Source organism: Rothia sp. 88186D007BW, from assembly GCF_053544215.1.
Window position 1 is genome coordinate 1 of sequence record NZ_JBPPTR010000009.1, and the last position, 57,038, is coordinate 57,038.

A 57,038-nucleotide genomic window follows, 5' to 3' on the forward strand; every position below is an offset into this window, starting at 1 on the left:
GGTTGTATGGGCGGGTGTTTGCGGTGGTGCGGGGGTTGGTGTTTTTGGCTGCGGGTGGGACTTTTGAATAAGCCTCCATACCTTTTGGTTTATTAGTGCTTTAGACGGATCTCCAAGGAAAGAGCTATAGATAGAAAAGTCTGGTTCACCGTTTGAATTCTCTAATAGCATTGTGCGGCTTATAAGTCCATAGGGCCCAACAACCCTGCGTGCGAACCCAAGGTCATTTGGCAGAGGTTCTGACAATGAAGAAAAGTACACTTTTCCTCCAATCTATTCAATTTTCACCAGACATACTAATCTTCAGTAATTGTAACTTTGAGACTCATGTTACCACGTTCAAAGCCACAAGAAGAACCAACCAGACACCAAGAGACAAACACCAGCACAAGAACACACCAAGAAGCAGGACAACAAACCCACACACCACTACACAAGAACACCCACCACCACTAAACTAGAAAACAGAGAAAAACAACAGGCACGTATGCCAAACACAGTTTGGGCTACCGCCCCGTGACAAAAACGCACACCAACCACGGCCGAAAGGAAGTCAGACAATGAAAGGCGGAATGGTCTTCTTCAAAGGCACCGGCGGACAAGCCGCACGGCGCTACCTCGAACAAGACACCCAGCTAGCAGCCAGCGGCTACTACACCGAAAACAACCAGCTCCTAGCCACCCGCACCGCCTACACCTCCGATGGGACTATCGAGGATATTCAGCTTCTGACCCCCGAGGAATACCAAGGGTGGGTTGAATGGATTGACCCGCGCACCGGCGAAAAGCGGGGCACCCTCAAAGAGCGCGTACACCCAGTCACCGGCAAAACCGAGCAGTCCGTCATGTTCGTTGATAAAACCATCAACGCCCCTAAATCTCTCTCCGTCCTGGCCGCCATTGACTCACAGTTCGCCACCGTCCTAGAACGCACCATGGGCCGAGCTGCCGAAGCTATCGGACGCTACCAAGCACAGAACCTGCACACCCGCATCATGAACCAGGGCGTGCGCTCATGGGTGCCGGTTGAACGCCTAGAATCAGCAACCGTAGTGCATAAGACCTCCCGCGAGGGTGACCCCTTTTGGCACCTGCACTTCCAGACCCTCAACCGGGTCTATGTCGGCGGACGCTGGCGGGCACTAGATACTGCCGAGCTGGTCAAGCACAACGCCACCATCAACGCCCTAGGCACCGCCATCATCAACGGGGATATGGAGCTTCGCACCTACCTGATGGAGACCGGGTACACCTTCAACCCACACACCGGGGAAATCGAAGAACTAGCCGGGTTCGTGGAGGACTTTAGCAAGCGCAACGCGCAGATTAACACCCGCAAAAAAGAACTCATTGCCCTGTGAGAAGCAGAGCACCCCGGCCAGTTGATCGGCGTGGACTTGATGAACCGCATTGACCATCAAGCCTGGGCTGATACAAGAGCTGATAAGACCAGTGAGAACAGCGCCAATTTCGAAAAATGGGCCACCGAGCTAGCTGATTTGGGGTTTGTTGCCCCTACCCCCTCTGGTCGTTCCACGCGCTTTAATGCCTTGCGGAACGCCGATAGCCTGGCCCCTGGTTTTCACCACGACGCTGCCACCTGGGTTCTAGCGCTGCTTTCAGAGCAAAAATCAGGGTGGTCAGTTGCTGATATCAAAGCCCAGGCGCTGACTTATTGCGCTGAAAACAACGTCATTGCCCAGGCCGCGGGCCTTAAAGACATTACCGGGCGTATCGTTGATGTTGCCCTAAGCCGGTGCCTGCTCATTAACCCGGACATTGACCCTTACCAGGCACCAACGCACCTGCCCCCTACTGACCTCACAGCAGGTTGTAGCTACCGAGTCCAAGCTCTTTGACTACACCAGCGCCCTGGTAGCGCGTGAAACCTCCTATGAGCTGTCCTATAGCCCCCTAGCAAAGCCCCTGAAGCTGGGGGCGCACCAGAGCGTTGATGAGCGCGTACTTACCTGGCTTTTTAGCTCACGGGTACTCACTGATGTTCAGGGCAAGCGCCTGAGCATGCCCACTGACCCTGCGCACCGTCAGGCTCTATCGGATATGGCAGGAACCCACCAGCTGGTGGTGGTCACGGGGCCTGCCGGGGCCGGTAAAACCACCTTGCTCAAAGACTCAAAAGCCGCTGTTGAAGCCCGTGGGGGACGGCAGCTCATTGTCGCGCCGTCCGCTAAGGCCGCTGAGGTTGCCCAAGCAGAAACCGGGGCGCAAACCAACACCGCCCACGGTCTGCTCAAGGCCTTCGGATACGACTTTTCTACTGATGAGCACGGGGTAACGACCTGGAGTGAACCAGCTGAAAATCACTATGTGCCGCGAGCATGGGCCTTGCGCCCGGGCGATCAGCTGGTGGTTGATGAAGCGGGCATGTTGAGCCAAGATGTGGCTGTGTGCCTGTACGAAGTCGCCTTGAAAACCGGTGCTCAGCTGGTAGTGACCGGAGATTATGCCCAGCTATCGGCAGTTGGACGCGGTGGGGTGCTGCAACAGTGTGCCCAGATTAGCCCGGTGACCACTGACCTTGAGAGCGTCTGGCGCTTTAGAACCGCTACCGGTGAGGTAGATGAAGCCTACGCCCAGCTGTCCTTGAAAATGAGGGCACGCCATAACGCTAGGGCTATCTTTGATGAGCTGGTAGACCGTGGCGCTGTTGTTCTGCACGCTGATGAAGCCAGTGCCCAGCACGCTTTATCCCAGCAGTGGCTGACCAACCAGCAGGCCGGGCGTAGCACTGTAGTTTCAGCGAGCACTAATGAGTTGGTGGCTGGTGTGAACGCTGAGGTTGCGCTTTTGCGTGGTGTTAGCGGGGGATACTGCCTATGCCCGGGATATTGAGGCTGGTCGGTTCGTGCAGTCGATGGAGGGCCAGGCCATTACGGTTGGCGATATTGTCCGTACCCGTGAGAATAACCGGGAGCTGGGTGTGCTTAACGGTAAGAGCTATGTGGTGCGGGGTGTCACTGAGGGCTTTGTGCGGGTGCAGTCCACCGATAAGGACGGGTCTGTGCATACCTTGCCGGTGGAGTATGTGGCTTCATCGGTGCAGCTGGGGTATGCGACGACGGTGCATAGTTCTCAGGGTATGACTGTTGATAGTGCTCATTTGTTGGTGACTAGTCATACGGACGCCGCTGGTGTGTATGTGGGTTTGACGCGTGGCTGGTTTGAGAATGTGGTGCATTGTGTGGCTGCGGATGTGGATGAGGCGCGTGAGCAGTTTGTGGAGGCGTTGGGTCGTGAGCGGGCTGATGGTGGTTTGGGTGCTGTGGCTGAGGGGCTACGGCAGATGCTGGCTGATACCGACCTAGCGACTGCCGTGCCGGAGGATTACCCTGCCTGGGCGTATGTGCGCGAACTCGAAGCCGGAGACGGCCTGATGGATAACAACCGCAAGTACCTTGTTGCCGGTGTAACTGACCAGGGCAAAATCTACGCAGTGCCAGCAGAGCCGGGCAAGATTGTAAAACCCAAAATCTTTACCTCACGAGGAGAAATAGTGGAAACTGTACCGGGTGGTAAGTTGCCCCAGCACCCCAAGCTCACCAGCTTTATCACTAAGAATCGTGCTTTGTTGGCCGAAGCTCAGAGGCTAACCCAGTTCACCTCTAAGACCAAGGAGTGGGTTGCCCACATCGAAGCCAACGAGGGCACCGCTAGCCAGTTCGTTCAGGCGCGTCAGGCACTGACAGAAGCCCAAGGGGGCACTGAGCAGGCCCGGCAGACGCTCGAAGCGGTGCAGGCTGATTTTTCAGGCGCTATGCGGGAGCACCAGCAACGGCTCCAGCAGGCAGAAAGCCGTTATGAGCAGGTGGTGCAAGAACGTGCTGAGGGCGGTTTCTTCAAGCGTTTGATGGGTTCTAATGCCCCGGTGGTTGAGGCTGAGCGGGCGCTGGAGCAGGTGAGGGGGCAGGTTCCCTCTGATGAGGCTGTTGTGCGTGCTCAGGCGCAGGTAGAGGCGTGTGAGCGTTCCCAGCGTCAGGCGCAGGCACGGTTTGAGCAGGTGTCAGCGTTCTTTGGGCCTGCTCCGGTTCACCCTGATTGGCCTAGTGCCAGCATTAACGCTTTTGGTGATGCTGTTGATCCTGTGTATGAGGATATTGAGGGGCAGGCGCGGGCTATGCTTGAGCGGGCTGTGGAGAATCTACGGCTTGTTGATGGTGCTAATGAGCGCTACTGGGCTAGCGACGTTCATAGGATCGGGGGTAAGTCGGCGGCTGGGTCTGATAGTTATCAGGAGCCTGTGCCTAGGCCTGAGTCTATTCCGGGGTTTGAGCCTGGGGTTAATTACGGCCCGAGCCTGTAGTTTAACTAATCCAGATAGAATAGTTGATTCTAAGCGCTTATCTATGAGATTTTTATAAGCACCTGACTAGTAAGTATGCATAAGATGTTATTTATTGTTAACTAAACCACCATTTAGTAAGTTTACTTTCTTTATAAATTATAAATACTGGTGAGATGGAGACATCGCCAATCACCGCGGCAAAGGCGCTGCGGAACGAAAGGAAAATACGATGACCACCAAGAAAGCTATCACTGGTTTTACTTCTATCGCACTAGCTGTAAGCGGAATGTGTGCGATTGTCCCGGCAACCCATGCAGATACCGTCACAACACCCATAAGTGCTGTTTCAAACACCGCTGATTCTCCTCAAGAATCGCTCAAGTATCTCGCCGTTAATGACAGCCAGGTTATCGTTGGCTCTGACGAGCTAAAGTTCACCATCAATGCTGATGGCAAGGCTATCGCAACCGATGCAAAAGGTAACTCAGAAGTACTTCCCGAAGAAGCTGTTGACCAAAATGGTAACCAGATTTTCTTGAAGTACGAAGATAACGGCAATAACGAGCTTCTTATTTCTGCAATTGCGTCTACTGAGATGCGTAGCGTGGGCAAGTGTCTGACAGGTATCGGTGGCGGAGCTGTAACTGGCGCAGGCACCTTGGGTCTTGCAGGAGCCGCAGTCGGAACCGTCACTCTCCCTGTCATCGGTACTGTGGGCGGGGGCGCAGTAGGAGCTGTCGTCGGAGGAGTCGGCGGCGGACTAACTGGAGCATCTGTCGCCTGCTTCGATTAAAGCCGAAATATTTATCTAGCCAGATAGGTTGAACAGTATGTTAGAAAGAATTCAAAACAATATTGGGCTTCCCACGATTCTACTGTATTGGGGTCTAGGTATTATCAGCTGGCTATTGTTTCACAGTTTGGGAGCTGACCAACGGGTAGTTGGCTGGCTCTTGGGAGTACCGTTTGTAACAGTAGGCGTGCTCGTGAGTGTTGGATGGCTACTTGGACGAAAACCTCAATAGCTGATCTAGTTCCCTAATAAAATAAGGAACCTCAGATTCTTTCAAGCAAAACAAGGCCCCGTAGAAACGGATTTTTCCGTCTCTACGGGGCCGGCTATGTGCTACGGGTGAGGTTATTTTTGTATGATGGAGCGCTTCGAGGGATGCAAGAGGAGGCCTTTAAAGCCATTTTGCTTGCCTTGGCCTTCTTCAGCGACGTTAGCGTTAGGCATGCAGCTCATTGCAGTGACAAAGGCCGGACGGAAGACCTCTCGGAATTTATCTAGGTTCTGCGTTTGAGAGCCAAACTGAGCCTGAAGCTGTTCCCAGTTGATATACACCAGGGCCTGGAGCTTGGGCAGACGACTGGAGAGCCAGAGGTAAATATCCAGCGCCAGGGGTGACTTGAATTTGCTGAGCAGTTTGCGCCAGGTTTCAGTTTCAACTGGGACGGCGTTGCTCTGAATGACGGACTCGAAGAAGTCGTCTGAGATCAGTCCGCTGCGTCAGGCTGAACGCGCCCTTGATGAAATCACGGCCCAGGAGCCTTCAACGGCGCAAGTGCAGCAGGCTGATGCACAGTTGGCTCAGGCTAAGGAGGGCTATGAGCAGGCTCAGCAGCGTTTGGCGCAGGCTCAAGAGGTGCTGGGGCAAGCTCCTGTACTGGCTGGGGGTGAGTTCTGCTGTGATTGATTAGCAGGGGGTTATTCATGAGCCTGATTATCAGCAGATCAGTGCTCAGACTAAGAAGCAGCAGCAGGAGGCTGTGCAGGTGTTGGGTCAGCTTACTGATTGGAGGCTTCCGGCTCAAATGTGGTCAAGGCAGGCTCAGGAGCGATTAGCTCATTCTGCTCGTGTGGCGAAGGCTGTGTCTGCTCGGCGGGCAGAGGCTAGTTATGTTTCTTCACCTCGTGGGTGGGATTATGAGCGTGGTCGGGGGCCGGGACTGGAGCGCTAGGTTCGGGGTTTGGCCTGGTGTGGGGGTGTTTGTCTTTCCCGGTAGCAGCTTCATGATTTCTCTTGGTGTACTGGTTGCTGTCAAGGGCGGGCTGCGCCCGTCGCTGGGGCGATTCGCGTGCCGCTCACCCTATGACAGCACCGGTACACCAAGAAGAGGGGCGCTGCCTATCACCGGGAAAGCTGCACTCCTGAAATACACCGAAGAGAACGGCCTAATGACAATCGCAACGAAAAATCTACCGCAGTTGCATCTTTACCCCCGTTAGGGCTTTTGCCTCCAGCACTCAATAACTTGCGATTCATTCGCCAGCCAACTACCTAGCTGAGGGTCAATAGCTGCCACTAACCGCACCGTAGCTCTATGAATCTCAGGTACTCCCATATTCAATAGACTTTCATGATGAGCTACACGATTCCGTGCCACATGCATCTGTGTTAATCGATAAGAAATCACATACGGGTTCGACTCATAGGGGAAAGCTAAAGACAAAGCCTGATTCCAGAGGTCTAATTGTGAGTTTTTAGTACGAACCTGGTCACGGTTAAGAGGATCACTCGTGTTCAAACGCCCATCAGGTAGCAAATGTTTCCAGGTGCCTAAAGTGATATGAGCAAGGACATCATCATGTGTAATTGCAGCACCGTGCCTGGGATGGGAGAGAACTCTAGCGTTGAGGTCTTGTTTGGCTCTGAAGAAGGCGGTGTCGTATTCGGAAATTAGCCTATTGCCTCGTTTTGAGAAGATGAGGTTTGCGAGTTTCTGAGAGGGGTGTTTAAGCCATTCTTCGGACCCTCCACTTGGGCGGCGGCGGGGATCGCGGCGGTGTAGTGGGGCACCTGTTTGATTGTGGGTAGAGCCGGGGCGTTGGGGCTGTTTGAGGTTCCAGGTGCGTAGTTGTTGGTCGATGGCTTCGCGGATAAAAATTTCTGCGTGGCCGATAGCTTTATTCATCTCTTGGGACAGTTGGCTGTTCCAGAGATAGAGTTCTCGCTGTTGTGCAGCAGTAGGGCGGGTGCTTTTGTAGGGTGCGAAGCGTTCGGCTGCCATGTAGTTTTCAAAGCTGAACATGAATGGGTGTGCTCCGTCTCTGTGTGCGCTGAGAGTGATGTTACAGGAATCTAATTTAGGTTCTGGTAGGCTAAGAGGCAGAAACCGAGCCACCAGCTTTCATGCTGGTATCTAAGAGACTCTGGTGTATTTATCGAGAAATGCTCCCTTGCATGCTTCTAAGCGTGTGAGGGCTTTCTTTTACCTTGATTCGATGCTGCCAGATAGGCAGTAGGCTCCCGCTGCGGGATGAATCAGCAGTGGAGCAAAACCATCTCCAGAAGGGTTTTGCACCAGTAAAAACTTTTAAGAAATCTGTTAAGTCCTTAAAGGACAGCACCAAAAATTTTCCTCTGACAGCGATGGTTGAATCTACTGCTGACTCAGTTGAGCGGCGAACCGATCCATAGTGTTTTTGGCGGCATTGGTATCTTCAAGGTCATTCATGATGACCGAAAAAACCAGTACCCGGCCCGAGTCCGTGACGGTGTAGCCGGTCAGTGAAAGCACCGAGTTGAGGGTCCCGGTTTTTGCGCGAACCACTCCGCGCCCGCTGAGCTCATCAGCGTCATTGAAACGATTAGCCAGCCCCAGAGTGCCACTGTAGCCCGCCACGGGCAGACCCTGTAAGGCCAGGCGTTCGCCTGAGCTTCCCTTGACCGCTCGTAGGGCGATACCGGTCAGTAGCTCATTGCTGACCTTGTTATTCATAGACAGGCCACTGAGATCGACCTGGGTGTAGTTGGTGGGTAAGCCCGCCTGAGCCAGGGCCTCACGCACAGCGGTGATAGCTCCTTGGGTGGAGCCGTCGCCGCCGGTGAGCACAGAGAGATTACGGCCCAGGGTTTCTGCCAGGGAATTATCTGATTCTTGCATCATGAGGGCTGACTGTTCTGCTGCGGTGGCAGATTCTACGGCAGCGATTTCCCGGCCCTGGCTGGGGGCAGCTACCTGCTTACCTGCGGTGAAGGTGAGCCCGGCGTCCGCCCCCAGCCTATTGAGGGCTGCTAGTAGTGTCTGCTGCACTTCTGCTGGGGCCTTGCTGGGGCGGCTGGTACTTGGGGCGGTGCCGTCGCTGGTGGGGGAGTAGTGGGAGTAGAAAGCCAGCGGGGTGACAGCACTGATAAAACCGGAGTCGATATCTTCCTGGGCCCATTCGGGGTTGAGAGCATCACCGGCGAAAAGGGTGGTGTCCAGGTTGAGGCTAAGAGTGGTGTCGCTGATGCCCTGTTGTGTGAGGGAGTCGATGGTGTGCTCTGCCAGGGTTTCGATACCTGCATGGCCCATGACGGCGGTGGGGTTCGAGTGCCCAGGAACGAGCAGGGTGTCGCCGCCAGCAACTAGGGTGAGGGTTGAACCGTCATTGAGGTGCACGGACGTAGTGAAACGGGCTTGCGGGGCGGTGGTGAGTAGGGCGTAGTCCACCAGCAGTTTCATGTTGGACGCCGGTGTGCGGCTAGCCTGGGCATCACGGGAGTAGAGGGCCTGGCCGGTCTCTGCATCAAGAACCTGGGCGGAGATAAGACCCTGGCCTAGGCTGTCGAGAGTTTGGTCTAGTTCCTTGCTGAGGGCGGCAGTATCGAGGGGGGCCCCTGTGCTTGTTTCTGCAAGAGCGATGGGGGAAGCGCTCAGGGCGGGGGCTACTGAGGCTTCTTGGAGGTCCTGGGCCTCTTGCCAGGCGGGTACTGCCCAGGCCCCTGCTGCGGCGCACCCGGCTGCGAGGAGGGCGGCGACCACCCAGGCTGTGAGTGGGCGTTGGCGAGAAGCAGTCATGAAACCTCCGCAGGTTAGCTCTTAGGGGGTAAAAGGGGTCCTTCTAGATAAGCCTATAGCCTGCATGAGGAAATAAGAGCATGTAATACGAGTGACACTGGCGTGCCAGCCCTGTAATAAGGGCTCCAGATGGCTGGTTCTCAGCTAGACTGATATGCCGAAACCCCTCGCGCATAGTGCGGGCCTAACATATCACTCAACCAGGAGGTTCCCCCTTGGAACTGGACGTCACAATCGAAATTAACCGCGGCTCACGCGTCAAGTACGAAATTGACCACGAAACCGGTCGCCTGCGTCTGGACCGCGTACTGTTCACCTCCATGCAGTACCCCACCGCCTACGGCTACTTTGAAGACACTCTGGGCGAAGACGGTGACCCGCTCGACGCCATGGTGATGCTTGATGTTGATGTTGTTCCTGGTGTGCTGGTTGAGGCCCGCCCCATTGGCGTTTTCCGTATGACTGATGAAGCTGGCGGTGACGACAAGGTCCTGTGCGTACCGGCAGATAAGCGTTATGACCACATCCAGGAAATCGGCGATGTCGCTGACCAGCTCAAGGAAGAAATCAAGCACTTCTTCGAGCGTTACAAGGACCTGGAGCCCGGTAAGTGGGTTAAGGGTGAGGGCTGGGAAGACCGTGCTTTCGCTGAGAAGCTGGTTGCTGAGGCCGAAGAGCGCTTTGAGAAGTCACACTATGAGTCCGCTGCTGAAGCTGAAGCAGACGAGAACTAAAGACCTGGTGGGGTAGCGAAAGCTAACTAGTGCCCCCGTCGGGATAGGAGGCTGAGCCCTGTATGGGGCTCAGCCTCCGCCCCTTTAAAGGTGCGGACGCCGGTGGGCGGCTTGGGTAGGCCAAGGCGGTAAGGAGCCGGTAGAGTGGGTTCCCATGAAGCTCAACTTCTCCCTGGCCCATAAAATTGCAGGAACTTTGGCCCCAGCTGGCCCTAGCGCTGAGGTCGCTACCAAACGCAAAGCGGTTGAAGAGATGCGCTATGCCGCCACAGCCGCTGTTGATTATGTGCACGCTATTACCCAGCTAGCTGCCGCCGAGAACCTGCACGATTCTGAACTGCTCATTGTTGACCGTGCCACCTGGGTTAAAGCCAACACCCAGTCCTTTGACGTGATTCTGGGTCCTGTTGCTGAGCGGGTGCTAGGTGACCGTCTCGCCAGGCTCTCTAGTACTGAGAAAACGGTGACCGAGATGGGTGGGGCCGCAGAAATTGGGGCCGTGCTGGCTTTCCTCTCTACCCGCGTCCTTGGCCAGTACGACCCCTACGCCGCGCTAGCTGGCCATGGGGCACCCGGTGGCCGCCTGATGATTGTGGCCCCTAACCTGCTCAAACTGGAAGAAGAGCTCAACCTTGACCCGGCGGATTTCCGTCTCTGGGTGGCTCTGCATGAGCAGACCCACCGGGTGCAATTTGCCGCTGCCCCCTGGTTGCGTGACTACCTGCTGAATCTCATGCATGAGCTGGGTGAAGAACTGGGGCAGACCACCGAGAACCTGCCAGAGCGTATCGCTTCTGCTGCTACCGGCGCGGTGCGGGGCATGAAGAGGCAGGAGGCACCTGGGGCGAGCCTTGAGGCTGCGACTAGTGGTGCGGCCCTTTTGCTCAGTGACCGGGGGCGGGAGCTTCTTGATCGTGTCACCGGTGTCATGAGCCTTTTGGAGGGGCACGCTAATGTGGTCATGGATGCTGTTGATTCTTCCATCGTGCCGTCCGTTAAAACTATTCGCCGCCGCTTTGAGCGCCGCAGTCAGACCCAGGGTTTCTTCCCCCGGTTTATGAGCAAACTGTTGGGTATGGACGCCAAAATGGCCCAGTATAAGAACGGTCAAAAGTTTGTGCAGGCGGTCATCGACCAGGTGGGCATGGAGCGGTTCAACCGTATCTGGCAGGCCCCTGAGAATCTGCCGACTGTGGCTGAACTTCATGCCCCTGCCCGCTGGGTTGAGCGGGTCCTGGGTGTAGACGTGCAGGAAGAAGGCAAATAGTGCCGCAGCGTAAAACTCGTTTGAACCCGGTGGTAGGTGCCGCCCGCCGCGAGGTGGCCGGGGTGCTGGATCAGGTGCTGGGGGCAGGTACGGTAGCCCCCACCGGTTCGTCAGCGCACCAGGGCAGAGGCGCAGAGCCTGGGCAGGTTCCTCTGGTGCTGGCTGCGGTTTCAGGTGGTCCAGATTCGCTGGCCCTGGCCGTCTTGCTGGCCCATTTTCATCGGCGTCAGGACGTGCGTGTGGGCGCGGTGGTGGTAGATCATCAGCTTCAGGACGGTTCAGCTCAGGTTGCGCACCGTACAGCTCAGACCCTGCAGGAGCTAGGTCTTAACCCGGTGCTGGTAGAAACTGTAGCCGTTGAGGGCGGTCAAGAGGGCCCTGAGATGGCTGCCCGCACTGCCCGTTACGGGGCTTTTGCGCGTGCTCTTGCCACAACGGGGGCTGTGGCTGTGGCCTTGGGGCATACTCTTGATGATCAGGCTGAAACTGTGCTGCTGGGCCTGGCTCGTGGCTCTGGGACCCGCTCCCTAGCCGGTATGCCCGTGGACCGCACCGAGAACCACCTCGCCGGGCCGGTGCGAGTTATTCGCCCCCTGCTGGCCCTGCGCCGGGCCGAGATTGAGCAGATTTGCGCGGATGCAGGCCTCACCCCCTGGCATGACCCCACCAATACTGACCAGTCGCTTATGCGCGCCCGCGTGCGCCACAGCGTCCTGCCTTACCTGGAAGAGCACCTGGGCGGTGGGGTAGCTGTTTCCCTGGCTCGTACCGCGACCATTGCGGGGGCGGACGCCGACTACCTGGCCTCCGCGGCAGAACAAGCCCTCCCCCATGTGCTATTTGGTGCGGACGACATCGCCCCGGCCGGTACCCCTATGGAGGGTTTGCTGGGGGTGGATCAGGGTCGCGGGCTTGTTCTGCTCAATCGCACCGCCCTGGCCGGTCTGCACCCGGCGGTGCGCACCCGCGTCCTTGCCCTGGCCTTGGAGAAAGCTGGCGGTATCGCCCCGGGGTTTGAGAGGCTTGCCGCCCTCGATACTTTCGTGAGTGAACATTCTATTGCTGGGCCGCTTCAGCTGCCTGGGCATGTTTCTGCTTACCGGCGCCGCCCTGGCGTTACTATTAGGCGGGCAGGCCAGAGCTATAACCTCAAAAAAACCGGCCTTATCGTTTTACTCAACACCACCCCATAAACCATACTTAAAGGTGAACACGCACTTCGCCCCGCCCCTGGGGCTGGGCGCACACCCTTTGGACCAGCAGAAAGCGATCAACCGTGGACGCACTCGACGTACAGAACGACATCAAAAACGTTCTCTTCAGCAAAGAAGAAATCGACGCCAAGATTAAAGAACTTGCCGCCCAGGTCGATAAGGACTACGAAGGCCGCGACGTGCTACTCGTTGGCGTACTCAAGGGTGCCATCATGGTTGTAGCCGACCTCTCTCGTGCCCTCAAGGCCCACTACACCATGGACTGGATGGCTGTCTCATCCTACGGTTCAGGTACTAAGTCGTCGGGTGTCGTCCGCATCCTTAAGGACCTTGATACCGACCTGACCGGCCGTGACGTACTGATCGTTGAAGATATCGTTGATTCCGGCCTGACCCTCAAGTGGCTCCAGCAGAACCTAGTTTCTCGTGGCGCTAACTCGGTAGAAATCTGTGCTCTGCTGCGTAAGCCCAAGAGCGTTAAGACCGACATTGATGTTAAGTATGTTGGTTGGGATATTGAACCTGAGTTCGTGGTCGGCTACGGCCTGGACTTCGCTGAGCGCTACCGCAACCTGGACTGCATCGCCACCTTGGCGCCGCACGTCTACTCATAAGCCCTACCAGCGGGCGCTGGGGGAGGGCAGAACCTACCCAGTGCCCGACGATAACTCTTTTGCCCTGAGGTGAAAACCTTCACGCATCAAGCGAATAGCTAGTAACTTTAGGTAGATTAGATAGGTCTTGAGCTTCGTGCACCCAAAAATAGGTGTGCGAAGACCCTACACTCAGGGGGTGCACCTGCGCCCCAACCGTCATTTTGTGGAAGGCACGGCGTGCAGAAAACGGATACCAACCCCGACCCCAAGAAGCAGGGTTTCTTCAGCAAGCTCATCTCAGGGCCCTGGTTCTGGGTACTGTTGGCAGTTTTTATTGCCGTGCCCATGATTTTCTCAAACTTCTTAGCCTCTTCAACCCGCGTTGATACCAACGTCGGTATTAGCCTCTTGCACGATGAGAAGGTCGTTAGCGCCAAAATTTTTGATGGTGACCAGCGTGTAGACCTGGAACTTAAAGACGACTACGTTAACCCTGCCGGTGATAACCAGGGTAAGAACGTAAGCTTCTACTACGTGCAGCCCCGCGCTACTGACGTGGTCGCAGCCATGGATAAGGCCAACCTTGAGTCCTACACCGATCAGCCGGTGCAGTCCAACTGGTTTACCTCCATGCTCTCCTACATCTTGCCCTTCCTCATCGTTGTGGCTCTCTTCTGGTTCCTCATGTCACGCTTGGGCGGCGGTAGCAACCAGATTATGAACTTCTCTAAGTCACGCGCTAAGAAGTTCAACAAAGACAACCCCACCGTGCGCTTTGCTGATGTAGCCGGTGTCGATGAGGCCCTGGCAGAACTTGAAGAGGTACGAGAGTTCCTTGCTGAACCCGAAAAGTTCACCCGCCTGGGCGCCAAGATCCCCAAGGGTGTGCTGCTCTACGGCCCTCCCGGTACCGGTAAAACCCTGCTCGCTAAGGCCGTTGCCGGTGAAGCAGGTGTGCCCTTCTACTCCATCTCTGGTTCTGACTTCGTTGAAATGTTCGTGGGTGTGGGTGCTTCTCGTGTGCGTGACCTCTTCAAAGAAGCCAAGACCAACAAGGCTGCCATTATCTTCGTAGACGAAATTGATGCGGTAGGGCGCCAGCGTGGCGTCGGCATGGGCGGCGGCAATGACGAGCGCGAGCAGACCCTCAACCAGCTACTGGTTGAAATGGACGGCTTTGACGGCACCTCCAACATCATCGTGATCGCGGCAACCAACCGCCCCGACGTACTCGACCCGGCCCTGCTGCGCCCGGGCCGCTTTGACCGCCAGGTCGGTGTGGATGCCCCCGACCTCAAGGGCCGTCAACGCATTCTTGAGGTGCACGCAACCGGCAAGCCCATTGACCGCCGTGTAGATTTGGCTTCTATTGCCAAGCGCACCCCCGGCTTTACCGGCGCAGACCTGGCTAACGTCATGAATGAATCCGCCCTGCTCACTGCCCGCGATGGCGGCAACGTCATTGACGAGCGCGCTATTGATGAAGCTATCGACCGTGTCATGGCAGGGCCTCAGCGTTCTTCACGCATCATGAGCGAACACGAACGCACCGTCACCGCCTACCACGAGGGCGGTCACGCCCTAGTGGCGGCGGCCCTGCGTAACTCGGCACCCGTCACTAAGATTACGATTCTGCCGCGTGGGCGCGCCCTGGGTTACACCATGGTCATGCCCCAGGACGACAAGTATTCCACCACCCGCCACGAGCTGCTTGACCAGATGGCCTACGCCATGGGCGGCCGCGCTGCCGAAGAACTCATCTTCCACGACCCTTCCACCGGTGCCTCTAACGATATTCAGAAGGCCACCGATACTGCCCGCAAGATGGTCACCGAGTACGGTATGAGCGCTAAGGTCGGTTCTGTTCGCCTGGCGGCTAAGGAATCTGACCCCTTCTTGGGTGGTGCTGCCGGTGGCGGTAACAACTTCTCTGATGAGATGGCCTACCTGGTTGATCAGGAAGTTGCCGCCCTGCTAGAGCAGGCTCACGATGAGGCCTATGAGATTCTGCGCGATAACCGCGATGTGCTTGATGCCCTGTCTTTGGCCCTGCTGGAGAAAGAAACCCTGCTGGAGAACGAGTTGGCTGAGATCTTTGCCGGTGTGCGCAAGCGTCCTGAACGTGGCCACTGGTACTCTAAGTCCAACCGCGAACCTTCCACCCTGCCCCCGGTTAAGGTTGTTAAGGCTGGTTCTGAGCGGGCAGATGAAGCAGCAGAGTCTGATGAGGCTATCGTGCAGCAGCCTACCGTGGACCCGATGGATCCCGGTAACCCTCACCCCGGTGCTGCAGGCCCCGCAGGTAACCCCGATGTTGACCCCCTGGGAGGGCCTCGATAATGGCAGTTGACCAGCCCCGTATCGAGGCAGCCGTCCGTGAGATTCTGCTGGCTATCGGCGAGGACCCCGATCGTGACGGCCTGCTCGATACTCCGGCCCGTGTAGCCCGCGCCTACGATGAGATGTTTGCCGGTCTGCACCAGAGCGCCGGCGATATTCTGGGTACCACTTTCGACATTGACCACTCCGAGCTGGTTCTGGTCAAGGACATTCCTTTCTACTCGACCTGCGAGCACCACCTGGTGCCCTTCTTCGGGCACGCCCACATCGGTTATATCCCTGGCGGTGATGGCAAGGTGACGGGCCTATCGAAGCTGGCTCGCCTGGTGGATGTCTACGCTAAGCGCCCCCAGGTGCAGGAGCGTCTGACTACCCAGGTGATTGAGGCTCTCGAAGAGCATTTGCAGCCTACCGGTGCGATTGTGGTGATGCAGGCTGAGCACATGTGCATGTCCATGCGCGGGGTGCGGAAGCCGGGAACCAAGACGGTGACGAGCGCCGTCCGCGGGGCCCTGCGCGATCCCGCTACCCGTGCCGAGGCGATGAGCCTGATCAACGCCTCCTGATTTCTCCCAAGGGGACCTGATTTCTAAAAAAGGACCGCATAATATGCGGTCCTTTTTTAGAAATCAGGTCCCCTTAGCTCAGGCGAGCAGGTAAGCGGGTGCTAGCCTGGGTGCATGACCCTTCCTCACGCCCACGGTTCCTTCGCCAACCTGCCCACTGACCGCACCCTGATCATGGGGATTCTCAACGTCACCCCCGACTCCTTCTTCGACGGTGGCTTGCACGCGGACGCCGCCACGGCAGTTGCACACGCCAAGACCCTGGTTGCCCAGGGGGCAGACATTATTGATGTGGGCGGCGAATCAACCCGCCCCGGGGCTACCCGCGTTGACCTGGCTGAGGAACAGCGCCGCGTCCTGCCCGTCATAGAAGCTTTAGCTACTGAAAATATCGTCATGTCGGTTGATACCCTCAACCCCGAAACCGCCCGCGCCGCCGTGGCAGCTGGAGCCCACATCATCAACGACGTTGCCGGCATGAGCCTGCGCGAAGACATGATTGAGACTGTTGCTGAGCTGGGCGTGCCCTACATTCTCATGCACTCGCGCGGTACCTCCATCACCATGGACTCCCAGGCCGTCTACACCGATGTTGCCGGTGAGGTCTTTAGCGAGCTCTTTACCCTGCGCGAGCGACTGCTTGCCGGGGGAGTGGCACCCGAGCAGATTATTCTTGACCCCGGCCCCGGCTTTGCTAAGCAGGGGGAACAAAACTGGCAGATTCTGGCGGGCCTGCAGACCCTGGCCGACGAGGGGCACCGGGTGCTGGTGGCTGGTTCCCGCAAACGCTTTATCGCCCGGCTTTTACAGGAGCAGGACGCCGCAGCCTCCGGCCTGCCGGCAGAGCAGGTTACTGAGCGCCCGGCTACTGAACGGGATGTTGCCAGCGCAGCCCTTTCGGTGATGGCAGCTGAGGCAGGAGCCTGGGCCGTGCGCGTCCATAATGTGCAGGCGACCGCCGATGCCCTGGCCGTGCGCGCAGCCTGGCGGCGAGCGTCCGCTCTCTCAAACTAGGTGGCGCAGGTAGCCATGAAACAGAAGCGTCATAAATGAAAATGTCTTTGTGACTTTAAGCGCTTTAGAGGTGGTGCTTTAGACCCGCTTAAGTACTATCCTTCCCAGCAAATACCCGGGTGAGACTATCTTTAGGCATGTCGAAGGGCACACATAACGGTCACTAACGGTTGCCCCCGCTGCGTGGATAATGGCTACAAAGCACCGGCGCTTCAACTCTGAACTGCCACCGGTGACCAGACTCGGTGAAAGGTGACCATGCACGATCACAGCTCATCGGCAGATACGCGAGACTACTCGCGCGCTGACCGCATAACGCTCACAGGTGTGGGTAGCGTGGGCTACCACGGGGTGCTCGACTCTGAAAAGCAGACCGGCCAGCCCTTCTTCGTCGATATCACCATGTTCACCGACTTTACCCGGGCCGCTGCCACCGACGATGTGGCGCACACCGTCAACTACGCCGAAGTAGCTGAGGTCATCCGCGAAATCGTCACTGGTGAATCCCTGGACCTCATTGAAACCCTGGCTGAGCGTATCGCTACCGCTGTGCTTGAGAAGTTCCCCCTGCTGGCGGTTGAGCTGACCGTGCATAAGCCTCAGGCCCCTATCGAGGTAACTTTCGCCGATGTGTCGGTGACGATTTTTAGGGAGAAACATGACGGTTAAAGCAATTCTTGCCCTGGGCTCTAATCTGGGGGACAGCAAAGAGACCTTGATTAAGGCGATTGTTGATATCTGCTCCCACGAAAAAATCGCGGTGACCAAGATTTCCCCCATCGCTATCACAGCTCCCGTGGGCGGCCCTGCCGGCCAGCCCGACTACGCCAACATGGTGGTTGAGATTGAGACCAGCCTTCGCCCCTTCCTGCTACTGGAATACACCCAGCAGATTGAGCAGAAGCACCACCGCACCCGCGACGTCCGCTGGGGCCCGCGTACCCTGGATATCGACATCATCGATATCGCCTCACTTGAGATGGACGACCCCGACCTCACCCTGCCCCACCCGCGCGCCGCTGAACGCGCCTTTGTGCTGGAGCCCTGGGCCCGCATGGACCCCTCAGCCCTGCTCCTCGGCTCATCGGTACGCCAGCTGGCAGATGACGCAGCGGACGCCGGTGGCATCCGCGAGTTCCACCCCGCACCGGTGGTCTGCGCGTGAAACTGCGAAGCCGGGCTCTTGCCCTCTTAGCGGGTGTAGGTGTTGCAAGCGGGGCGGTCCTCAACCTCCTGAGCGTTCAGTCAGGCGGCCCCGAGCTGTCCCTGCCCGCTCTCACCCTGGTTGCTGCCCTCATCCTGGCAGGTCTGGCCCTCTACTTTGCCCGGCAGGTCTACCGGTATAGCCGGGTTGAGACCCGTAAGAACGCCGGTTCCATGAACCCCCTCATGGCCGCCCGGGTTGCTGTCTTCGCCCAGGCCCTGGCCCTCACCGGCGCCCTGGTCGGTGGCTGGCAGGTAGCGATTGTGGTCTACCAGGTGGGGCTGGCGTCCGCCCGTGCTACCGCCCAACCCCTCATCGAGAGCCTGCTTGCCCTCGCTGGCGGCCTGGTGATGCTGGTTGCCGGTATCGTCGCCGAGAACTGGTGCAAGGTGCCTCCGGGGGATGAGGACGCCGGTGGTGGGGTCGGCGGGGTCAGCCCGCAGACCGACCCCCTGGCCCGTACTAAGCCGGACGCCTCGTCCTAAGGTAGCGTCAGGTTTAGCTTTCTCACCTTCGTGCCATAATGGTGTAGACCACACCCTGACATGTATACGTAACGAGAGAGCACCATGAACGAGCCGCAATTTACACCTACCCTGCCCCCGCTCGACCTTGATGGCCTGGGCAAGCAGACCATAGATTTGCCCGAGGTCAGCTGGAAGCGGGTCTCACCCAAGTACGTTCGGGTTAAGCTCATCACCTCTCTCATCTGGTCCCTTATTCTGCTGGGAGTGGCGTCCCTACCGCTTATCATGACGCTTGTGGTGGAGAGCTGGAACTGGGCACCCTGGGCCTACTGGGGCCTACCTGCCCTGGTACTCATCTGGCGACTGTGGGTGCTAATACTGGTCAAGCGTCGGGTGCAGGCTATCGGCTACAGTGAACGCGCTGACCACCTGCTCAAGCGCTCCGGCCTGCTCTTCCGTTCGCTCACCGCTGTGCCCTACGGGCGAATCCAGTACGTCGATGTGTCCTCTGGGCCGCTCGAAAATGCGCTCTCACTGGCCAGCGTCGAGGTAAAAACCGCGGCCAACAGCATCACCATTCCGGGCCTGGCCAAGAGCGATGCTGACCAGCTGCGCGAGGTTCTCACCGACCTGTCGGACGCCAGAATGGCAGGCCTCTAAATGAGCGAACAGGTACCCACCTCAGAATCCCCGGCGGTTTCCACCGATATCACCGCCCACGAAGAAGCCGCCCTCACCTGGCGTCGTGCCCACCCGCTCTCACCCCTGGTGAGGGCCTGGCTGATTATCGTCGTGTTCGTCTATACCATTGCTAACAACCTGGTCGACGACCTCTTCACCGGGGAAGAGCCCCTTGACCTGCGCGAACTCGGGCAGAGCGGCCCGCCAGACACCATCTTCCTCTCCTGGACGAGCATCTTCGGGGGCTTCTGGTTCCTGGGAGTGCTGGCCGTCTTCTTCCTGCTCTTGCTGCTGCCCTTCCTCTCAACCTGGTTCTTTTACCGGTTTGCGGTCGATAACCACAACGTCTATATCAAGAGCGGCATGCTCTTCAAAACCGAGCGCAAGGCCCGGCTGGACCGCGTGCAGTCTATCGACGTCAACCGCCCCCTGATGGCTCGCCTGCTGGGCCTGGCAGAGCTTAAATTCGACGTGGCAGACGGCGATTCTTCTGCCCTGCGGGTGCAGTTCCTCAAGTACGCCGATGCCCGCGCCCTACGCGAGCAGCTCCTGGGCCAGGTGCGTACCCTTAAAGCTGAGAAGGCAGATTCTTCGGCTGCGGCGTCCGCCCCGGTTGAGCAGCCTGCCCACCGTGATATGGCTGGGCGCTTGGGCAATCACTTGAGCGAGAATTTTCTGGGAGTTAAGGACGCCGGTGAGCAGCTGGTTGTTAAGGTTCCGGTGGGCAGGCTTCTCGGGTCGATGGTGCTGAGTGCAGGCCGGATCGTAGGTTTGCTCTTTTTGCTGGCTGTTGGCGGTTTTAGCCTCCTGTGGGGTGAAGGCCTATCCCTGGGGGCTCTCTTTGCGTCGAATGTGGCGATTATTTTGGCTCTCGTCTCTAGTGCCTGGAAGCGTTTTAATACTGGTTTCAACTTTTCACTGTCTACCAGCCCGGACGGTTTGAAAACCCGGTTTGGTTTTACCGATACCACCACCCAGACCCTACCTGAGGGGCGTATTCAGCGTATTGAGGTGGTGCAGCCGCTACTGTGGCGTATGGCCGGCTGGTACCGGGTTGAGGTGACCTTGTTGGGTAAGGGCGCTGAGCAGGGTGAGTTCGCTGGGGAGCTGCTGCCGGTAGGCACTCTTGATGATGTTTTTCGGGTGCTGCCCCTGGTTCTTCCTGCCCAGCAGGACGGTGGTGTTTCACCTGATCAGCTCCATGCGGGTTTGAACGGGTCGGGCGCTGATTGCGGGTTTACTGTTTCTCCCCGGAGTGCTCGTTTCTTTGATTGGTGGACCTACCGCCGTAACGGTTTTGCGGTAACTCCCTTGCTTTTGCTGGTTCGCGCCGGCCGCTGGGTGCGCCGCCTGTCTTTTGTGCCCCACCGTAAGGTGCAGAGCTTTGAGCTGTCCCAGGGTCCCTTGCAGAAGCGGGCTGGGCTGGCCCACCTCTCCTTGCGGATTGCTGGGGGAACCCTGTCCACCTCCGTGCATAATGCGGACGCCGAGGTCGCCCGCGCTCTGACCGTCCGCCTGGCCCAGATGGGAGTTGTACTGGCAACGGAATCTGCGGACGCTGGGGCAAATCCAGGAGCGTCTGTTTAGAACCGAGCACCTGCTTCACCCCATTCTTTCTCTCTTTACCCCGAGATAATCTCTAGGGTGAAGAGAGAAAGAATAGGGCTTTAGAGGGACCGGTAAACTAGCAGGCAGGACGCAGACAGAAAGGGCCCCATGCAGAGCACCCATCACCTCAAGCCCGCCCGCCTGGGCATCGGTGTCATCTCAGCCGGTAAGGTAGGGGCCGTACTCGGTGCAGCCCTGCGCGCCGCCGGCCACCTGATTACCGGCGTCCACGCCGTCTCAGAAGCCTCCCGCACCCGCGCCGAAGCCCTACTGCCGGGCGTCCCCATCTCGACCATTCCCGAGATTATTACCACCAGCGAGGTGGTACTCCTAGCCGTGCCCGATGATGCCCTAGCCGACCTGGTCAAAGGCATCGCCCAAACTGACCGCTGGCGGCCGGGCCAAATCCTGATTCACACCTCCGGGCTCCACGGAACCACAATCCTAGCCCCAGCCACCGCCCAAGGAGCTATCGGCCTGGCCATCCACCCGGCCATGACCTTCACCGGCCTCTCCCTAGACCTGACCCGCCTGACAAACACTAGCTTTGGCGTCACCGGCCCAGCTCCCTTCACCCCCATAGCCCAAGCCCTAGTCGTTGAAATGGGGGCAGAGCCCGTCCTCATAGCCGAAGGCGACAGGCCCCTGTACCACGCAGCCCTCTCACACGCCTCTAGCCACCTGATCACCACCACCGGCCAGGCTCTGCAAATCCTGACCTCCATCGGCATTGAAAACCCAGCCCGCTACCTTGAACCCCTCCTCAGAGCCTCCCTCGATAACGCCCTAGCCAACGCCGACAGCGCCCTAACCGGCCCCATCGCCCGCGCAGACGCCCACACCGTAGCCGCCCACGCCCAAACCCTAGCCAGCTACGCACTAGAAGAAAACGCGGACGACATCAAAACCGCCTACCTGGCACTAGCCCGCGCCACCGCCCAGCGCGCCCACAGCCGCGGAGCCCTCACCGATGAGAGCTACCATGCTGTGCTTCAAGCCCTGGCCGGGTAAACTGGGAGGGCGCAAAACACGAAAGGACCCCTCACCACCGTGACGAGTCAAACCCCTATCGCACACACCATCACCGAGCTCGGCAACGAAATGCTCCTGGCCCTCACCGCCGCCAGTCGCCGTCGAGCCACCGGCGAAACCTCCACCACAGCCAAACCCCTCACCGTAGGCTATGTTGCCAGCATGGGAGCCCTCCACGAAGGGCACGCCGCTTTAATTCGCCGTGCCCGCGAACAAAACGATGTAGTAGTGCTCTCCATCTTCGTCAACCCCCTACAATTTGGCCCCAACGAAGACTACGATAACTACCCGCGCACCCTTGAAGCAGACACCGCCCTAGCGACCGAAGCAGGCGCAGACATCATCTTCGCCCCCACCCTCGAAGAAATGTACCCCGACGGCAACCCCAAAATCACCGTCATCTCAGGCAAACTAGGGAACCTCTTTGAAGGTAAAACCCGCCCCGGCCACTTCGACGGGGTGCTCACCGTCATCAACAAGTTCTTCAACATCCTCAAACCCCTGGTAGGGGAGCACACCCTCAAAGCCTACTTCGGGAAAAAGGACGCCCAACAGGTAGCTTTAATCCAGCGCATGGTCAAAGACTTCAACCACGATGTAATCATCAAACCCGTCCCCACCGTACGCGCAGACGACGGGCTAGCCCTCTCATCCCGCAACCAGCACCTGAAAGCCGAAGAACGTGAAGCAGGCCTAGTGCTCTCCCGAACCCTAGCAACCCTGCGCGAAAAATACATTACCGGCAGCCTAAGCGCCGAAGATATCGCCCAGGCCCGCACCACCATCGACACCACCGACGGGGTACGCCTGGACTACCTAGAAATTGTCGATGCCGAGACCTTCGAAGCCCCCCAAAGTGACCAAGCACGTGTGCTAGCGCTCGCTGCAGCCTACGTTGGTTCTAACCGCCTCATCGATAACATGGAAATCAACTAAGACCTCTACACCCGACCTAAGAATAGGCACATCATTGACTGAACAGGGCAAGACCCCCGCTGCAACCCCCGCCTCTGACCACGGCGTCTCCGAGCAGATGCAGATTCGCTTAGAGAAGCGAACCAAGCTCCTTGAATCTGGGCGTGAAGCCTACCCGGTAGGCGTCCCCGTCACTCACACCATCACCGAAATCCGTGAAAAGTATGACGGTCAGCTCGAAGCAGACCAGACCACCGGCGATATCGTTGGTGTAGCTGGCCGCGTGGTGTTCGTCCGTAACACCGGTAAGCTCTGCTTTGCCTCCCTCCAGCAGGGCAACGGTACCCGTATCCAGGCCATGATTTCTTTGGCCGGTGCAGGTGAAGAGGCCCTGGCCGACTGGAAGGCCCTGGTTGATTTGGGCGACCACGTCTTTGTTAAGGGCGAGGTTATTTCTTCTCGCCGTGGGGAGCTTTCCATCATGGTGGAACAGTGGCAGATGGTTTCTAAGGCTCTGCGCCCCATGCCCAACCTGCACTCTGACCTGAACGAAGAGACCCGCGTGCGCCAGCGCTACCTTGATTTGATGGTGCGCGATGAGGCCCGCGATCTGGTCATTAAGCGCGCCAAGATTACCCAGACGGTACGCAACGTGCTGAACAATCACGGTTACATTGAGCTAGAAACCCCCATCTTGCAGCTCATTCACGGTGGCGCGGCAGCCCGCCCCTTTGAAACCCACCTGAACGCTTTTGACCAGCCCATGACCTTGCGTATCGCTACTGAGCTTTTCCTCAAGCGTGCCGAGGTGGGCGGCCTGGAACGCGTCTATGAGATTGGCCGTGTTTTCCGCAACGAGGGCGTAGATTCTACGCACAGCCCCGAATTCACCACCCTGGAATGCTACGAGGCCTATGCTGACCAGTTTGTTATGGCTAAGCGTATGCAGGAAATCATTATGGCCTGCGCTGACGCTGTGGGTGTGCATCAGATTGAAACTGAGGCTGGCACCATTGACCTGAGTGGTGAGTGGAAGTGGCTGGGTGTTTACCCTGGTCTTTCTGAGGCGGTGGGTGTTGAGATTACCCCTGCCACCACCGTAGAAGAATTACGCGCTATTGCGCAGCAGCACGAGGTTGCTTTTGACCCCAAGTGGGACGCTGAGAAGCTGGTCGTGGAGCTCTTTGGGGAAATTGTTGAGCCCACCCTCATTAACCCCACTTTTGTCTACAACTACCCGCCTTCTGCGCAGCCTCTGGCCCGCCAGCACCGCTCTGAAGCTAACCTCATTGAGGCTTGGGATCTCATTATCGGCGGTATGGAGCGAGGCACTGCCTTCTCTGAGCTGATTGACCCCGTTATTCAGCGTGAGCGCCTGACTGAGCAGTCTAAGCTGGCTGCCGGTGGTGATGATGAAGCAATGCAGCTAGATGAGGACTTCCTACGTGCCCTCGAATATGGTGCGCCTCCCATGGGTGGCCTGGGCCTGGGTATTGACCGTCTGATCATGCTCTTTACTGGTGTAGGTATTCGCGAAACTATTCTCTTCCCGCTGATGAAGCCTGAAGCTGAGTAAGACGTCCTTACCTTATCTAGCCCGCCTGGCAGTGTGCCAGGCGGGCTTTTCTCTGCAATTTAATGTGGGCTATATAGGGGCTCTTATGTGGGTTATCTGGGGTAGATTGGAGAAAGCATAAACTCTGGAAAGGTAAAGGTGAGATGGAATTTCTGATTGGTTTGGTTCCCTCAATTGGCGCGGGCTTGGTACTTTATTTTATTTTGCGTTGGATGAACCGTGCTGACCGTGCGGAACGCGCTGCACGGCAGGAAACTGAGAAGGACGCTGAAGCCTGGTATTGTTCTGTGAAAAACTCGGAAGGAACCCGTGACCCTTTTGGTTCGTCAGAAACTAAATAAAACTCTTCTTGTCCTCTAAAGAGTGATTTATTTCCCTTTTGCGAAAATAATATGTACTATTTATTTTAGTCATCCAGGGTGACTCACTCGATTACGTGCCCCACAGAAAAGGGTAGAGGCGGATTATCCTCTTATATGTCTTTCCCTGCTCGAAACACGTTTGAGTGCATATTCCCTAAACACCCTCATTCCAAGGAGAAAAATAATGGCTCAGAAGGTCAAGATTATTCTTGAAGACGACATCGACGGCGGCCCCGCAGAAGAAACCGTGCGTTTCGGTCTAGATGGCGGCCAGTTTGAAATTGATCTTTCAAGCGCTAATGCTGCTCGTTTACGTGACGCTCTTCGTCCTTTTGTTTCTAAGGCTCGTCGCGCTCAGGGTGCCCAGCGTACTTCCGGCCGTCCTGCTGGTTCACGCACTACCGTTAAGCGCAACCCCGAAATTGCTGCAATCCGTAAGTGGGCGCAGGAAAACGGTCATGAGGTTTCTAGCCGCGGTCGTATCCAGCAGCACATTCAGGACGCCTACTACAAGGCTATGAGCAAAGAAAGCAAATAAATACGTTTCTTGTCTCTTATGAGGGCGGAACTCGCTGAGCGGGTTCCGCCCTCATTGTTTATAGGTGGCAGATACGGTGCATGAAGAGAAGAAATAGCTACTCTTGGGCTGGGGGTTTCCCTTGCTGCGAACACCATTCATTCCGTGGCGAACAGGGCCACGCAGGCTTAGAAACGCGCGTAATCTTTTGGGTAATAGTAAGTTTCCAAGGAGTGTTCAATGTTTGAACGGTTTACCGACCGCGCCCGACGCGTCATCGTGCTTGCCCAAGAAGAAGCACGCATGCTGAACCACAACTACATCGGCACCGAACACGTTTTGCTCGGTCTGATTCATGAGGGCGAAGGTATCGCAGCGCGCGCTCTTGAGTCCCTCGGTGTTAATCTCACCGGCGTGCGTGAGCAGGTGCAGGACATTATCGGTTCTGGCCCTCAGGCCTCCAGCGGTCATATTCCTTTTACCCCGCGCGCTAAGAAGGTTCTTGAACTGTCCATGCGTGAGGCTATTCAGCTGAACCACGGCTACATTGGCACTGAGCACATTCTGCTGGGTATGGTGCGGACGAATGAGGGCGTGGGAAACCAGATTTTGACCAAGCTGGGCGCTGAGCCTGCTAAGGTACGCCAGACCGTCATGGATTTGATCTCCGGCTACCCCGGTAATAACAACGGTGAAGGCGGCAAGGAAACCGCCGGTGTTGGTGCGGGTAACTCCCGTGAGGGCACCCCTGCTGGCTCTGCCATTCTTGACCAGTTCGGCCGTAACCTCACCGCTGCGGCGCGTGAGGGCAAGCTTGACCCTGTGATTGGTCGCCATAAGGAGATGGAACGCGTTATGCAGGTGCTCTCTCGCCGTACCAAGAACAACCCTGTGCTGATTGGCGAGCCCGGTGTGGGTAAGACCGCTGTGGCTGAAGGTTTGGCTCAGGCGATTGTGTACGGGGACGTACCTGAAACCCTCAAGGACAAGCACCTCTACACCCTGGACTTGGGTTCCATGGTGGCAGGTTCACGCTACCGCGGTGACTTTGAAGAGCGCATGAAGAAGGTGCTGAAGGAAATCCGCAACCGCGGTGACATCATCCTTTTCATCGATGAGATTCACACCCTGGTGGGTGCTGGTGCCGCTGAGGGCGCTATCGACGCGGCCTCCATTCTCAAGCCCATGCTGGCCCGCGGCGAACTGCAGACCATTGGTGCGACTACTCTCGATGAGTACCGCAAGAACATTGAAAAGGACCCGGCCCTGGAGCGTCGATTCCAACCTATCCAGGTGGATGAGCCGAGCCCTGAATTGGCTGTTGAAATCCTCAAGGGTCTGCGCGATAAGTACGAGGCTCACCACCGTGTGACCATCTCAGATGAGGCCTTGGAAACCGCCGTTAACCTGGCCCACCGTTACATCTCTGATCGCTTCCTGCCCGATAAGGCTGTTGACCTGGTTGACGAGGCAGGTGCCCGCCTGCGTATTAAGCGTATGACCGCCCCGCCTGAAATCAAGGTGCTTGAAGAGCGCATCGCTAAGCTCAAGGGCGAGAAGGAAGAAGCCATTGCAGCTAACGAGTTCGAGAAGGCAGCTAACCTGCGCGATAAGGAGCAGAAGCTGGTTGCTGAGAAGGACGAGGCTGAGAAGCAGTGGCGGAATGCCGGTGACGCTTTTGGTGAGGTAACCCCTGAGGTTATTGCTGACGTCCTGGCCTTCTCTACCGGTGTTCCGGTCTACAAGATTACTGAGGAAGAATCTGGCCGTCTGCTCAAGATGGAGGAGGAGTTACACAAGCGCGTCATTGGCCAGGAGAACGCTATTAAGGCTCTCTCTCGTTCAATTCGCCGTACCCGTGCCGGTCTTAAGGACCCCAAGCGCCCCGGTGGTTCTTTCATCTTTGCTGGCCCCACTGGTGTGGGTAAGACTGAGCTGGCTAAGGCCTTGGCTGAGTTCCTCTTTGGTGATGAGGACGCCCTTATCACTCTGGATATGTCGGAGTACCAGGAGAAGCACACCGTTTCTCGTCTCTTCGGTGCCCCTCCCGGCTATGTGGGCTACGAGGAGGGTGGCCAGCTGACTGAGAAGGTACGCCGTAAACCTTTCTCTGTGGTGCTCTTTGACGAGGTTGAAAAGGCTCACGCTGATCTCTTCAACTCTCTGCTGCAGATTCTGGAAGATGGACGCTTGACCGACTCCCAGGGCCGCGTGGTGGACTTCAAGAACACCGTCATTATCATGACCACCAACCTGGGCTCGCGCGAAATGGCTCGCCGTGTACCTGTGGGCTTCCAGCAGGTGGGCGATGAGCAGGGTTCTTACGAGCGTATGCAGGGCCGGGTGATGGAGTCTTTGAAGGAGCACTTCCGCCCCGAGTTCCTAAACCGTGTGGATGACATCATCGTCTTCCCCCAGCTTTCTGAGTCTGAGATTTTGCAGATTGTTGACCTCTTTGTTGCCCGCCTGGCTAAGCGCCTGGCCGAGCAGGATATGTCGATTGAGCTGACCGATAAGGCCAAGGCTCTCATGGCAGCTAAGGGCTATGACCCCTCTATGGGTGCCCGCCCGCTGCGCCGGGAGATGCAGCGCAACCTGGAGGACCCGCTCTCTGAGAAGATCCTCTTCGGTGAGATTAAGTCCGGTGAGAAGATCACTGTGGACGTTGAGGGCGAGGGAGACCTGGCTAAGTTCACTTTCTCCTCTGCCCCCTTGGGCGAGCTGGATGCTGAATCGTTCGATAAGGCTTTCGGTAAGGACGAGAAGGAACTTCCCGCTATCCCCGAAGCTGAGGTCGCCAACGAGAATGCTGAACAGCGTGTTGAGGCCGAAGAAGCTGACAAGCGCTAAGCTGCTTCTTTGAAGTTATGCCGCCTGGGGTGCCCTGACAAGGACGCCCCAGGCGGCTTTTTGTTCACAAATATATTTTGTTCACATCTTGTGAATATATGGAGAGTGTGAACTTGCGGGAGACTAAGGAGCTATTCGATGAGCGTGAAAGGATGGTCTACGCATTCTGTGATGGAGTCTGTGCGGCTGAGGAGTCATAATCTACTGTTTGTGATGCTGCTGTGATGAGTTGGCGAAGATGTAACCAAAGCTTGACCAAGTTTTCAGCTTGTACCCAGCTCTTTAAGGCTTGCGCCTAAGGCTGGCTTGCCATACTTAAGTCATACGGTTCGACAGAGCCTCTGAAGCGACAAAACACCAAATTTGGTGGGTTGCTTTAGGACAAGAAGACTCTTGTGTGTATGTGTGTGTAATGATATAAATCAGCTCCCGCACCGATATTGGTGTTCGGGGGCTGATTTATTTTAAGTTCTATGGTGTAAGCGCCGGTGTCTCTTATCTGGCTTTGGCCCTGGGCGAGCCGGGCAGTAGCCTTGAAGCATGACTGAATTGACCGTCCGCCCCGCCACCGTGCACGATGTGCCCGCTATCCAGGGGCTGGTGCGCCCTCTCGCCCTTGAAGGGGTTTTGCTTGATAAAGAGGCTGTAGCCTATTACGAAGCTATCCAGGAATTCCTTATCGTTGAGGACGCCGCCGGGCAGGTGCTCGGTTGTGGGGCCCTGCACGTTATGTGGCAGAATATCGCAGAAATTAGGACGCTGGCGTCCGCCCCAGCAGCGCGGGGGCAGGGAGTGGGGCACACCCTGGTGACTGCCCTGGTGGAGCGTGCCCGGCGGCTTGGGGTGGCCAGCGTATTCTGCCTGACCTTTGAAGTGGATTTCTTTAAGCGGCAGGGCTTTAGGGTGATGGAGAATCAGGACCAGATTGATTCGGAGACTTTTATGGAGCTTCTACGGTCCCATGATGAGGGCGTGGCGGAGTTCCTTGATCTTGCCCGGGTTAAGCCCAATACGCTGGGCAATACCCGAATGATTCTAGAAATTGAGCGGCCCTAAAAGACAGTTAGAGGCTGATACGGTTGCCGTCTACAGGCTGGGCTAGGCCGTCCGCTAGGAGCCCTGAGAGGCAGCGTTCTATCTGCTCCTGTGGGGGAGTGAGTGCCTGTAGCTTAGCCACGGCAGGAACCAGCCCTTCGGGGAAGATGATATCTGCCCGCCCTGCACTGGTTAGAAGCTCCACTGGTACCGGCTCTTGGGCGGCCCGGAGCACACCCATCATGGCTCCTCGTAGCTGCCGGTCTGTACCGGCCCAGGCCTGGCCCTTGGGCACGTAGTCAGCGTCGGGGCGTCCTGCTGCAACCCAGGCGCAAGATTCCATGACCGGGCAGCTCTCACAGCGGGGAGTTCTCGCTGTGCAGATGAGGGCACCTAGCTCCATGACCGAGACATTCCAGAGGCAGGACGCCGCCAGGTCAGCAGGCATGAGCTCTTCAGCCAGGCGGGTCTCGGCTGCTGTGAGGGCCTTGGAAGGCAGGGCTTTACCTGAGATGAGGCGGGCGTGCACCCGGCGGATATTTGTGTCAATGACTGTGGCTCTAGCTCCGAAGGCAAACACAGATATAGCTGCTGCGGTATATGAGCCCACACCGGGTAAAGCCAGCAGGTCCTCGTAGCTACCAGGCACCTGCCCATCGTGGCGCTCTACGATAGCTTGCGCTGCTGCATGAAGTCGAAGAGCCCGGCGGGGGTAGCCCAGTCGGCCCCAGGCGCGCACAGCCTCACCCGGTTCTTCAGCCGCTAAATCAGCGGGTGAGGGCCAGCGTTCTAGCCAGGTTTCCCAGACTGGCAGAACCCGCTTGACCGGGGTCTGCTGGAGCATAAACTCGCTGATCATCACCTCCCAGGGGATGTTGTTCCCGGTGCGCCAGGGCAGATCTCGGCGGTTCTCTAAGTACCACCCGTTAATTCTGGTGTGCAGGTTCTCGAGCTCTTGCGGAACGAGCTGGCTCAGCGGCAAAGTAAAAGACACCCCAACACTCTAAAACAGGTCTCTTCATGAGGGCGAATAGGGTGAGAAAGTTCCGCAGATGGCATAGAAAAAAGGTACTCTAGATGTATGTCTGAAAACGTTGATTCACAGGTGGAAGAAGTCTCGCCCGAGGTTTACCGCCGCCGCCGTATTGTTGCCCTGCTCGTTCTGGTCCTTGCCCTGCTTCTCATTATCGGCCTCATCAGCTGGTTAGCAGGTCGCGGTAATAACACTGATACCGCCACCGCCACCGCAAGTACCTCCGCTAGCGTTGAAGCTTTCAGCGACTTTAGTCAGCGTGCCACTGAATCAGCAGCCCCCTCAGAAAGCGCTCAGCCCAGTGAGTCTGCAAGCGCCAGCGAATCAGCAGAACCTAGCGCTGAGCCCACCCCCAGCGAGAGCACCCTAGCTACCGTTTCTGCTGAACCTACTGAATCAGCTGAACCCACTCCGTCCGCATCTGCCACAGAGCAGGCTCTTGTAACTGCCTGCACTGCCGCAGACCTCCAGGTGAACCTGACTGCTGACCGCACCAGCTACGCAGCAGGCCAGAACCCTGCCCTTGCGGTCACCTACACCAACACCTCAGGTAACCCCTGCATCGTGACCGGTGGCGCTAACAACGTAGACGTCAACATTACTTCCGGTCCCGCTCAGGTTTACAACTACGCCCAGTGCAACGCCAACCCCGTTGCTGATGCTGAGGTTGCAGCCGGAGCTACCAACACTACTGCCCTGACCTGGAACCGTTCACTGAATGCCCTAGGCTGCAACAGTGCAGCTACTATTAAGCCCGGCCACTACTGGGCAACTGCAACCGTCAACGGTGTGCCTTCAAAGCCCGTCCGTATTGTTGTTACCGGCTAGGAAGCTCTAACCTCCCAGACCGTTTTGACACGCCCCGGCCCGCAGTATATACGTGCCGGGGCGGTGCCGTCCTGGGGCTTTGGTGCACTAAAATTGGTGGTGTGCTAACGGTTTATAGTGAATCCCTGCTGAAGACAATCGCCCAGATTGCTCCTGGTACTGAACTGCGTGAGGGCTTAGAGCGCATCCTGCGCGGCCGTACAGGTGCGCTGATTGTGTTGGGTAGCGATAAGACTGTAGGGCAGATATCATCGGGTGGATTTGTTATCAATACCGAATTCTCGGCCACTAGGGTGCGGGAGCTCGCTAAGATGGACGGCGCTATCGTCTGCGATAAGGACGCCTCCACCCTGCTAGCTGCCGGGGTTCAGCTCCTACCTGACCCGTCGATTGAAACCAACGAATCAGGCACCCGCCACCGCACCGCAGAGCGTGTTGCCCAACAAACCGGCTTCCCCGTGATCGCGGTCAGCGCCTCTATGTCCCTAATTTCTGTCTATACCGAGGGGATTCGCTACACGGTTGAAGATACCCAGTCTTTGATGAGCCGCGCTAACCAGGCTATCCGCACCCTTGACAGCTACACTGAGCGCCTAGAGCAGGTACTTCACCAGCTTTCTTATCTCGAACTTGAAGCTGGTGTAACCTTGCGTGATGTGGCGAGCACCTTACAGCGCATGGAGATGGTCCGTAGGATCACCGTCGAGGCAGGCCACTATGTGGTGGAGTTAGGGAGCGTGGGCCGTCTGGTTGCTCTTCAGCTTGAAGAACTCACCACCCGTAATCTGCCTGCTACCTGGCTGGTGCTGCGCGATTACCTACCAATAGATACCATGCCTGAAGAACTTCAAGCTGCTGTTGATGCGTTGACTCAGCTCGATGATAAGGAAATTGTTGACCCTCTAACTATTGCCCGCACCGTTGGCCTGGGGGAAGAGTTAGATGCCCCCTTGCACCCGCACGGGCACCGTCTTCTTGCCGGGATTAAATCTATGCCGGGTGCGGTTGCTGACCGTCTGGTTGATCGTTTCGACGGTTTGCAGTCGCTGATGGCAGCTAGCCTTGATGATTTGCGGGCTGTTGAAGGTATTGGTGAGCAGCGTGCTCGGGTGATTCGAGAGTCCCTCTCGCGTATGGCTGAAAGTTCGCTCCTAGGCCGATTTATGTAGCCTTCAGCTAGAGGCAAGTAGGGTGCGGTGCTTAAAGTGTCAGCCACCGGCCTTATGCTGTTGGTATGGCTACCCGTAAAACACCCCGCTCGCGCTCCGCTAACGCCTACCGCTGTACCGAATGCGGCTGGACCACCGCTAAATGGGTGGGCCGGTGCGGTGAATGCCAGTCCTGGGGCACTGTAGAAGAAGCAGTTGGCCCGGTTGCCGCTAAAACTACCGTGGCATCGAGTGTGCAAACCCCTGCCCAGCCCATTGGTCGGGTTGATTCCACGGTGGCGCAATATATGAGCACCTGCAACCCAGAATTTGATCGTGTCTTGGGGGGTGGCCTGGTGCCTGGTGCGGTCATTTTGATGGCCGGTGAACCCGGTGTCGGTAAGTCCACTCTACTTCTTGATGTGGCTGCCACCTTTGCCCGTGGTGAGTCTACGGGTGCAGCCCATAACGTCCTGTATGTGACCGGTGAAGAGTCAGCGGCCCAGGTGAAGCTCCGCGCTGACCGTATTGGGGCTCTTGCCGAGACTCTCTACCTCACCAGCGAAACCGATCTGGGCACCGCCCTGGCTCACATTGAGCAGGTTAACCCCGATTTGCTGATTGTGGACTCCGTACAAACCCTAGCCTCTTCTGAGGTTGAGGGTAGCGCCGGTGGCGTCACCCAGGTGAGAGAAGTTGCAGCCTCAATTATTGCCGCCGCTAAGCGTCGCAACATGTGCACGCTACTGGTGGGGCACGTGACCAAGGAAGGCACTATCGCAGGCCCCCGTCTGCTGGAACACCTGGTTGATGTGGTCTGCCAGTTTGAAGGTGATAAGCACACCCCTATCCGTATGCTGCGGGCTATCAAGAACCGCTTTGGCCCTACCGATGAGGTGGGCTGTTTCGATATGCATGAGGACGGCATCGCCCCGGTCACTGACCCCTCTGGGCTTTTTGTCTCCCGCACACCTCACCCGGTGTCGGGCACCTGCGTCACTGTCACCATGGAGGGGCGCCGCCCCCTGCTGGCAGAGGTGCAAACTCTTCTTGATACCAGCACCACCCCACAGCCTCGCCGGACCACCAGCGGGCTAGATAGCTCTCGTATCGCCATGCTACTAGCTGTTTTACAGAAGCGCGCAGGCTTTAACGTGGGCAAACTGGACTGCTACATCTCAACCGTTGGCGGGGCTAAAATTTCTGAACCGTCTGCTGACCTGGCCTGCGTCATCGCCCTGGCCTCCGCCGCCCAAGACAAGCCCTTACCTCGTAAACTGGCGGTCTTTGGTGAGGTTGGTCTAGCCGGTGAGGTGCGCGCTGTGCCTGGTATCCGCCGGCGTATTGCTGAGGTGGGGCGCCTGGGCTTTACCCATGTGATTGTGCCGGCCTCCCCGGCTGGTGTGGGTGAGGTGCCTGCCGGGGTGTCAGTGCGTGAAGTAGCTTCGCTAGGGGAGGCCCTAGCCCTACTCTTCCCGGGCCAGGGCTAGCTAGTCTTATCCTCGTTGAGTTTCTTCTCGATGATCTCCAGCTGGGCAGTGTTAAGAGCCTGCTGTTTTTTCACCCAGGCGGCACTCTCATTGTGAGGGTCCACTGACGCTGCCGGAACTGCGGGCATACTGCGCGGGTCCCTCACAGAGGACTGGCGAAGCTCCCGCAACGGGGCGCGATCCTTGGCACGGAGTACCGTGGTGAGCTGACGGGTATCGTCCCGGTGCTTCTGCTCAGCCTGCTGCCGGTGCGTCTCATGCTGCCCACTGGCCTTAAGGCCAGTATGTATGGGTAGGGCGGTGGTGGCAGGGGCGTGCTCGGTCATCGAATCACCCAAGGGAACCAACATGTCCACTGCCTGCTGGTGGGTCAGGCCAGACGCCTCCAAAAGGTCCACCACCAGGGGGCGGAGCATGAGTACTAGGGCTTCAGCCTCCAAGGTTCGCACACCCATCATGTGCGGCTCAAGACGTCCGGCCAGGTGCGCCAAATCCCGGCGTGCCTTGACCTTCTGCTCGGCGCGGACGTCCGCATCAGCAGCCGACATGCCCTCACCTAGCACCTGTACAGTATCCCCAATATTTTTCAGCGCCTCGGCGATAGAAGTAATAGCTGCCGGGGAAATCTGCACATTGTGAAGAGTGGAGGCCAAGCGGCGGTTGAGCACCCGGGTGTTGCGGATAGCGTAGTCAATCTTGGTTAAGGTCTGGGAGTAACGGTCCAACTCCTTCATGTGGGCCCGCCCCGTCCACGCTAGCTGGGCCATACCCTTCGAGGTAATAATGTCTTTCTCACAGACGTTATAGAGCGGCTGCAGGTGGCGGGCATCGTCCAGAGCCTGCCAGGCCTCTTTATCGTCATAATGCTCCATGGCCTGACCGGCAGCATGAAAGACCGCAGCAAAAGCCCCCATCAAATTTTTAGCATTTTCACGCGGGGTACGACGCGGGTCCTTCGGGAAGAAAAACATGAGCAAGAAAGCGCACAAACCACCCACAATGCCATCGAGACTACGGGCAAAAGCTCCATCAACATTTGGCGGCAATAACACCACCAGGCAAGACTGCAGGCCCATCTGAATTGTAAAAAGAATACCGTTATCCAAAAAACGAGCCAGCATAATAGACAAGAACATCACCAGCCCCGCCTGCCAAATACCCCGGCCCAAAATCAGCATCATGGTATCGCCCATCAAAATCCCCAAGGTCACACCGAAAGAAACCTCAAGGATACGGCGGGCGTGGGTCGCCCCCGTAATGTACCCTAGAGACACAATTGCAGCGGTCGCCGCAAAAATCGGTTCAGTATGCCCCAGCACCTTCTCCGCAAAAAGATAAGCACCAATACCCGAAACCACAATCTGAAGAGACTGAAAAAACCCATCCTTCATACGGCGCCAGCCCTTACGGCTACGCTCCTGGGCATATTTCTCTATGCTCTTAACCTGCTGACCAAAACCCATACCCACCATTCTAGCCCCGCCACTGGGGCCGCCCACCGGCGTTCTCACCCCTAAGTGTGTGCCCCCTGTTCACCCGCCGTTTACCCACTGCTAGCCCACCTGCTACCTAACCCCCCTAAAGTCAAAGACGTTAGACACCATTCCTCGCCTACTCGCTGTCTCACACGAGACAGGGGAGGGCACACAAACTCAAAGGAAATAACCTGTGAAGGCTAAGTCACTCGCTCGTTGGGGCGCACTTGCAGCTGTAGGCGCACTCGCATTCACCGCTTGCGGATCAGATAACGCAACCGGCACCGCCAACTCCTCAGGTGCAGGCAACAACATGGCTTCCCTGCCCTCCACCGCCCTCACTGGCATCGGCGCCTCATCGCAGCAGGCTGCTATCACTGCTTGGGAAACCGGCTTCGCTAACCTGGGCGGCACCGTACAGTACTCACCCGATGGCTCCGGTGCAGGCCGTGAAGCCCTCCTAGCAGGCGGCACCAAGTTCGCTGGCTCAGACCGCCCCCTCAAGGTCGAGGAATGGGAAAAGTCCAAGGCAGTCTGTGGCGACAGTGGCGCAATCAACATCCCCGTCTACATCTCACCTGTAGCTGTAGCATTCAACCTGCCCGGCATCTCATCACTGAACCTAGATGGCGAAACCATCGCCAAGGTCTTCAAGGGCGAAATCACTAACTGGAACGATGCAGCTATCGCCGCGCAGAACCCCGGCGTAGAACTGCCCGACACCAAAATCACCGTAGTACACCGCTCCGATGACTCAGGTACCACCCAGAACTTCACCGACTACCTGGCTGCCGCATCCAACGGCGCCTGGGACGTAGAAGCAGATGGCAACTGGCCCGCCCAGTACGCCGGTGAATCCAACAAGGGCACCTCAGGTGTTGTCTCCACCACCTCATCAACCGAAGGTGCCATCACCTACGCAGACGCCTCAGCCACCGGCAACCTGGGCAAGGTCAACGTCAAGGTTGGCGACTCCTACGTTGAACTCTCCCCCGAGGCCTCAGCTAAGACCGTCGAACTCTCAGAACGCGTAGGCAATATGAACGAGCACGATATGGCCATCAAGATTAACCGTACCCCCACTGAAGCCGACGCCTACCCCGTCGTCCTGGTCTCCTACCACATCGTCTGCTCCGGCTACTCATCAGAAGATGACGTCACCCTGGTCAAGGCCTACGAAAACTACGTAGTTTCAGAACAGGGTCAGAAAGACGCCGCTGAAGCAGCCCACTCAGCCCCCCTGACCAGCGCCCTGACCGCTGACGCTCAGAAGGCTATCGAATCCATCACCGTTACCAAGTAACACCTCGCTCATCAAGGTGCGGCCAGGTTACCCACCCGGTCGCACCTTGATACGCGTCAAAACGACAAAGGTTTCACATTCCCATGTCAACCACAGTAGAACCGCAGTCGGGCACCAGCAGCGTCCGCGCGAAAAACAAAGACCTCCCTCAGGTTGGTAACCCGGCAGCAGACAAAATCTTCTCCGGTGTCTCCCTGGGTGCTGGCGTCCTCATTCTCATTGTCCTGGCAGCTGTCGCAATCTTCCTGGTCGCCCAGGCCATGCCGGTCTTTACCACAGATTCAGCAGATCTTCCCAGCGGTAGCTTCATCCAGTACATTATTCCGCTGACCATCGGCACCCTGATTGCCTCCACCATCGCCCTACTCTTGGCAACGCCCATCGGCATTGGTGTAGCTCTCTTCATCTCCCACTACGCCCCCCGCAACCTGGCTAAGGGCATCGGCTACGTCATCGACCTGCTGGCCGCTATCCCCTCCGTCATCTTCGGTGCCTGGGGCGCCTCAGTACTGGCACCCAAGATTGTGCCCTTCTATGAATGGCTGGCCACCTACCTCGGCTTCATCCCCATCTTTGAAGGCCCCGCCTCACAGACCGGTAAGACCATCTTGACCGCAGGTATCGTCCTGGGCATCATGATTCTGCCCATCATTACCTCCATGTGCCGCGAAATCTTCATCCAGACCCCCGTCTTGCAGGAAGAAGCAGCCCTGGGCCTGGGTGCCACCCGCTGGGAGATGATTCGTATGACCGTCTTCCCCTTCGCCCGCACCGGCATCATCTCAGCAGTCATGCTGGCTCTAGGCCGTGCCCTGGGTGAAACTATGGCAGTGACCTTGGTACTGGCCTCCGGCCCGCTCACTGCCTCTCTCATCCAGTCCGGTAACCAGACGTTCGCCTCAGAAATCGCCCTCAACTTCCCCGAAGCCTACGGCCTGCGCATGTCTGAACTTATCGCAGCTGGTCTGGTACTCTTCGTGATTACCCTCATCGTCAACATCATGGCCCGCATGATCGTGGCCCGCTACAAGGACTTCTCAGGAGCTAACTAATGTCTGTAGCTACCACCTCATCCCGCTTCGCCACCCGCCAGGCCCCCAAATGGCTACCCCTAGCCGTTGGCGCAGGAGCCCTGATTCTTGGTGCTGCTATGAGCGCACTCACTGGCTTCTCCATCGCCACCTTCGCCCTCTTTACAGGCCTCATCTTCGTTATCGCAGGCCCCCTAGCCGTTGCCTCCTTTGAAGGTAAACGCAAGGGTCAGGACGCCTTCGCCCGCTACCTGGTCTACGGCACCTTCCTGGTGGCCCTCATCCCCCTGGTCTCAGTGCTCTACACGGTACTAGCCAAGGGTATTCCCGGCCTATCAGGTAACTTCCTGGGCACCTCCATGAAGGGTGTCACCGGTGTGCACGATAATGCCGCAGCCGCAGGTGAAGGCCCCATCCTTGGCGGTATCTACCACGCCATCATCGGTACCCTAGAAATTACCCTGCTGGCCACCGTCATCTCGGTTCCTATCGGCCTGCTCACCGCCATCTACCTGGTGGAATACGGTCAGGGCAAGTGGCTCTCTAAGGCCATCACCTTCTTCGTAGACGTCATGACAGGTATCCCCTCCATTGTGGCTGGTCTCTTCGCAGCCTCCTTCTTCGCCCTAGTATCAGGAAACCCTATGACCCGTATGGGCCTGGTGGCAGCCGTCGCCCTGTCGGTCCTCATGATTCCTACCGTGGTGCGTAACGCCGAAGAGATGCTGCGTATCGTACCTAACGAGCTGCGCGAAGCCTCCTACGCCCTGGGTGTGCGTAAATGGCGCACCATCATGAAGGTTGTTATCCCCACCGCTATCTCGGGTATCGCCTCAGGTGTCACCCTGGCTATTGCCCGCGTCATCGGTGAGACTGCACCTATTCTGGTCACCGCAGGTTTTGTCACCTCCATCAACTGGAGTGCCTTCAACGGCTGGATGGCCACCCTGCCCACCTACATCTACTACCAGATTATGACGCCCACCAGCCCCACTGCCGCCTCCGTCTCAGAGACTCGCGCCTGGGCTGCTGCGTTGATCCTCATTATTATCGTGATGGTGCTCAACCTTATCGCCCGAACCGTCGCAAAGATCTTCGCTCCCAAGACCGGCCGATAAAACCCTACAGCGCACCAGCTAGCGCACCTACCGGCCACCAAGACTTTTAGAAAAAGGAAACTCCATGTCAAAGCGCATCGACGTTGAAAACCTGAACGTGTACTACGGCGACTTCCTCGCAGTAGAAGACATCTCCATGGAAATCGAACCTCGCACCGTCACCGCCTTCATCGGCCCCTCCGGTTGTGGTAAGTCAACCTTCCTGCGCACCCTTAACCGCATGCACGAGGTAATCCCTGGCGCCCGCGTTGAAGGTAAGGTCCTGCTCGATGGTGAAAACCTCTACGGTAAGGGTGTTGACCCTGTAGTCGTCCGCTCACAGATCGGTATGGTCTTCCAGCGCCCCAACCCCTTTCCCACCATGTCAATTCGTGAGAACGTGCTGGCTGGCGTCAAGCTCAACAACCGTAAAATCTCCCGAACCGAGGCAGATGAGCTGGTTGAGTCATCCCTGCGTGGCGCTAACCTCTGGAACGAGGTCAAGGACCGCCTGGACAAGCCGGGCTCCGGCCTCTCCGGTGGTCAGCAGCAGCGCCTGTGCATCGCCCGCTCTATTGCGGTCAAGCCCGATGTAATCCTCATGGACGAGCCCTGCTCCGCCCTTGACCCCATCTCAACCCTGGCTGTTGAAGACCTCATCAACGAGCTCAAAGAAAACTTCACCGTAGTTATCGTGACCCACAATATGCAGCAGGCAGCCCGCGTCTCAGACAAGACCGCCTTCTTCAACATTGCAGGCACTGGCAAGCCCGGCAAGCTCATTGAGTACGCCCCCACCCAGGAAATCTTCAACAACCCCAGCCAGAAGGCGACCGAAGACTACGTCTCAGGTCGCTTCGGCTAAACCGCTAGCTGCCCGCCTAGGCGGGCGCAACAACTTCCCTCACCCCGTATCTCTGCGGGGGAGGGAACACCATGGGAATGTGTGTGCCGCCCGGCCCCGTACTCCTTTCGCTGCTGGAAAGGACGGGGTCGGGCGGCTTTTGTTGAGACTGCTCTCAGCACCCGGAGCCTAAAGCTGGGCACCGCAGGCAGGTGGCCTCATAGGGGTTATTCGCCGCGCATCTTGCGGCGCACCCAACCGCGTAAGGTCGCGTTTTCTTCAGCCTCAATCAAAGAATCAGCTAGTTCGGCGTTGCGGCGTTCTAGCTCGTCGGCCCGGCTTTGGGCCTGGTCACGTTGGAGTAGCCGCTGGTAGTCCCATGAGAGGGCGCGGTCACTTTCTGCGCTGGCCTGGGCGGCGGCAAGAGAGATCTCGGCAATATCGTCGCGGACGAGCAGGTTGGTAATGTTCCATTCGCCAGTAAAGATGGTGGGGGTGCTTCCCAGTTCGCGGACGGCTGGGGCGGGCTTCCCTGCCCGGTGGAGGAGCAGGTGGGCGACGGCGTCCCACCAGCTGACGGAGAATTCGCGTAGCTGATTGGTTCGTGCTCGTAGGCTTTCAGAGAGTTCGTTGCGTAGCTGAATAACCTCGTGCAGGGCTGCTGCTGGGGCCTCAGAGTTGAGAAGAGCTAGGGGGATGGCGTAGTTTTCAGCCCCGTACTGTTCCATCATGCCGCGTATGCACATGTTGCTGTGAGCATCAGGTAGCAGGGCTATGAAGGGCACACCGGCGGAGAGAGAAAAAACGCCGGGGTGGTAGTGGGTGGAGAAGCCGATGAAGGCTTTGCTGTGCACCTGGGTGGCCATGTCCGCGTGGAGGACCGGTAGCTGGGTGGGGTTAGAGAACATGTGTGAGGCAATCTCGGCGTGGGTAGCCGCATCGCCCTGGTCTGTGAGGGAGCCTCCCAGGTGGGGTAGGAAGACGGTGTGTAGGCCGTAGTTGCGGTGCATGTCATCTAGGAGCTGCCCGATGACCCGGGCTTGCCCTGCGTTGAGGCCTGAGAAGGTGGCGCAAATGTAGCGCTCAGGTAGGTTGGTGGTGGGTTGCCCGAGTAGGGAGTGGCCTTGGGGCTGGTAGAAAGTGGCATCGTCCACCACGAGGTGGGATGTGATAGCCCGTTTAAAGGCCCAGGCGTGTGAGGAGCGTTCCCGCATGCCGATGAGCTGGGCGCAGCTGAGCATATCGTGCAGGATTTTTGTGTCGGCGTCGGTGAGCACCGGCCCTACTGACTGGCTAGAGATTATGAGGGGAATCCCGTGGGTTTTTGCTACTAGGGCGTAGGCGGCGCGTTCGTAGAGAAGGTGCCCGCTTGATGAGTTCATGGTGCCGCCGCCTGCCAAGACGATGCCGTCCATGTCTGCTACCTGACGGACGAAAGTGGTGATCTCTTCACTGGCGGGGTAGCCGACCAGGTGCTGTTTGACCTGATCTAGGAAGATTTCGCGTTCGGCGGGAGGGGCCGGGACGTTGAGAGTCTTGATGTACCCGGTGGCTGTGCCTATGGGGGCTTGGGAGTGCTCGATGGTGCGGGTTGCGATGAAGACTTCGTAGCCGCGGCGGGTGAGCTCGTCGGCGGTGGCGATACCCGTGGCTTCGTCGCCGGTGTGGTACGCAGATTTCCCTAGGTCTGCGAGCACGAGAATGCGAGGCATGATTAGCGGTTTCCTTTCACAAAGCGTTGTGCGCTACGGGGAGTGCGCCCGAGGCGCCGCTCATGTGGGGTGAGTAGCTGGGAGGGGTACGAGGGTTCCTCCTGTACAGTCTAGTCGCACATTGCTGGTGGTGGGAGCGCTATAGCAGGGGTGAGAGCGCCAGGAAGAGGGTTGCTGAGAGTACGAAGCAGATGGGCATGGTAATCAGCCAGGTCAAGATAATGCGCAGCACGATTTTGTAGCGTACCGCAGCGAAGCGCTGGTTGACCCCTGAGCCGAGCACGGCTGAGGCTGCGAGGTGAGAGGAGGAGACGGGGGTATTTAAGAAGAATTGGAGCAGCACCATGGCCAGGGCTGTTGAGCTTTGTGCTACTGCCCCGCGGAAAGGGTCAACTTTGACCATCTGGTGGGCGAAGGTATAGCCGATACGGGAACTTCCTCGGAGGGTGCCAAGACCTAGCACGAGGGCAAGGAAGACAGCTGAGACTATGTAGGTGGCAGGGCCTGCTTCTAGCCCGGCTGCGAGGAGTAGAACAGCGTAGATGACGACGACCCGCTGCCCGGTCTGGATGCCGTGAACCAGGGAGATAAGGGAGTTAGCTAGGGAGAGCACGCTACGGGAGAAGCGGTTGACGGTGGCAGGGTAGGAACGCCGAAATAGGCCGTAGAAGGGGAAGACAGCTGCCCAGGCTACAAGGAAGAGGAGGATAGGTGCCAGGATAAGGGGCACGACGATGAAGGTGGCGAGGGGCTCTGAGAAGGGGTTGAAGGTTCCAAGGCCGGTGGTTTGAGCTGCCCATGCTGCCCCTGCTAGGCCCCCGATGAGGGCGTGGGTGGACGATGAGGGGATGCGGAACCACCAGGTGATAATGCTCCAGCTGATAGCTGTGATGAGGGCGGTAAAGATGAGCCCTAGGCCGGTCTGGTTTGGGGGTACGGTCAGCCAGTGGGTGGTGACTGACCCGAGCATGATACCGGTTGTCGCCATCCCGATGGTGTTGAAGAGGGCGCTGGTGCGGAGGGCTATTTTGGGGGTGAGGGCCCGGGTTTTAACGGGTATTGCGGTGGCGTTGGGGGCGTCGTGAAAGCCGGTGACGAAGGTGAAGGCAATCAGGGCTAGGCAGCTGAGGGTAAAGAGGGTGAGGGTCACTAGGATTCCTGCACGATGATGCGGCCAATTTCGGTGGCGACGGTGCGCATTGCTTCTGAGGCTTCTATGAGCTTGTGCACGAACCGGGTGGTTTGTAGGTAGCGGGTTTGCTTGTAGCGGTCTTGAATGTCTGCGTCGTATTCTTCGGCCATGCGCACCGCTTGTTTGGTGATGCGTATCAGGGTGATCCAGTAGTCGTCGAGGTCGCGGAGGGTGCTGAGTTTGGGGATGGTTTCGGTGGTGAGCAGGGCTTGGCGTTGGATGATGTCGAGCACGGTGGCTGCCTTGGGTGAGAACCGTACAATGTGGTAGAGGTGCAGGATGTTAGCTGCTGAGGTGAGTTTTTCTACCACGTTGTTGAGCGAGACGGCTAGGGTGTAGATGTCTTCGCGGGGGATGGGGGTTGAGAAGGAGCTGCGCACCGCGGTCATGGTGGTGTGTAGCATGTCGAGGCTTGTTGCTTCGTGGGTGAGGGCGCGTTCGAGGAGTTCGGGGTAGCGTTCTTCTGGGGCACCGACCATTTCTGAGAGTAGGGCGGCTGCCCCTGTGACCTGTTCTGAGAGTGCAGCGAGGGCGGTCAGTGAGGTGTTTTCGTGGGGGAACATGCGTTGGAGCATGGGCCAGCTCTCCTGTGTGTGGTCGATCGGTCAGGTGCTGATGTTATGGTACCGTGCCAAGGTTAACGAGCTGACGCCCCTGGCCTCTTCCGGGGTGGACGCAGAAGCCGGGCTACCTGCCTCGTGGAAAGGGAGGCGGCGCCCGGCGTCTAGCGGTATGAAGTTTAGCGATGTCAGGCTGGGAGCGCCTCTCGGCGGAAGGCCGCTCGAAGCGGCTAAAGATTTGGAGCCCGGGGCTACCTATTAGCAGCCTGACATCTTGGTATCCATCATTCTCTTCTTCGTCAGTGGTGTCAACCCCCATCGTTGACCCCAAGAATTTTGCTTGTCGGGCAGGTGGGTGCGCGGCTGCTAGTCCAGGGTTCCTGCCCGCCAGTTGAGGGCTGCTTCTTCGAGTTCCCGGGCGGTACCGGTTAGTTTGCGGGCTGCTGACCGCAGGCGGGCGGCCCGCACCGCCGCCTCATCGCGCACCTCGGCGGAGGGGGAGTAGGTGCTGGTGGCTTCATGAGGGGGCCCGCCGCGTGGTGAGACGGTCTGGCCGTGCCGCAGTTCTAGGGCGACGTCGTCCTGACCTAGTGCCAGCACCCGGCAGAAAGCCGCAAAGCGGTTGAGGGCAACATCAAAATCGCCGGTGTAGGCCCCAGCAAGGATGGCATCAACGGTGGCACAAATTTCGTTGGCTGTGGGTGGGGAGGGCACCCCGGCTAGGGCCTGGGCCAGGTAGCTAGAGTGCATGCCACGCTCATAGTAGTGGCTCATGAGCTGAGAGTTAGCGCGAATCACCCCGCGCAGGGCGTAGATACGCCAAAGAGCCCCAGCGATGGTGACCGCTGCGGCCCTCGACCAGAGCTCTGCTACTGCTTCGATACCGAACTCATCGGTGTAGTGAACTAGGCGTTTAGTGACTGAGGGGTCTTCGTTGGCGCGTCCGCGCGAGAGCAGGGCACGGGCGGACGCCTGGGCGGCAGTAGCTAGGTCTTCTGGGCTACCTGCCCCCTGGTAGCGTTCAAACTTTTCGGTGGAGAGGCGGACGGGGCGGTGAAAGCGGGTCTCAGAGGGCATGCCTACCAGTGTAGATCTGCTAGGGGAGAAAGGGGAAGACTATGTGGTCAGGGGTAAAACCCGGGTGCGGGTGACGATGCTGGTGAGTATGAGAGCTGAGATGGTGCCGGCAAGGGTTTGGCCTGCCAGTACGGCGACTTGGAGCTGGGCTGCGAGTAGGGGTGAGGCCCCACCCATGAGAGCCCCAACGAAGGTTCCAGGCAGGGTGACCAGACCGGTGGCACGAGTCTGGTCAAGGCCGGGGGTGAGGGCTTCTGTGATTGCGGCTTTGGTGATGTCACGAAAGGCTACTGGGGCTGTGGCCCCTAAGGCTAGCCAGCCTTCAATTTCGCCTTGCCGGGCGGTGGCAAGGGCGGTGAAATTGCGGGCTGTGAGGGTGGTGATAGCCATGGTGCCGCCGATGACGATACCGGCAACAGCCACCAGATTTTGGGTGGAGTAGGGCACTAGCCCCAGGAGGAAGATGAGAGCAACAGAGATCAGCGGCCCAGTGATGATGGCCAGGGTGGTGGCTACTAGCCCATGATGGAGCTGCCTACTGTGCTTACCTGAGGTGGCGGTTGCGGTGGTAAGCATGAGGGCGATAAAGAGCACCAGGGCCCAAGGGGCCGCCAGGATGCCTTGTAGCAGAAGAGCAATCACGGCAAGTTGCAGGCAGGCCCGCACGGTAGCGATGTAGGGTTGCCAGCGTAGTCGGATCTTGTGCGCAATCAGGAGGGCTGTGGTGAGGCCAAGGAAGAGCAGCAGGGCTGCGATGTAGCTGGCCAGGGGGTTGTGCAGAAGATCGCTCACACAGTTATTACAGCACGGTAGCGGCGCGGACGCCCGCCACGGCTCGGGTTTTTGCAGGTTTGGGCTGGGAGAGTGTATAGTGGGAGACGCTGAGTTTACTCAGTGGATGCGCCTTTAGCTCAGTTGGTAGAGCATCGGACTTTTAATCCGTGGGTCGTGGGTTCGAGCCCCACAGGGCGCACATCTTCATCAGATGCACCCCGTTCCGGCGATGCCGGGGCGGGGTTTTCTGCATCTAGGCGGCAGAGGTGGGCGCCCCGTCCGCTTCTCTCTTATTATCGAGCGTGCGTCTTATCGCTGAGAGTGCACCTGCCAACTGCACGCTCAGCGATAAGACGCACGCTCGTTCTTGTCTAGGGGCAGGTGCTGCCCCAAAGCGCTCCCAAGAACCCGCCGCCTGTAACCCCCACTTTGAGCGGTCTAGTAGCCTCTCTATTTCTTAACCGGACGCAACCCGACCCGCCGGGTCCTCTGCACTCCATTGGGCCCAGGAGCCGTCATAGTCTGTGTTCGATGGTGCCCGACACGCTTCTTAATATTTTCCTTGTAAAGTTTCCCTTTCGGGATAAGTGGGTGTAATGTTTATTACATCAATGAAATGTAACTTCGAAGGAGAAGATGACCATGTCACGCGAATTCAAGACCGTAGCTGTTCTGGGCACCGGCGTCCTGGGCTCACAAATCATCATGCAGGCAGCCTGGCACGGCAAGAAGGTATTTGCCTACGATCCCTTCCCCGAAGCCCTCGAAAAACTAACCGACCGCTGGACCTGGATCCGTCAGGGCTACGAACAGGATCTTCCCGACTACACCCCCGAAAAGTTCGACGAAGCCATCGCCCGCATCGTCCCCACCAGTGACCTCAAAGAAGCGGTCGGCGACGTTGATATCGTCATCGAGGCTGTGCCTGAAAACCTCGACCTCAAGCGCGAAACCTGGGCTAAGGTCGGTGAACTTGCTGATGAGCGCACCCTGCTTGCCACCAACACCTCGTCCCTACTACCCTCTGACTTTGCAGACGCCAGTGGCCACACCGACCGCTTCCTGGCTATCCACTACGCCAACCGCGTCTGGATCCGCAACACCGCAGAGATTATGGGCACCGCCAAGACCGATGAAGAGAACATCAAGGACGCCATCCGCTACGCCGAAGAAACCGGCATGGTTCCCGTCTATGTCCGCAAGGAACAGCCCGGCTACCTGCTGAACTCCCTGCTCATTCCCTGGCTCGATGCCGGTGCAAAGCTCTACGTCAATGGTGTAGGCACCCCCGAGGAAATCGATAAGGCATGGACTATCGCCACCGGTACCAAATCCGGGCCCTTCGCCGCCTACGACACTGTGGGCTTCAACGTCGCCTCCCATATCGCTTCAGCGAGTGAGGACGCTACCGTGCGCGAGTTCGGTGCCAAGCTCAAGGAAGCTCTCGACGCTGGCTTCAGCGGTGTTGCCGACCGCAAGGGTTTCTACCTCTACGATGAGGATGGCAACATCACCGGCACCAATGACTACTGGACCGAAAACTTCGGTAAGTAGCGTTACCGTTCAACCGGGTGCAGACCGGCCGGGGCCTCTGTACCCCATTCGGCCCAGGAGCCGTCATAGACAGCCAGCTCGGTATAACCCGGAACGATCCCTGCTCTTGCATATCGCCGGGGTTTCTGTGCATTAGTTTCAGGTTTCCCCACACACAGGAAGACCTAAGATAGACCTTATTAAATTATTTGGTAAGGCTAACCTAATTAAGCTATGGTGGTGGTGCTCCTCATTCAACTACTCAGAAAGCACCCCCAATGAGCCCTCGCACAGGAACCCTACGGCGAATCGCCGCAACCACCTGCCTCATGCTTCTTGGTAGCACCTTCGCCTCATGTGCTGCCCCCTCAACACCCAGCAAGAACGCAGACGACACCACCGCTGCCGTCAGCTTCACCGATATCACCGGCCGCACCGTCGCCCTCGACAAGCAACCAGAACGAATCATCCTAGGAGAAGGCCGCTCTGTCTTCGCCACCGGCATCCTCAACAAAGAGCAACCACTCGACAAAGTCGTAGCCATCGGTAGCGACCTCAAATCCAACGTGCCCGATTACATGACCGAACTTGAAAAAGTTAACCCCGAGGTCAAAGACCTCCCCGAAATCGGCGGGTTCACCAAGGGCGACGTCGCTGTGGAAAACCTCATCAGCCTCCAACCAGACATCATTCTGCTCTCCCTTGACCAATACCAGGCCAGCGAAAAAACCGGTCTCATTGAGAAAATGGAAGAGTCCAACCTCACCTTCGCGGTCACAGACTTCCGCGCCAAACCCCTAGAAAACACCACCCGCTCCATGGACATCTTCGGTGAAGTCTTCGACCATGAGAAAGAAGCCCAAGACTTCAACAAAGAGTGGCAAGAAACCGTTGACCTAGTCAAAAGCCGCAGCGCTCAAATAGCGGACTCCGACAAGCCCACCACCTTCGTATGGCGCGCCGCTGCCTTAAGCGACTGCTGCCAATCATGGAACGACTCCAACATCTCCCAACTAGTTAACGTCGCCGCAGGAACCAACATCGGTGATGCTGTTATCGACGGCGAATCAGGGGCCCTCACCCCAGAAAAAGTTATCGAACAGAACCCTAACATCATCATCGCTACCGGCGGTGACTGGTCTGAGAAACGCAACAAAGAAGGCAACCCCGTCGGCTACGCAGCCCTAGGGTACCGCATCAGCGAAACAGAGGCACAAGAGAGCATCAACAAGCTCTACCAAGAACAAGCCGGCTTCGACACCCTCACCGCAGTAAAAACAGGCAACGTGCACGGCCTATGGCACCAGTTCTATAACTCCCCCTTCAACTACCTCGCCCTCCTGCAAATTGCATCTTGGATGCACCCTGAAGCATACGCAGACATCGACGTGAACACCCAGTGGATGCAAGCCCAAGAAAAATACTCCCCTGTCACCGGTGAAGGAACCTTCTTCAGCACCTCAATAGCACCCCATGAACAATAAATCTGCTGTCACCCAGCTAGCTACAGCCCACCGAAGACTCGTTACCAAACGACTTGCTCTTATCGCCGGTCTATGGGGCATAGCCCTAATTGCCTTCATCACCAGCAATATGGTCGGGGCAATCCCCCTCTCAGCAGGAGAAGTCATCAGGGGTCTCTTTCACCCCGCTGACCTCTCGCCGCAAACATATACCGTTGTGTGGGAATTGCGCCTACCCATGGCAGTCATGGCCGTCCTCATCGGTGCGTCCCTGTCGCTAGCTGGGGCTCAGATGCAGACTATTCTCAATAACCCCCTTGCAGAGCCTTTTACTCTAGGAGTCTCTGCAGGGGCCGCCTTCGGCGGAGCCGCAGCAATCGTCCTTAACTGGCAGATCCTCACTCACCCCCAACTTAACCTGGCTCTTATCGCCTGGCTCTCCGCCTTCCTTGCTACCACCGTCATTGTTGTAGCTGCGATTCTGCGCGGGGCACAAGCCGAAATAATGGTGCTCCTAGGCATCGGTCTAGTCTTCTTCTTCCAGGCCATGCTGGCACTTATCCAATACCAGGCCAGCACCGAAGCACTCTCACAAATCGTTTTCTGGTCACTAGGGTCAATGACGAGAGCTAACTGGGCAGCCAACGCCATCATGGCAGCGGTACTCGCCCTCTGCCTACCTCTCCTGCTTTCCCTTTCCTGGAAACTCACAGCCTTACGTATGGGCGAGGACCGTGCCGCAGCTATGGGCGTCAATACCTCCCGCCTGCGGGTGGGGGTGCTCATCATTGTCTCCCTACTAGCAGCAACCACAGTTGCTTTCGCCGGAATCATTGGATTTATCGGCCTGGTAGGCCCCCACATTGCTCGCATGCTGGTAGGGGAGGACCAACGGTATTTCATTCCCGCCTCAATGGCATCGGGAGTGGCCTTGATGTCGTGCGCCCACACCGTGAGCCTACTGGTTAAACCGGGAGTAACTATCCCCATCGGCATCGTGACCGCCCTCATCGGGGTGCCCTTCTTCATCACTATTGTTATGACCAGGAGGCGCTCGCTATGGAGCTCATAGTTGAGGGCCTATGTGCTGGCTACGGCAAACACCGTATTTTAGATAGCCTGACGCTAGCTCCACTCACTGGAGGCAAACTTGTTGGTGTCTTGGGCCCTAATGCTTCTGGGAAGACAACCCTGGTCAAAACGCTGGCCGGAATTCACAAGAAGCAAGATGGGGTTATCTATCTTAAGGACGAAAACGACCGGGGTATCGGGTATGTTCCGCAGGGCCTACCTCATACAGCTGCGCTACGGGCCTTTGAGACTGTCCTCATCGCCGCGCGACGAGAAGGGCTGGCAGACCCCATCGACCATACGGCAACCGTGATGAACGAGCTGGGGCTAGCTGGGTTTGCCCAAAAGTATCTCTCAGAGCTATCTGGTGGGCAGCGTCAGCTTGTAGCTATCGCCCAGATGATGGTGGGCTCTCCTGCCCTCATGCTTTTGGACGAGCCGACCTCCGCCCTTGATGTGCACCACCAGATTTTTATCTTGGAGCAGGTACGCGCAAAAGCTCAGGCAGAGCAGAGCCTCGGTGTGGTCGTGCTGCACGATATTAATCTTGCTGCCCGGATGTGCGATGAGCTAATCGTGCTACACAAGGGCCGGATGCTGGCCCAGGGCAGCCCCTTAGAGGTGCTGACCCCACAGATTATAGATACTGTCTATCAGGTGGAGGCTGAGGTGCTGGTGCACCAGGGCTTGCCCCTGGTTATCCCCCAGGGCCTAGGGCCTACCAAGAACCCTGGCCTATAACCCTAGCGCTGGGGGAGCAGCCTCTCTATTTCTCAACCGGACGTAGACCGGCCGGGTCCTCTGCACCCCATTCGGCTCAGGAACCGTCATAGACAGCCAGCTCGGTATAACCCGAAACGTAGGCGGCCAGGGCAGTAATGCAGGCGGTTACACCGGAGCCGCACGAGAAAATCAGGGTTTCGGCATCTCCTGCCACCTGGTCAACAGCGGCCTTGATCTCTTCAGGGGCGCGGAAACGTCCTTGCTCATCGAGTAGGGACGTAAAGGGCAGATTGACTGAACCGGGGATATGCCCTGCCCGCAGGCCCGGGCGGGGCTCGGGGGCGGTGCCGGCAAAACGCTCGGCGCTACGGGCATCAATGACGGCGGCGTCCTGCCGCTCAGCAAAAGCCTTGGTAGTCAGGGCGTCCACAAAGAGGCCACGGTCTTCTGCCGCAAAAGAGCCGGGGGTGAAGGGGCCCTCGTTGAGGGGGAGCTGGTTGAAACCGGCTGACTCCCAGGCAGGTAAGCCCCCGTCGAGTACAGCGACGTTATCGTGCCCCATGGCCACAAACATGAACCAGCCGCGGGCTGCAGAGAACATGCCCTGGCGGTCATAGACTACGATGGCGGCGTCCTTACTGATACCTAGGGCGCGCACCTTGGCTTCAAAGTCTTCGGCACTGAGCATGGTATGCACACCCTCGGGGGCGCTGAATTGGCCGTCAATATCAAAACGGCGGGCGCCCGGTATGCCGGTGCTAGCCCCGGCAAAGTCGCCCACAGAGGCATCTAGAATAACCAGGTTGGGGGCGGCGATATTGGTAGCTAGCCATTGGGCTCCTACGATGGGGAAGCTCAGGGTAAGCGCAGAGTTTTCGGGCATGATTAGCCTTTCACAGAAGGTCGGTTACCTTCCCTATGCTACGACCTAGTCCTTCCCTGGCGAAAGGCTGCGCCCCGGCGTCCTTCTACCCCATGGGTAAGGACGCCGGGGCGCAACGAACCGAGAACGGTGACTTTGGGGCTAGATGGCTTAGAAAATGCCGCTTGCCTTGCGGCCGGTGTCGGTCAGGGTAATTTTGCGGGAGTCACGGTTCTGGTCGTTACCGGTTGAGGTGTCACCGGCGATGCGACCTACCTGGGTGACGGTGACGTAATTGTAGAGGCGGCCCTCTGAGGTGAGGCCGTCACCGAAGTTGAGGTTAGCGACAAGCTGGGTTTCACCGGCCTTGATGGGGTTAGCCAGGGTGACCAGGAAGCTACGGGTTGAGGTTGCAGCGTCAAAGCCCAGGTCGCGGGTGTAAGCACCGTTAAACCAGCCGGGAGTGATGAGGCGGTCAACGCCGGTGGGGCCCGAGGCCGTTTTCACGTCGATGCGGAAGGAGACGACGGGGAAGTCGCCGTAGTAGCGCTCAGCACCCACGTTCTTGAGGCGTAGAGCAACCAGACCAGCGTAACCTTCAGCCTTCCAGGAAGAGACGGTGAGGACGGGCTCGAGGTCGTAGGCGGGTGTGGCGGCCCGGGCTGCGGTTGAGGCAAAGGCCAGGGAGGCGGTGCCCAGAGCTAGGGAGATGAGGGCGGTGCGACGGGTGATAGCAGTCTGCATGGTTGTACTTTCTCTCAAAGACAGGTCGGTTTAGTAGGAGTCAGCGGGGTTGTTGTAGAGCTTGACGGTGACCTGGTTTTTGATAGGAACATTGGCGCGCCAGGCAACGGGGTTGGACCAGGTACCGTTGAGCATGCAGTACTGCTGGGTTCCGGTCATGGCGATGGTGCGGAAGCCGTAGGTGGCTTCGCCGGTGTAGCCTGCGGGTACTTCGTAGGGGCCGATGGTCTGGCCGACGCTCCAAGACAGGGAGTAGGAGGCGTCCCCGCCTACGGTCTTGGCAATGGAGTAGGCGATGCCTGCGTTGATGCTGCCCTTGTCCAGGTTCTGGGTGCCGCCTAGATTAACTGAGGTTGTTTGGGTTTGGGAGCCGTTGACGGTCATGGTGACGGTCTGGGTCTTGGAGAGGTTTTGGGTTAGGCTGACCGGGGCTGAGGTCTTGTTGGTGGTTGAGATGGTGCCGACGGGGGTGAAGTTGTCGGTGACCTTGTAGACCACGGTGCGGTAGTCTTCCCAAGCGTTGCAGACGGGGCGAGCGTTGAGGATATTGGCCTTGATGGAATCGTTCTTGTGGTAGGTCTCCACGATGGGCAGAGTGGCGTTGAGGGCGGGGGCCTCGGGGTAAGTGTTGATGATGGTGCCCTTGCCAGTGTCGGTGCTTTCGGCGGCTGTGGCAGGTACGGACGCCATAGAGAGGGCTAGTGCAGCTGCTGAGAGGGTTGCTGCTACTTTGGGTGAGAGCTTCATGTTTTGCTCCTAGTGGTAGGGGTGTTTTGGGTGAGCTAAACGCTCACGTTTTATTCTAAAAAAGTGGTGTGGCATATTTCTAGTTACACTGAAGTGTTAAATTTGACGTGTAAGGAAGCTATGCCTATCAAGAATGTAGAAACTGTTACCGTTCTGGCCACTGGCGGCACTGACACTATGCCCGAGACAGCCCGTTACCTTGAGGCTCAGGCTCGCCTGGGGGAGAAGGTTGTGGTGCTGACCGGGGCTATGCAGCCTGCTTCTATGCGTCAGTCTGATGCCATTTTTAACCTGGGTGCGGCGGTGGCTGCTCTCAATTTGCTTCAACCTGGCGTCTATATCTCTATGCGCGGACGCGTCTTCCCGGCCTCAGCTGTTAGGAAAGATCGGGCGCGTGGCATCTTCCTGAGCGCGTAAACTCTGGTGAGCAGGGCCACCGGCCGGTAGGCTTAAAGCAAGCATTAGGTAACTACTGACCAGGAGGACTCACCGTGAGCCAGCACCCCGGTAACGACACCCCCACCGGCAACTATCAGCCCCAGCAGCCCCCGGCTTACCCCAACCAGGCTCAGCCTCCGGCCTACTCGGCAACCCAGCCTGGCTACTACAGCCAGCAGGGAGCGTATGCGGGTTACGCCCAGGCCTACGGGCAGGGACTACCTGAACATATGGACGCCCCTGAGCGCCCTCAGGCCCTGAAGACCGCTAGCCTCATCATGTACATCATGATTGGTCTGGGTCTTTTGGGCTCTATTCTTACTGCTATTTTCTACCAGGAGATTCAGCAGGCATCAACGAATGGGATTCTTTCCGTCTTTGGCAATATGGTTTCCCCTGAAGAGCGCGCAGCTATGGAAGCGGAGATGAACATCAACACGGAGCCCAGTATCATGGCTGCTGGAATCATTGTGAGCCTGGTCTGGGGGCTTATCTGGTCTGCTCTGCTGGTCTTCTTCACCATCATGATGAACAAGGGGCGCAACTGGGCCCGTATCGTCCTCACCATTGTTGCCAGCTTCCAGATACTTGGTTTGCTCCTGGGCCTGCTTTCTCTCTTCTTCTACTTCCACTGGAGCAATCTGACCGGCCTTATCGCCGGTGCCCTGGCCATCGTTTTCCTCATCTTTGTCTGGAAGAGCCCCGTCTCTGCCTACATGCGTGAGACCAAGATCTACCAGCAGTGGAAGCAGCAGCAGGCCTACCTGGGTACGACCCAGGGCTAACGGAAGTGCCCTCACCCCACCGAACTCACCCGGTTGCCGGTGGCCTCCGCCCAGCTACAAACCTGCGGACAGAGGCCACCGAGCTGCTGGGGCGGCTTACTGGTAGCACCGCTGCCACCTTTCACCCTGGCCAGTTCGAAGCTATTGAAGCTCTGGTGCAAGAACGCCGCCGGGCCCTAGTTATCCAGCGCACCGGCTGGGGCAAATCAGCGGTCTACTTCCTCTCCGCCCTGCTCCTGCGCCAGCGGGGTAGCGGCCCTGCCCTGATTGTCTCGCCCCTACTGGCTCTCATGCGCGACCAGGTGCAGGCTGCTACCCGTGCCGGGGTGCGGGCAGCGATGGTTAACTCCTCGAACGTGACTGAGTGGGATGCTGTGCGCACCCAGCTAGCAGCCGGTGAACTCGATGTTTTGCTGGTGGGCCCTGAGCGGCTCAATAACCCTTCTTTCCGGGCTGAATGGCTCCCTGAACTGGTGGCTACCTGCGGGCTGCTGGTGATTGACGAGGCCCACTGTATCTCGGATTGGGGCCACGACTTCCGCCCCGACTACCGCCGTATTCGTGACCTCATCGCAGCCCTACCCACCGGCGTCCCCGTGCTAGCTACTACCGCAACCGCTAACGAGCGGGTAGTGCAGGACGTCGCCGAACAGCTTGGCACTCACAGACAAGCAGCAGAGGGGCAGGGCCTAGCTGATGATGTTTTTATTCTGCGCGGGCCGCTCTCACGAGATTCATTACGCCTGGGTGTTCTGGCTCTACCAACGGCCAGCGACCGCCTGGGCTGGCTGTCCACCCACCTAGGCGACCTGCCAGGCTCTGGCATTGTTTATACCTTGACCGTTTCGGCGGCTGAAGATACAGCCACCGCCCTACGCGCAGCAGGCTATGAGGTACTGGCCTACACCGGTAAAACTGACCCCGATGAACGCCGAGAAGCCGAGAGCGCTCTTAAAGAAAACCGGGTCAAGGCCCTGATTGCTACCAGCGCCCTAGGGATGGGCTTTGATAAGCCCGACCTGGGGTTTGTGGTGCACCTGGGTGCCCCATCGAGTGCTGTGGCTTACTACCAGCAGGTAGGCCGAGCCGGGCGCGGCGCCGTTAAAGCTGACGTGCTTTTGCTTCCCGGTAGTGAAGATGCAGAAATCTGGGATTACTTTGCCACCGCCTCCATGCCCACCGAAGAGAACACCAGCGCCGTCCTAGCTGCCCTTAGCCAAGCAACCGCCACGGGGCAAGAGCTGAGCCTGCCTGCCCTTGAGGCCCGGGTCGATGTTAAACGCTCATCTCTTGACCTACTCCTTAAAGTTCTAGCTGTCGAGGGTGCGGTAGAACGCGGTGCCCGCGGCTGGGTAGCAACCGGTGCCCCCTGGGCCTACGATGCACCGCGCTACGCCCGGGTGCGCCAGGCCCGTGAACAGGAACAGGCTGCCATGCTGGCTTACCAGCACACCGACATCTGCCGCATGGTCTTCCTCGCCCGCGAACTAGATGACCATACCGCCGGCCCCTGCGGCATCTGCGACGTGTGCGCCGGCCCCTGGTACCCTACCGGCTTCAACCCTGCCCTGATAGAGCAAGCAGAATCTGCCCTCACCCGAGTGGGTGTGCCCATCGAACCGCGCGGCATGTGGCCTACCGGCCTTAACCAGCTAGCACCCCAAGCCACCCACGAGGTAACTGGCAAGCCCCTGCGCGGCAAAATTGCCGAAGCTGAACGAGCTAGCACCGGCCGGGCGCTGGCCCGCCTAACTGACCTGGGCTGGGGCAACCGTCTGCGTGAGATTTTTGTCCCCGGCCCCGATGGGCAGCCTGTGGACGGGCCGGTGCCAGCCGACCTGGGCCGGGCCAGCTTACAGGTGCTGGCCGAATGGGATTGGGAGCAGCGCCCTACTGCTGTGATTGGTTTGCCGTCGCCGGTGCGTCCGCAGCTGGTCTCATCGCTGGCCCGCGGTATCGCCTCAGCCGGGCGCCTGGTCGATTTAGGTGACTTTGAGGTAAAGGACGCCCCCGCCCACTTTGGTGGTAACAGTGTCTTTCGTTGTGCAGGGGTACTGGGGGCCTACAGTCTGCCCCCGGCGGCTGCTGACTACCTGGCCTCTAACCCGGGGCCGGTGCTGGTTGTTACCGATAGAATTGATTCTCGCTGGTCTACGACCGTTCTTGCCCGTATTCTGCGCGCAGCCGGTGCGACGAGCGTCCTGCCTTATGCCCTGGCCCTTACTCACTAAACATACGCTGAAGGAACCATGCCCCGCTCACCTTTGCCTGACCGTCCTCGTAATCTGAACCATGAGGCCTTGATGCGTCAGGCTATTGACCAGGCAAAATTGGCTTTGGCAAGTGGTGATGTTCCTATTGGTGCGCTTGTGGTGGATGCTGCTGGTCAGGTGATTGGGTGCGGCTATAACCGGCGGGAGGCGGACGCTGACCCCACCGCCCATGCGGAGGTTATCGCTATCCGCCAGGCCGCTGAGCATCTGGGGAGCTGGCGGTTGGAGGGCTGCACCCTGGTTGTTACCCTAGAACCCTGTTTGATGTGTGCTGGTGCGATTCTGCTGGCCCGTCTGCCTAGAGTGGTGATGGGGGCCTGGGAGGAGAAAACTGGTGCGGCCGGTAGTGTCTATGATGTTTTGCGTGATCGTAAGGTCAATCATTGGGTGGAGGTGTATTCCGGGGTGCTTGAGGGTGAATGTGCAGAGCTTCTGACTACTTTCTTTAGAAAACAACGCTAAGGGGTGGGAAGATGCCCTGAAACGCCCTACAGAAAGCCGCGTCTCCGCCCTCTCATCCTGTATCTTTGAAAAAGGAATAGTATTTTTTCAAATAAGGTAAGGGGTAGATGTGACCAAACAAGAGATAGAAGCGGTCGTCTACGCCCACCAGGCACCGGTAGTTGAAGCCAACTCGCGCCGCCCCGGACGCACCAACAAAACCCAGCTCAAACTCTTCCAAGCAGCCATGGACATCATGAGCGCAGATGGCCCCACCGCCACCACCGTGGAAGACATCGCAGAGCGCGCCGGAGTTTCAAAAGGCACGGTTTACTATAACTTCGGGTCAAAGAAGACCATGATAGACCAGCTCCTCCAATACGGGGCCAAGCTCCTGCTAGCGGAAATGACGCAGGCAAGCCAACACGAGGACCCCCGCGAAGCTCTACAAAGTGCCCTGCGCGTCGCCAATATCTACCTGGGTGAGCACCCCGGATTCGCCCGGCTCTGGATCTCTGAGCTCTGGCGGTCAGGGGAGCAGAGGTCACCTACTACCGATCTAATTCGCGCCGATATTATGCGTTTTATTCGTAAACTCATCAGTAATCTAAGTAGCCGCTATACGGTGCGAACTGATTATTCAATTGAGGGTGTCTCCGTCATTATTTTTGGTGCTGTTTTTATGCTCTCTATGGATAAAACCCGCCACGGGGCCGAGCGCACCTCTGATGAAGGAGCCAGACTAGCGATGCTCACCATCGACGGCTATATTCAAGGCACAGTTCCTTCTACGCACCTGACGAGGTTGAGCGGTTAGGGTATCTAGGGTAAGATTTCCAGAGTTTGGTGACGTGTCCGAGCGGCCGAAGGTGCAACACTCGAAATGTTGTGTACGGTAACCCCGTACCGAGGGTTCAAATCCCTCCGTCACCGCCAGTAAGAAAAACCCGTTTCCCCTAGTGAAAGCTAGGTGGGGCGGGTTTTTTCGTGCCCGAAAAAGGTTGCTTGACAAAAATCTGACAAAAAATGTTGAGCAAGTCGGCACTAAGGCGGGCTTCGGGTGCCCCTGCTGCGGGCCGGGCTTCGAGGTGCTGGTCGAGGGCTGGGCGGGTGTCAGCGAGCGCGGGCCGGGTGCTCGAGATTGGGGCGGACGCGGATAAATGGCGGGGCGGTTGGCCGGTGGCGGTGCCTGATACTGCTGGGCCTACGGGGTCAGTGGACGGCTACGGGGCGCGGGTGGCCGGTGGGGCCTGCTGGCTGGTGGTGCTCATAGTTCCCAGATTAACAGGGTCAGCACGGACGAGTGGGGGGGGGCGGGCACAGGCTGG

At 57.9% G+C, this 57,038-nt stretch carries 53 protein-coding genes and 2 tRNA genes; 43 read left to right on the forward strand and 12 right to left on the reverse strand.

The window, feature by feature from the left end; all coding sequences use genetic code 11:
* Window positions 1-560 precede the first annotated feature (560 nt).
* The 6 genes from mobF to ACEE09_RS06235 all read left to right on the forward strand — a co-directional run bounded on the left by mobF (window position 561) and on the right by ACEE09_RS06235 (window position 6,000).
* Entirely contained in the window at window positions 561-1,361 is an 801-nt protein-coding gene (gene mobF, locus ACEE09_RS06210) for a MobF family relaxase (RefSeq protein ID WP_449083060.1), read from the forward strand.
* 39 nt (window positions 1,362-1,400) lie between these two features.
* The gene (locus ACEE09_RS06215; RefSeq protein ID WP_449083062.1) at window positions 1,401-1,859 is read left to right on the forward strand and encodes a hypothetical protein; all 459 of its coding nucleotides are present in this window, start codon (window positions 1,401-1,403) and stop codon (window positions 1,857-1,859) included.
* Window positions 1,780-2,853: an AAA family ATPase gene (locus ACEE09_RS06220; RefSeq protein WP_449083063.1), complete on the forward strand. Its 1,074-nt coding sequence runs from the start codon at window positions 1,780-1,782 to the stop codon at window positions 2,851-2,853. Before ACEE09_RS06215 ends, ACEE09_RS06220 begins: the two co-directional genes overlap by 80 nt.
* Complete coding sequence (locus ACEE09_RS06225; protein WP_449083065.1) at window positions 2,813-4,321, forward strand: hypothetical protein; 1,509 nt, start codon at window positions 2,813-2,815, stop codon at window positions 4,319-4,321. The genes ACEE09_RS06220 and ACEE09_RS06225 overlap by 41 nt, the downstream gene beginning before the upstream one ends.
* Before the next feature lie 211 nt (window positions 4,322-4,532).
* Window positions 4,533-5,096 (forward strand): hypothetical protein, encoded by a 564-nt coding sequence (locus ACEE09_RS06230; protein ID WP_449083067.1) that lies wholly within the window; start codon window positions 4,533-4,535, stop codon window positions 5,094-5,096.
* A gap of 676 nt (window positions 5,097-5,772) precedes the next feature.
* Window positions 5,773-6,000, forward strand: coding sequence for a hypothetical protein (locus ACEE09_RS06235; protein WP_449083069.1), 228 nt, complete (start codon window positions 5,773-5,775; stop codon window positions 5,998-6,000).
* Window positions 6,001-6,529: 529 nt separating this feature from the next.
* Here the strand turns inward: ACEE09_RS06235 and ACEE09_RS06240 are convergent.
* Together ACEE09_RS06240 and dacB are read right to left on the reverse strand one after the other, a co-directional pair.
* A complete protein-coding gene (locus ACEE09_RS06240) occupies window positions 6,530-7,315 on the reverse strand; it encodes a hypothetical protein (RefSeq protein WP_449083071.1) in 786 nt (261 codons plus the stop codon).
* Between the two features lie 372 nt (window positions 7,316-7,687).
* A complete protein-coding gene (gene dacB / locus ACEE09_RS06245) occupies window positions 7,688-9,088 on the reverse strand; it encodes a D-alanyl-D-alanine carboxypeptidase/D-alanyl-D-alanine endopeptidase (RefSeq protein ID WP_449083073.1) in 1,401 nt (466 codons plus the stop codon).
* A 215-nt stretch (window positions 9,089-9,303) separates the two neighbouring features.
* Between dacB and ACEE09_RS06250 the strand changes: the two genes are divergently transcribed.
* The 19 genes from ACEE09_RS06250 to ACEE09_RS06340 all read left to right on the forward strand — a co-directional run bounded on the left by ACEE09_RS06250 (window position 9,304) and on the right by ACEE09_RS06340 (window position 29,087).
* Window positions 9,304-9,822 carry an inorganic diphosphatase gene (locus ACEE09_RS06250; protein WP_449083075.1) on the forward strand — a complete coding sequence of 173 codons (519 nt, stop codon included), beginning with the start codon at window positions 9,304-9,306 and terminating at the stop codon, window positions 9,820-9,822.
* A gap of 154 nt (window positions 9,823-9,976) precedes the next feature.
* Window positions 9,977-11,089 carry a zinc-dependent metalloprotease gene (locus ACEE09_RS06255; protein WP_449083077.1) on the forward strand — a complete coding sequence of 371 codons (1,113 nt, stop codon included), beginning with the start codon at window positions 9,977-9,979 and terminating at the stop codon, window positions 11,087-11,089.
* Window positions 11,089-12,282, forward strand: a complete 1,194-nt coding sequence (gene tilS / locus ACEE09_RS06260) for a tRNA lysidine(34) synthetase TilS (RefSeq protein WP_449083079.1) — start codon at window positions 11,089-11,091, stop codon at window positions 12,280-12,282. Before ACEE09_RS06255 ends, tilS begins: the two co-directional genes overlap by 1 nt.
* Before the next feature lie 83 nt (window positions 12,283-12,365).
* Window positions 12,366-12,917: a hypoxanthine phosphoribosyltransferase gene (gene hpt / locus ACEE09_RS06265; RefSeq protein WP_449083081.1), complete on the forward strand. Its 552-nt coding sequence runs from the start codon at window positions 12,366-12,368 to the stop codon at window positions 12,915-12,917.
* Window positions 12,918-13,136: 219 nt separating this feature from the next.
* Complete coding sequence (gene ftsH / locus ACEE09_RS06270; RefSeq protein ID WP_449083083.1) at window positions 13,137-15,239, forward strand: ATP-dependent zinc metalloprotease FtsH; 2,103 nt, start codon at window positions 13,137-13,139, stop codon at window positions 15,237-15,239.
* Entirely contained in the window at window positions 15,239-15,805 is a 567-nt protein-coding gene (folE, locus tag ACEE09_RS06275) for a GTP cyclohydrolase I FolE (RefSeq protein ID WP_237196337.1), read from the forward strand. Before ftsH ends, folE begins: the two co-directional genes overlap by 1 nt.
* Before the next feature lie 114 nt (window positions 15,806-15,919).
* On the forward strand, window positions 15,920-16,819 hold the full coding sequence (folP, locus tag ACEE09_RS06280) for a dihydropteroate synthase (protein ID WP_449083085.1): 900 nt from the start codon (window positions 15,920-15,922) through the stop codon (window positions 16,817-16,819).
* Between the two features lie 258 nt (window positions 16,820-17,077).
* Window positions 17,078-17,488 carry a dihydroneopterin aldolase gene (folB, locus tag ACEE09_RS06285; RefSeq protein ID WP_449083087.1) on the forward strand — a complete coding sequence of 137 codons (411 nt, stop codon included), beginning with the start codon at window positions 17,078-17,080 and terminating at the stop codon, window positions 17,486-17,488.
* Complete coding sequence (gene folK / locus ACEE09_RS06290; protein WP_449083089.1) at window positions 17,478-17,984, forward strand: 2-amino-4-hydroxy-6-hydroxymethyldihydropteridine diphosphokinase; 507 nt, start codon at window positions 17,478-17,480, stop codon at window positions 17,982-17,984. The genes folB and folK overlap by 11 nt, the downstream gene beginning before the upstream one ends.
* The gene (locus ACEE09_RS06295; RefSeq protein ID WP_449083091.1) at window positions 17,981-18,508 is read left to right on the forward strand and encodes a DUF3180 domain-containing protein; all 528 of its coding nucleotides are present in this window, start codon (window positions 17,981-17,983) and stop codon (window positions 18,506-18,508) included. Before folK ends, ACEE09_RS06295 begins: the two co-directional genes overlap by 4 nt.
* Before the next feature lie 84 nt (window positions 18,509-18,592).
* Window positions 18,593-19,150 carry a PH domain-containing protein gene (locus ACEE09_RS06300; protein ID WP_449083093.1) on the forward strand — a complete coding sequence of 186 codons (558 nt, stop codon included), beginning with the start codon at window positions 18,593-18,595 and terminating at the stop codon, window positions 19,148-19,150.
* Window positions 19,151-20,758 (forward strand): PH domain-containing protein, encoded by a 1,608-nt coding sequence (locus tag ACEE09_RS06305; RefSeq protein WP_449083094.1) that lies wholly within the window; start codon window positions 19,151-19,153, stop codon window positions 20,756-20,758.
* 129 nt (window positions 20,759-20,887) lie between these two features.
* Window positions 20,888-21,790 carry a Rossmann-like and DUF2520 domain-containing protein gene (locus ACEE09_RS06310; protein ID WP_449083096.1) on the forward strand — a complete coding sequence of 301 codons (903 nt, stop codon included), beginning with the start codon at window positions 20,888-20,890 and terminating at the stop codon, window positions 21,788-21,790.
* 90 nt (window positions 21,791-21,880) lie between these two features.
* Complete coding sequence (gene panC / locus ACEE09_RS06315; RefSeq protein ID WP_449083244.1) at window positions 21,881-22,747, forward strand: pantoate--beta-alanine ligase; 867 nt, start codon at window positions 21,881-21,883, stop codon at window positions 22,745-22,747.
* Between the two features lie 97 nt (window positions 22,748-22,844).
* Window positions 22,845-24,302 (forward strand): lysine--tRNA ligase, encoded by a 1,458-nt coding sequence (lysS, locus tag ACEE09_RS06320; RefSeq protein ID WP_449083246.1) that lies wholly within the window; start codon window positions 22,845-22,847, stop codon window positions 24,300-24,302.
* Window positions 24,303-24,445: 143 nt separating this feature from the next.
* Window positions 24,446-24,643 (forward strand): hypothetical protein, encoded by a 198-nt coding sequence (locus tag ACEE09_RS06325; protein ID WP_449083098.1) that lies wholly within the window; start codon window positions 24,446-24,448, stop codon window positions 24,641-24,643.
* A 205-nt stretch (window positions 24,644-24,848) separates the two neighbouring features.
* A complete protein-coding gene (locus ACEE09_RS06330; protein WP_449083099.1) occupies window positions 24,849-25,202 on the forward strand; it encodes a histone-like nucleoid-structuring protein Lsr2 in 354 nt (117 codons plus the stop codon).
* A gap of 219 nt (window positions 25,203-25,421) precedes the next feature.
* A complete protein-coding gene (locus ACEE09_RS06335) occupies window positions 25,422-28,031 on the forward strand; it encodes an ATP-dependent Clp protease ATP-binding subunit (protein ID WP_449083101.1) in 2,610 nt (869 codons plus the stop codon).
* A 540-nt stretch (window positions 28,032-28,571) separates the two neighbouring features.
* Complete coding sequence (locus ACEE09_RS06340; RefSeq protein WP_449083103.1) at window positions 28,572-29,087, forward strand: amino-acid N-acetyltransferase; 516 nt, start codon at window positions 28,572-28,574, stop codon at window positions 29,085-29,087.
* A 7-nt stretch (window positions 29,088-29,094) separates the two neighbouring features.
* On the opposite strand, the gene ACEE09_RS06345 is transcribed toward ACEE09_RS06340, so the two are convergent.
* Window positions 29,095-30,060 carry an A/G-specific adenine glycosylase gene (locus tag ACEE09_RS06345; protein WP_449083105.1) on the reverse strand — a complete coding sequence of 322 codons (966 nt, stop codon included), beginning with the start codon at window positions 30,058-30,060 and terminating at the stop codon, window positions 29,095-29,097.
* 87 nt (window positions 30,061-30,147) lie between these two features.
* Between ACEE09_RS06345 and ACEE09_RS06350 the strand changes: the two genes are divergently transcribed.
* The 3 genes from ACEE09_RS06350 to radA all read left to right on the forward strand — a co-directional run bounded on the left by ACEE09_RS06350 (window position 30,148) and on the right by radA (window position 33,565).
* The gene (locus ACEE09_RS06350) at window positions 30,148-30,927 is read left to right on the forward strand and encodes a hypothetical protein (protein ID WP_449083107.1); all 780 of its coding nucleotides are present in this window, start codon (window positions 30,148-30,150) and stop codon (window positions 30,925-30,927) included.
* Window positions 30,928-31,028: 101 nt separating this feature from the next.
* Window positions 31,029-32,096 (forward strand): DNA integrity scanning diadenylate cyclase DisA, encoded by a 1,068-nt coding sequence (gene disA, locus ACEE09_RS06355; protein WP_449083108.1) that lies wholly within the window; start codon window positions 31,029-31,031, stop codon window positions 32,094-32,096.
* Window positions 32,097-32,161: 65 nt separating this feature from the next.
* Window positions 32,162-33,565, forward strand: coding sequence for a DNA repair protein RadA (radA, locus tag ACEE09_RS06360; RefSeq protein WP_449083110.1), 1,404 nt, complete (start codon window positions 32,162-32,164; stop codon window positions 33,563-33,565).
* Here radA and ACEE09_RS06365 read toward each other — a convergent pair.
* Window positions 33,562-35,028, reverse strand: a complete 1,467-nt coding sequence (locus ACEE09_RS06365; protein WP_449083112.1) for an FUSC family protein — start codon at window positions 35,026-35,028, stop codon at window positions 33,562-33,564. The genes radA and ACEE09_RS06365 overlap by 4 nt on opposite strands.
* A 205-nt stretch (window positions 35,029-35,233) precedes the next feature.
* Here ACEE09_RS06365 and pstS point away from each other — a divergent pair, with 205 nt between their 5' ends.
* The 4 genes from pstS to pstB all read left to right on the forward strand — a co-directional run bounded on the left by pstS (window position 35,234) and on the right by pstB (window position 39,336).
* Window positions 35,234-36,343, forward strand: a complete 1,110-nt coding sequence (gene pstS, locus ACEE09_RS06370) for a phosphate ABC transporter substrate-binding protein PstS (protein ID WP_449083114.1) — start codon at window positions 35,234-35,236, stop codon at window positions 36,341-36,343.
* 83 nt (window positions 36,344-36,426) lie between these two features.
* On the forward strand, window positions 36,427-37,395 hold the full coding sequence (pstC, locus tag ACEE09_RS06375; protein WP_449083116.1) for a phosphate ABC transporter permease subunit PstC: 969 nt from the start codon (window positions 36,427-36,429) through the stop codon (window positions 37,393-37,395).
* A complete protein-coding gene (gene pstA / locus ACEE09_RS06380; RefSeq protein ID WP_449083117.1) occupies window positions 37,395-38,492 on the forward strand; it encodes a phosphate ABC transporter permease PstA in 1,098 nt (365 codons plus the stop codon). The genes pstC and pstA overlap by 1 nt, the downstream gene beginning before the upstream one ends.
* A 64-nt stretch (window positions 38,493-38,556) precedes the next feature.
* Window positions 38,557-39,336: a phosphate ABC transporter ATP-binding protein PstB gene (pstB, locus tag ACEE09_RS06385; protein ID WP_449083119.1), complete on the forward strand. Its 780-nt coding sequence runs from the start codon at window positions 38,557-38,559 to the stop codon at window positions 39,334-39,336.
* A 206-nt stretch (window positions 39,337-39,542) separates the two neighbouring features.
* Here pstB and ACEE09_RS06390 read toward each other — a convergent pair whose 3' ends face one another.
* The 5 genes from ACEE09_RS06390 to ACEE09_RS06410 all read right to left on the reverse strand — a co-directional run bounded on the left by ACEE09_RS06390 (window position 39,543) and on the right by ACEE09_RS06410 (window position 44,648).
* The gene (locus ACEE09_RS06390) at window positions 39,543-41,027 is read right to left on the reverse strand and encodes a polysaccharide pyruvyl transferase family protein (protein ID WP_449083121.1); all 1,485 of its coding nucleotides are present in this window, start codon (window positions 41,025-41,027) and stop codon (window positions 39,543-39,545) included.
* A gap of 139 nt (window positions 41,028-41,166) precedes the next feature.
* Window positions 41,167-42,177 carry an anion permease gene (locus ACEE09_RS06395; RefSeq protein ID WP_449083122.1) on the reverse strand — a complete coding sequence of 337 codons (1,011 nt, stop codon included), beginning with the start codon at window positions 42,175-42,177 and terminating at the stop codon, window positions 41,167-41,169.
* Complete coding sequence (locus tag ACEE09_RS06400) at window positions 42,177-42,794, reverse strand: DUF47 domain-containing protein (RefSeq protein ID WP_449083124.1); 618 nt, start codon at window positions 42,792-42,794, stop codon at window positions 42,177-42,179. The genes ACEE09_RS06395 and ACEE09_RS06400 overlap by 1 nt, the downstream gene beginning before the upstream one ends.
* Window positions 42,795-43,145: 351 nt before the next feature.
* Entirely contained in the window at window positions 43,146-43,856 is a 711-nt protein-coding gene (locus tag ACEE09_RS06405; RefSeq protein WP_449083126.1) for a histone acetyltransferase, read from the reverse strand.
* Window positions 43,857-43,895: 39 nt separating this feature from the next.
* Window positions 43,896-44,648 carry an ABC transporter permease gene (locus tag ACEE09_RS06410; RefSeq protein ID WP_449083128.1) on the reverse strand — a complete coding sequence of 251 codons (753 nt, stop codon included), beginning with the start codon at window positions 44,646-44,648 and terminating at the stop codon, window positions 43,896-43,898.
* Window positions 44,649-44,756: 108 nt separating this feature from the next.
* Here ACEE09_RS06410 and ACEE09_RS06415 point away from each other — a divergent pair.
* The 5 genes from ACEE09_RS06415 to ACEE09_RS06435 all read left to right on the forward strand — a co-directional run bounded on the left by ACEE09_RS06415 (window position 44,757) and on the right by ACEE09_RS06435 (window position 49,438).
* A tRNA-Lys gene (locus ACEE09_RS06415) sits at window positions 44,757-44,829 on the forward strand.
* A 443-nt stretch (window positions 44,830-45,272) separates the two neighbouring features.
* Window positions 45,273-46,184: a 3-hydroxyacyl-CoA dehydrogenase NAD-binding domain-containing protein gene (locus ACEE09_RS06420; protein WP_449083129.1), complete on the forward strand. Its 912-nt coding sequence runs from the start codon at window positions 45,273-45,275 to the stop codon at window positions 46,182-46,184.
* A gap of 257 nt (window positions 46,185-46,441) precedes the next feature.
* On the forward strand, window positions 46,442-47,647 hold the full coding sequence (locus ACEE09_RS06425) for an ABC transporter substrate-binding protein (RefSeq protein WP_449083131.1): 1,206 nt from the start codon (window positions 46,442-46,444) through the stop codon (window positions 47,645-47,647).
* Entirely contained in the window at window positions 47,637-48,698 is a 1,062-nt protein-coding gene (locus tag ACEE09_RS06430; RefSeq protein ID WP_449083133.1) for a FecCD family ABC transporter permease, read from the forward strand. Before ACEE09_RS06425 ends, ACEE09_RS06430 begins: the two co-directional genes overlap by 11 nt.
* On the forward strand, window positions 48,686-49,438 hold the full coding sequence (locus ACEE09_RS06435) for an ABC transporter ATP-binding protein (protein WP_449083135.1): 753 nt from the start codon (window positions 48,686-48,688) through the stop codon (window positions 49,436-49,438). Before ACEE09_RS06430 ends, ACEE09_RS06435 begins: the two co-directional genes overlap by 13 nt.
* Window positions 49,439-49,514: 76 nt before the next feature.
* Here the strand turns inward: ACEE09_RS06435 and ACEE09_RS06440 are convergent, their stop codons facing one another.
* The 3 genes from ACEE09_RS06440 to ACEE09_RS06450 all read right to left on the reverse strand — a co-directional run bounded on the left by ACEE09_RS06440 (window position 49,515) and on the right by ACEE09_RS06450 (window position 51,773).
* Window positions 49,515-50,303 carry a sulfurtransferase gene (locus ACEE09_RS06440; protein ID WP_449083137.1) on the reverse strand — a complete coding sequence of 263 codons (789 nt, stop codon included), beginning with the start codon at window positions 50,301-50,303 and terminating at the stop codon, window positions 49,515-49,517.
* Window positions 50,304-50,453: 150 nt separating this feature from the next.
* Window positions 50,454-51,026, reverse strand: coding sequence for a hypothetical protein (locus ACEE09_RS06445; RefSeq protein ID WP_449083138.1), 573 nt, complete (start codon window positions 51,024-51,026; stop codon window positions 50,454-50,456).
* A gap of 30 nt (window positions 51,027-51,056) precedes the next feature.
* Window positions 51,057-51,773 (reverse strand): hypothetical protein, encoded by a 717-nt coding sequence (locus ACEE09_RS06450; RefSeq protein ID WP_449083140.1) that lies wholly within the window; start codon window positions 51,771-51,773, stop codon window positions 51,057-51,059.
* Between the two features lie 120 nt (window positions 51,774-51,893).
* Between ACEE09_RS06450 and ACEE09_RS06455 the strand changes: the two genes are divergently transcribed.
* The 6 genes from ACEE09_RS06455 (at window position 51,894) to ACEE09_RS06480 (ending at window position 56,646) form a co-directional block, all read left to right on the forward strand.
* Window positions 51,894-52,190 (forward strand): asparaginase domain-containing protein, encoded by a 297-nt coding sequence (locus ACEE09_RS06455; protein ID WP_449083142.1) that lies wholly within the window; start codon window positions 51,894-51,896, stop codon window positions 52,188-52,190.
* Between the two features lie 74 nt (window positions 52,191-52,264).
* Window positions 52,265-52,996, forward strand: a complete 732-nt coding sequence (locus tag ACEE09_RS06460) for a hypothetical protein (protein WP_449083144.1) — start codon at window positions 52,265-52,267, stop codon at window positions 52,994-52,996.
* Between the two features lie 5 nt (window positions 52,997-53,001).
* Window positions 53,002-55,227 (forward strand): RecQ family ATP-dependent DNA helicase, encoded by a 2,226-nt coding sequence (locus ACEE09_RS06465; RefSeq protein WP_449083247.1) that lies wholly within the window; start codon window positions 53,002-53,004, stop codon window positions 55,225-55,227.
* Window positions 55,228-55,245: 18 nt separating this feature from the next.
* Window positions 55,246-55,731 (forward strand): tRNA adenosine(34) deaminase TadA, encoded by a 486-nt coding sequence (gene tadA / locus ACEE09_RS06470; RefSeq protein WP_449083146.1) that lies wholly within the window; start codon window positions 55,246-55,248, stop codon window positions 55,729-55,731.
* A 109-nt stretch (window positions 55,732-55,840) separates the two neighbouring features.
* Entirely contained in the window at window positions 55,841-56,527 is a 687-nt protein-coding gene (locus tag ACEE09_RS06475; RefSeq protein ID WP_449083147.1) for a TetR/AcrR family transcriptional regulator, read from the forward strand.
* Window positions 56,528-56,555: 28 nt separating this feature from the next.
* A tRNA-Ser gene (locus ACEE09_RS06480) sits at window positions 56,556-56,646 on the forward strand.
* Window positions 56,647-57,038: the final 392 nt, after the last annotated feature.

What these genes read in the sequence shown, in the direction of transcription:
- mobF (WP_449083060.1), top strand. Translation starts at nt 561, where the DNA reads ATGAAAGGCGGAATGGTCTTCTTCAAAGGCACCGGCGGACAAGCCGCA.
- ACEE09_RS06215 (WP_449083062.1), top strand. Translation starts at nt 1,401, where the DNA reads ATGAACCGCATTGACCATCAAGCCTGGGCTGATACAAGAGCTGATAAG.
- ACEE09_RS06230 (WP_449083067.1), top strand. Translation starts at nt 4,533, where the DNA reads ATGACCACCAAGAAAGCTATCACTGGTTTTACTTCTATCGCACTAGCT.
- ACEE09_RS06235 (WP_449083069.1), top strand. Translation starts at nt 5,773, where the DNA reads ATGACGGACTCGAAGAAGTCGTCTGAGATCAGTCCGCTGCGTCAGGCT.
- ACEE09_RS06240 (WP_449083071.1), bottom strand. Translation starts at nt 7,315, where the DNA reads ATGGCAGCCGAACGCTTCGCACCCTACAAAAGCACCCGCCCTACTGCT.
- dacB (WP_449083073.1), bottom strand. Translation starts at nt 9,088, where the DNA reads ATGACTGCTTCTCGCCAACGCCCACTCACAGCCTGGGTGGTCGCCGCC.
- ACEE09_RS06255 (WP_449083077.1), top strand. Translation starts at nt 9,977, where the DNA reads ATGAAGCTCAACTTCTCCCTGGCCCATAAAATTGCAGGAACTTTGGCC.
- folE (WP_237196337.1), top strand. Translation starts at nt 15,239, where the DNA reads ATGGCAGTTGACCAGCCCCGTATCGAGGCAGCCGTCCGTGAGATTCTG.
- folP (WP_449083085.1), top strand. Translation starts at nt 15,920, where the DNA reads ATGACCCTTCCTCACGCCCACGGTTCCTTCGCCAACCTGCCCACTGAC.
- folB (WP_449083087.1), top strand. Translation starts at nt 17,078, where the DNA reads ATGCACGATCACAGCTCATCGGCAGATACGCGAGACTACTCGCGCGCT.
- folK (WP_449083089.1), top strand. Translation starts at nt 17,478, where the DNA reads ATGACGGTTAAAGCAATTCTTGCCCTGGGCTCTAATCTGGGGGACAGC.
- ACEE09_RS06300 (WP_449083093.1), top strand. Translation starts at nt 18,593, where the DNA reads ATGAACGAGCCGCAATTTACACCTACCCTGCCCCCGCTCGACCTTGAT.
- ACEE09_RS06305 (WP_449083094.1), top strand. Translation starts at nt 19,151, where the DNA reads ATGAGCGAACAGGTACCCACCTCAGAATCCCCGGCGGTTTCCACCGAT.
- ACEE09_RS06310 (WP_449083096.1), top strand. Translation starts at nt 20,888, where the DNA reads ATGCAGAGCACCCATCACCTCAAGCCCGCCCGCCTGGGCATCGGTGTC.
- panC (WP_449083244.1), top strand. Translation starts at nt 21,881, where the DNA reads ATGCTCCTGGCCCTCACCGCCGCCAGTCGCCGTCGAGCCACCGGCGAA.
- lysS (WP_449083246.1), top strand. Translation starts at nt 22,845, where the DNA reads ATGCAGATTCGCTTAGAGAAGCGAACCAAGCTCCTTGAATCTGGGCGT.
- ACEE09_RS06325 (WP_449083098.1), top strand. Translation starts at nt 24,446, where the DNA reads ATGGAATTTCTGATTGGTTTGGTTCCCTCAATTGGCGCGGGCTTGGTA.
- ACEE09_RS06330 (WP_449083099.1), top strand. Translation starts at nt 24,849, where the DNA reads ATGGCTCAGAAGGTCAAGATTATTCTTGAAGACGACATCGACGGCGGC.
- ACEE09_RS06335 (WP_449083101.1), top strand. Translation starts at nt 25,422, where the DNA reads ATGTTTGAACGGTTTACCGACCGCGCCCGACGCGTCATCGTGCTTGCC.
- ACEE09_RS06340 (WP_449083103.1), top strand. Translation starts at nt 28,572, where the DNA reads ATGACTGAATTGACCGTCCGCCCCGCCACCGTGCACGATGTGCCCGCT.
- ACEE09_RS06350 (WP_449083107.1), top strand. Translation starts at nt 30,148, where the DNA reads ATGTCTGAAAACGTTGATTCACAGGTGGAAGAAGTCTCGCCCGAGGTT.
- radA (WP_449083110.1), top strand. Translation starts at nt 32,162, where the DNA reads ATGGCTACCCGTAAAACACCCCGCTCGCGCTCCGCTAACGCCTACCGC.
- ACEE09_RS06365 (WP_449083112.1), bottom strand. Translation starts at nt 35,028, where the DNA reads ATGGGTTTTGGTCAGCAGGTTAAGAGCATAGAGAAATATGCCCAGGAG.
- pstC (WP_449083116.1), top strand. Translation starts at nt 36,427, where the DNA reads ATGTCAACCACAGTAGAACCGCAGTCGGGCACCAGCAGCGTCCGCGCG.
- pstA (WP_449083117.1), top strand. Translation starts at nt 37,395, where the DNA reads ATGTCTGTAGCTACCACCTCATCCCGCTTCGCCACCCGCCAGGCCCCC.
- pstB (WP_449083119.1), top strand. Translation starts at nt 38,557, where the DNA reads ATGTCAAAGCGCATCGACGTTGAAAACCTGAACGTGTACTACGGCGAC.
- ACEE09_RS06390 (WP_449083121.1), bottom strand. Translation starts at nt 41,027, where the DNA reads ATGCCTCGCATTCTCGTGCTCGCAGACCTAGGGAAATCTGCGTACCAC.
- ACEE09_RS06400 (WP_449083124.1), bottom strand. Translation starts at nt 42,794, where the DNA reads ATGCTCCAACGCATGTTCCCCCACGAAAACACCTCACTGACCGCCCTC.
- ACEE09_RS06405 (WP_449083126.1), bottom strand. Translation starts at nt 43,856, where the DNA reads ATGCCCTCTGAGACCCGCTTTCACCGCCCCGTCCGCCTCTCCACCGAA.
- ACEE09_RS06420 (WP_449083129.1), top strand. Translation starts at nt 45,273, where the DNA reads ATGTCACGCGAATTCAAGACCGTAGCTGTTCTGGGCACCGGCGTCCTG.
- ACEE09_RS06425 (WP_449083131.1), top strand. Translation starts at nt 46,442, where the DNA reads ATGAGCCCTCGCACAGGAACCCTACGGCGAATCGCCGCAACCACCTGC.
- ACEE09_RS06430 (WP_449083133.1), top strand. Translation starts at nt 47,637, where the DNA reads ATGAACAATAAATCTGCTGTCACCCAGCTAGCTACAGCCCACCGAAGA.
- ACEE09_RS06435 (WP_449083135.1), top strand. Translation starts at nt 48,686, where the DNA reads ATGGAGCTCATAGTTGAGGGCCTATGTGCTGGCTACGGCAAACACCGT.
- ACEE09_RS06440 (WP_449083137.1), bottom strand. Translation starts at nt 50,303, where the DNA reads ATGCCCGAAAACTCTGCGCTTACCCTGAGCTTCCCCATCGTAGGAGCC.
- ACEE09_RS06445 (WP_449083138.1), bottom strand. Translation starts at nt 51,026, where the DNA reads ATGCAGACTGCTATCACCCGTCGCACCGCCCTCATCTCCCTAGCTCTG.
- ACEE09_RS06450 (WP_449083140.1), bottom strand. Translation starts at nt 51,773, where the DNA reads ATGAAGCTCTCACCCAAAGTAGCAGCAACCCTCTCAGCAGCTGCACTA.
- ACEE09_RS06455 (WP_449083142.1), top strand. Translation starts at nt 51,894, where the DNA reads ATGCCTATCAAGAATGTAGAAACTGTTACCGTTCTGGCCACTGGCGGC.
- tadA (WP_449083146.1), top strand. Translation starts at nt 55,246, where the DNA reads ATGCCCCGCTCACCTTTGCCTGACCGTCCTCGTAATCTGAACCATGAG.